This window comes from Sphaerochaeta sp., from assembly GCF_050256055.1.
Classification (GTDB): domain Bacteria; phylum Spirochaetota; class Spirochaetia; order Sphaerochaetales; family Sphaerochaetaceae; genus Sphaerochaeta.
In genome coordinates, this window is sequence record NZ_JBFWIJ010000002.1 from 1 (window position 1) to 57,671 (window position 57,671).

Genomic DNA, 57,671 nt, shown 5'->3' on the forward strand with positions numbered 1-57,671 from the left:
AACGAGGCAAGAGGAAGCGCATAATGGGAGTAGATGAAAAGATTCTGGGGATTCCCCACCGGAGTCAAGGAGCTACCTACATTGGCCGCAACGGTTTGCAGGATGATGGTAAACAGAATCGGACGCGTATCCTTGCACAGTGAAAAGACGACGATGGTAAACGGGATGAAGGTGATCAAGGCGACGTCGTTCGTCACCGCCATGGAAAAGAAAAACGTAAGCAGGGTCAGTACCAAACTTACGTGCCTTGGATTGTGAGCAATACGCAGGACATAGGATGAAAGTTTGGTAAACAGGAACATTTTCCTGAATCCTGCCACTACGAGCATCAGGCAATATAAACATGACAGTGTCTTTCCATCAATGTAGGAAAGGTATTCCTTTCCCGGCGGGAAGAACAGCATGGATAGACCAGCCAATACGACAGCAATCGACAATACCGGTTCGCGTTTTGCGAACAACCACAGATGGACACGCTTCATAGCATCCTTTGCCCCCGCCGCAGCTATGATATAGCACTTTCGAAAGCACTTCAATCGATGGTAAACATTCTGAAAACAAGAATTTGCAAAATGTTGCGGATGCAAAGGTTTTCTTGTACATAAGCTTATGGTACAGTAAGTGTACGTATTGAAAAGGAGGTAAACCCTATGAAATTGGCAGTTTTGGGCGATATTCATGGGAATCTTCGAGCCTTCGAAGCAGTATTGACCGACGCAAAAGCCTCCCAAGTTGACCAGATAATTTTCCTCGGTGATCTTGTATATATGGGACTCGATCCGCAGCTTTGCTATGACCTTTTGATGGAACAAAATCCCTTGGTTGCCATTAAGGGCAATACCGATGAGGTGTTTACTATCCTTGCCTCCTTCCATGCTGAGAATGAGCTTCAGGAGCAAGAATACAAGCTCATGAAATATACTGATATCCGGATGCATGAAAAAGCAAAACAGAAAGTCTCGCAACTTCCTTCGACCAAACGGCTGGAGATTGGATCGTTCTCATTGCTTTGTTGCCATGGCTCCCCGTATGACAGCAATGAAGCGTTGCGAAGTGATGAACCGTTCTCCCCTTCTCTTTCCAAGAAACTGGCTCAGGAACATGTGGACATCATTCTCAGTGCACATACCCATAAGAGTGCAGATTTTGTACGTGAGGGAATCCGATTCATCAATCCTGGTGCCGTCGGCTACTCCCTTGACGGTGATGTTCGGGCTAGTTATGCACTACTGACCATTGAAGGAAGCGAGATTACCTCTCGGATTCACAAAGTCGAGTACGACATCAAACGATATATTCGGGAAGTCGAACATGCACTGCAAGGATTCCCGTTGTTCAAGAATCTGCTTCAAGCACTTGAACAAGGGCGACGAATCCCCGAATAAAGGTCAGACAAGGACGCTACGGATCAAGAAAGCGGTATAGAGGCCATACACGAGAACCAACGAAGCCCCTTCAAATCGGTTTACTCTTCCCTGTCTCCCTTCCTGGAATCCATAGCCGATGACGAATAGGGAAACGGTGAGCAATGTCATCATGAGCATATCGCGATGCAGTACATTGGTATCGATGGAAAACGGAAGAATTGATCCTGCCACACCTACCACCGCTGTTGTATTGAACAGATTCGAACCGATGATGTTGCCCATGGCAAGATCATGCTCACCTTTTCGCGCCGCGATGATCGAGGAAGCAAGCTCAGGAAGTGAAGTTCCTATTGCCACTATAGTCAAGCCGATGATCAAGTCGCTTACCCCGAAATACTTTGCAAGGGCAACGGCTCCCCATACAAGAACGCGTGAACTGAGGATCAAAACCAACAAACCGATTACAAGCTTGAGCAAGGCAATCTTGAGATTCGTTGGTTTCTTTGCATCGTGCTCAATATCGGTCGCCAAGGTATCCTTTCCCGTATGCAAACCTTGATAGATAGACCAGATCATCAATGCAAGAAACAGGAGTAACAAGACCAGGGCATCGGTGCGGGAAAATTGCAAATCGATCAACAGGACAAACGATAATGCGGTGAAGAACGTAAGAATAGGAAGTTCCTTTTTCAGGATCCTTGAACTTACCTGTACGGGTTTGATCAACGCAGTAACACCAAGAATGAGTGCAATATTGGCAATATTCGAACCATAGGCGTTGCCTACTGCGATTCCTGGATTTCCTTGTACGGCTGAGATGGTGGAGACCACCAATTCAGGAGCGCTGGTTCCAAATCCAATGATGACCATGCCGATCAACAGGGAGGGCATCCCCAGAAATCGTGCCGTAGCGGCAGCACCATCTACAAACATATCAGAACTGAACACCAGAACAACCAGGCCGACCAATATTGCAAGAATGGGAAATATCATATGCATCCTTTTCTTTGTACAAAAGAAACCGGACCACCACAAATCAGGTAATCCGGTTTTCGTGTTTTGGAGGTGGGGGGATTCGAACCCCCGTCCTAACGTGCCACCCAGGGACGTCTACAAGCTTAGTCGGTGATCAATTGTTCCGAAAGATGTTGGGTTCACCAACAAGACGTTCATCTTTCGTATCCTACTGAATTTTCCCCACCCCCCATAGGCATTGAGGCGGGTAAGCCCTTGTTTTTACAGGTGACCGATGCTTAAGAGCGGCAGCGTTCGGACCTGTACGTCATCGTGCAATTAAGCAGCGAGGGCGTATTCTGCATCGAAGGAGACTTCGTCTTCTTTTTTGGCAGTTAAATGTTTTGCTAGTTTAAGGAGTTGGCGCTCCGCTTGCAGCCACTGGCCTGATCTTCCGCCAGTCGAAACCGAAACACCCCCTTTGGATTACTCCATCGAGGTATCCATACTATACTAAGAAGCGGGAAAGAAATCAAGGAGGGGCAAAACCCCTCCTTAACCATCCATAATGCAGATACTTACAGATTTGCTTTGGTCAATACCGATACCCCGGTGTCTACATATGCAGGACCGACATCCTCACCTTTGAGAGCCTTGTATGCCGTCTTGATCCCTTCATATCCCATCACATCAGGATTCTGTGCCATGGTGCACAGAATATTTCCACTCTTGATCAAGGAAAGTATCATATCGCTCTTGTCAAACCCGACACCCACGATGCTCTTTCCTGCTTCAGCAATTGCATTGCCGACGCCAACCGTAGAACCTTCATTCGCACCAAAGAGGCCTACCACGCCCTGGGTGATGAAGTTGGCACTCATGTCTTTGGAACGAGCGGCATCTCCATCGCAATACTGGGTCTCAAGAATGGTAAATTTTGTTCCTTCAAACGCTTTGCGGAAACCGGTCTCACGAGCTACCGTAGAAGCAGTGGCGCTATTGACGGAGATGACACCAATCTTTCCGGATGTTACTCCTTTGTCCTGCAAGGCCTTGAGCATCTGCTTACCTGCTGTGGTACCGGCTGCAGTGTTGTCCGTTGCCAAGGTTTGGACGGCCGGGAAATTTGCAGCAGAATCGACATAGACAATTTTTACTCCAGCATCAGCAGCTTCTTTCAATGCAGCGGTCACTGCATTCGGCCCATTTGCGGCAAGAAGAATCGCATTTGCTCCACCGGCTACTGCATTGTTGATGCTTTCTATCTGCTTTGCATCATCCTTTACGTCGGGTGCAAGCCACTTGTAGTCGATGCCGCCCAACTCTGCAACTGCTTTCTGTGCTCCCTTGTCCACATTCACCCAGTGCTGATCCATCTGGTCCATCGTAATCAGATAAATCTTATACGCTGACGATTCCTTGGTGCCTTGGGCAAATACCACACTTGCCAAGACCAATACCAACAAGACGAGACTTAGCTTTTTCATACCTATGTTCTCCTTTATTTCGATCACCCACTGGTGATTACGTTCAGACAAGGGTAGAAGAATGTTTCTTCTTTCCGACTTTTCCCGACCGTACGATGACGTCCAGCAAAACCGAGACCACAACGATGATGCCGATTACAATATTCCTGATGGCCACCGGAGCCCCTGCAAACTGAAGACCGTTCTGCAATACACCCCAGATCGAAGCACCGATAACCGTACCGAACAACAGGCCCTGCCCCCCAAGGGTGGATACTCCACCGATGACGGATGCAGCGACTGCATATAATTCATAGCTGTTGCCTGCATCCATCGTTCCCATACCACTGGTTGCCGTGGTGATGAGCCCTACGACACAAGACACGAACGCTGAAACCAAATAGGCTTTGGTCGTCGTCGAAACGATGTTTACCCCGCTGAGTCTGGCAGCTTCGACATTCGAACCAATGGCATAGATATGTCTTCCGCTTCGGGTACGAGTGAGAATGAAATTGAATATCAGCCAGAGGACGATGGCGATCCAGATGGTATTGTAGAGGCCGAACGTCTTGCCGTAGTAGAAGAAATCCCGGAATCCTTGGGCGGCTTCCCCAATGGAATCCGTGTTGTAATTATTATTTGCAATCTGTGCTATACCGCGCGCAATAGTCATCGTACCCAACGTGGCAATGAACGGCGGCAATTTTGCAAAGGAAACCAACAATCCATTGGCCAGTCCCAAACCAAGGCAGCTGAGTATGGTCACCAATACAGCAACCCAAGGCAACGCACCTTTGGTCATCATTGTTGCACTGATCATGGTGCTCATTCCAACGACCGAACCGATTGACAAATCGATGTTGCCGGTAATCAATACATAGGATTGCCCGATTCCGATCAACAAGATAGGAGCAATCTGTCGCAGAAGGTTGGCTACGTTTCGTGAAGAGAAAAATACAGGATTCATGATCCCAAAGACTATGCAAAGAAGGATCAGGCCTACGGTGACCGTCAACACCTGCCCTATTCCTCGTATTGCCAGCAACCGTTTCATTGGTTTTTCAAGTGCAGTACCCATCGATATACCCCTTATTGATGCTTTCCTTCAAGTTTATTTTCAAACCGGGTAGCCAGTTCAAGTATTTTTTCCTGGGTCGCATCGTCACGCATCAGCTCCCCGGTGATGCGGCCGTCGCACATTACCAGGATCCTATCGGAGATGCCCAGTATTTCCGGCATCTCACTTGATACGAACATGACCGCAATTCCTTGTTGCTTCAGTTGATTCATCAAATGATAGATCTCAACCTTCGCAGCTACATCGATTCCTCGGGTCGGTTCATCAAATATAACCACCCTGCTGTTCCGTGCAAGCCATTTGCCGACAACCACTTTTTGCTGATTGCCACCGCTTAGGGAAGATGCATCGACTTCCGGGCCGGATAATTTGACTTTCAGATCAGCAACCACTTTTTCGACCATTTGTTTCTCTTTTTTTCGGTGTATCAGGCCGAACCGGTTGCACAAGATATCAAGATTGGGCAGGGCGATATTTTCCCGAATGGAAAGCTTGGTACAGAGTCCATCCTTCTTGCGGTCTTCAGGAGCCAACACCAGACCCGCTTTGATGGCATCCTCCACCGTACGGATTGATAATTCCTTTCCCTCAAGAAGTACCGTGCCACTCTGTTTAGGGTCGGCACCGAACAAGGCACGGGTCGTTTCCGTTCTTCCCGCCCCCATCAATCCGGCAACGCCGAGGATTTCTCCTTCGTAGAGGTCAAAGGAAACATCGCGTACCATGGTACCGGCAAGCAGATGATGAACCGATAGAATTACCTTCCCTTTCGGTGTCGTTACCCGAGGAAATTTTTCCTTGATCTGCCGGCCTACCATGTTGCTGATGATTTGGTTCATGGAAAGATTTGCATATGCATCTTCCAGAATGAATTTGCCGTCACGCATGATTGTGATTCTATCGACGATATGCTGCAATTCCTCCAATCGGTGACTGATATAGATGATGCCTACACCCTTTTGCTTCAATTCACGAATCAAGGTGAAAAGTTGATTGATTTCAACACTGGTTAGTGCACTGGTAGGCTCATCCATGATAAGCACCTTGGCATCTGATTGTAGGGCTTTGGCAATCTCCACCATCTGTTGCTTCGAAACGGCCAAGTCCCCTACGATGGTATCGGGATCTATATCAATATGCAGAGAGGAAAGCACCTCCTCTGCCTTGCTTCGCATCAAGTGGTCATCAAGCAACGCATGGTGAAGCATTTCATGTCCGAGAAAGATGTTCTGCGCAACGGTGAGGTGGGAACACATATTCAATTCCTGATGGATGATCGATACTCCGAGCGTTTGTGCCTGTTTTGGGTGCAGGTCCCCTTCAATTGGTTTACCGAACAGCGTTATCGCCCCTGCATCCCGCGTATATACTCCACTGAGGATTTTCATCAAGGTGGATTTGCCTGCTCCGTTTTCACCCAACAAAGCCATGACTTCACCTTTCTTCAGGCGAAAGGTTACATCATCCAAAGCCCGAACACCGGGGAAGGTTTTGGTAATATGCTCCATCTCTACGATGTAGGGATTGTCCATCTCATGTCTCCTCGCATACTAGTCTTGCACGCAACCACGGAGACCGATAGGGATGGTTTTTTTGGAAACAGGTGGTTATTTTTTGGATTGCGTTGGGATGGAACCGACAATACCGCTGTAAAGGGAAAATTCGCTGCGTAATAATTCACGCTGCATCTTCCCATCCTTGAGAATGACCAGTCGGTCGGCTATCTGCAAAGTATCCGACAACGATACTGCCAGGATGAGAATTGAAGTTCCTCGCCGTTTGAATGCATCAAAGTAGGAAATCAATTCCATCCGTTGGTACATATCGATGGATGCAAAGGGTTGTATGACACATAAAAATTCCGGTTTTTGCAACATGATCCTCTGATACACCATACGCAATCGGTATCTGCTGTCGTATTCAGTGGGATCATGCAGACTGAGCTGACTGCCGAAGCGTGGTTGCACATCGCGTGCCAAAGCACGACGATGGGATTGGCTAAGCCAGAGATTCGGCACTTTGTGGTCGGACGTAAACAGAATGTTGTCCAAAAGGGAAAGCTGATCAAATACCAAACCTACATCCGGTTTTGCAGGAACCATTGCAATGCCTCGGTCGTGCAACGAAGGTGGGCTGCCTTTGATGGTAATGCTCCCGGAATATGGCTGCTTTTCTCCGGTGCACAAATCGAATAATTGCTTGAGAACCATATTCTCACTATCCAACAGAACTACGGTTTCCGAAGATCCGACCGAAAGATTCAACGATTGAATATCGCCATAGACAAGGTCCCGGCATTCGAACATCACTTGCTGCGCTCTGTACCCGCCGTATTGGTTTTGCCGGTCGCCCAATTCAACCGATTCATTGAATTCATACGCATATTGGTTGATAATCTGATCAGTCATTTGATCTTGGAATAGATGTTTGATGACTCTTCCTTCTTGCATTAGATAACAGCGGCTTGCGAAGCGAAACGCTTCCTGATGGTGGTTGCATACATACAGGAACGTCATTCCTTTCTTGGTGAAGTAGTCGAGGATCGGTTTCAATCGAGACAAATCCAAATCACTGACAAACGTGGAAATATCCTTGAGGATCACCAAAGGACTTCGTGAGAGCGAAGCTTTCAAAAATTGTATGATGAGTTTCTCATAGGGACTCAAGTCCTTGACCAATGTTCTCGGAGGTATGGCAAGCGAAACTTCCTTGAGCAGGATATTCATCTGTTTGGATAGCAATGCGTAGTTGATGATGTGATGCCTTCCGCTTTTTCGGAGGATGAAGAGATTTTCTTCCACGGTCATGGTATCCAGAAGCATTGAAGTACGGTCAATGACAGTGACGTTGTTTTGTGTTTTTGAACTTGATAGATAATCGTTCACCAAAACATCCATGCAATAGACATGTCCGTAATGCAAGGGTATGTTCCTCTGGAAAATGGTCAGCAGCTCATCGATACCCAAGGCATTCACGCCGATCAAGGCAACCACTTCTCCGGTATACAGATGCATATGGATATCATGCAATACCGGAGGAAGTGATACTTGTTCAAGTCTGAACACCTCGGTTCTCATGTCTGATTTTCCTCTTCCTTGCTTCTGGGAAGGCGTATCATCACATCGGTGCCAACCCCTGGTTGGCTGGTAACCGACAGTCCATATTGTTCGCCGAACAGGAGTTTGATCCTGTTGTTTACATTGACCAATGCAATACCGCCTTTATATTCGTCGCGTTTGACATAGTCAAAGCTTCTGGTACTCAGGTTTTTCTGCATCCGCTCCAGAATTTCACTGGTCATGCCTACCCCATCATCCCGAATGGTTATGAACAGCCTCGAGGGGGATGTCTCTATGCGGATCAGCAGGTTCCCTTCCCCTACTTTGCATTCAAGTCCATGGACGATGCAATTCTCCACGATTGGTTGGAGCGTCAATTTGGGAATTCGGTATTGCAGTACATCCTGATTCTCGTTTTCATCAAAGACGATATGCAGCTTGATTCTCGTTCCAAATCTGAATTGCTGGATGAAGAAATAATTCTTTGTGTTGTCCAATTCCTGGCGCAAGGTAACAAGATTCTCCACATTGCTGATGGTGTATCGGAAAAAAGTGGAAAGCGCCTCGGTCATGGTTGCAACTGAATCTAGGCCTGCGAGAAGCGCTTCACTACGAATTCCTTCAAGCGTGTTGTAGAGAAAATGAGGATTGATCTGATTTTGCAGCGCCAGAAATTGTGCTTGCCGTTTGCTTGCATTCATCAGCTGGTCAGTATTCAACAAGGACTGCAACGTCGTATTTACCGCCTCCAATTCCTTGTTCAACGGAACATTGTCATCAATGATTGAACTGAACGTGTACCCCGAGGCAAAAAGTTGGAGAATGTGTTTCGTCCGTCGATAGGGAAGAAACACTGCTCGGTAACCGTAGGTTAGTTCTGCTGCCAGAACAAGCATTGCAGACAGCAGCCAGAGTAAGGATTGAATTCGTTCCTGACGGTACAACAGACTGAGCACACCCAAGTAACCAAGGGAAACCACCAAGCTGAGAACCAGCAACAATACTCGGGTTTCCAAGTACAGCACCCGTTTAGCCATAGAGTTTCCTATATTCATTCGGTTTGATCTGGCATACTTTGCGAAACAATTTAGCAAAATGTTTGGGATCGTGATACCCGACCATGACAGCAATCTTGGCAACAGTCAGGTTGGTTTCGACCAACAACCGTTTGGCCTCCTGGATCCTTAGATCCAATACATATTCGGCAAATCCCATTCCCACTCGTTTTTTGAACAAAGCACTGAAATAGGAGCTGTTCAATTGCACGTGTTCACTTACCGCTTCCAAGCTGATCATCTCGTCTTGGTAATGGTGCTCCAGATATTCCAAAGCCAATCGTATGGGCTTTGACACAGATGTGTCTCTGATCCTCTGGTAGCCGGTCAACAAATCCTGCATCGCAATGCAATAGTGATGTTTCAGTTCTTCCAACGTATTGCATTGGTGATGGTCGAATACTACCTCATGATCGTCCAATTCGGCTTGCAGTTGTGTTCGTAGGAAATCCAAGGCCTGTGCATGGGAACGAATCAGCGTCTCTTGTATGATATGCACAGTAGCACCATCCATTTCAAACCGGGAAAAGAGCGGTTTACAAAAGGTTGTTGCATCCGTCTCTGCTTGCGCACAACACTGCTCGAAGGAGGAAGCTATATCGTTCAGATAGGATGTACACGTATCATCTTCCAATTGATCTGCCTGATACCATACTTCATGACCGAGGACCAACCGTTTGGACAGGGCTTGTTTGGCGCTGAGATACGAATTTCCCAGGGATGCCAACTCTGACACCGGAATACCCAGCGCCAATGTGCAAAGGATATCCTGAAAAATCTGGGATTGGGTTTTCAATACATTCACCAACCCGACACGCAAGGCTTCCAGCACAGCCTTGTGATCGTTTGTATATTGCAATAGGAAATAAATATCGCCATCCTGCGGGTACAAGGTCACTTCAATCGTCTTTTCCGGTATTTCCTGAATGATGAATTCCTCAAGTTTTTTTTGAAGCAGTTTAGCCACCGGTTCTCGAGAGGAACCTTGGATGCCGACGACTCCGATCTGCATCAAGGAGGATGGCACATACCAAGGAGCAAGCAATTGATCTTGTCCATGTTCCAGGAATCCGGCAAATCCGGCTCGTTTCACATACGCTTTGTCTTCTTTGACCTGCTGCTGCAAGGTACGTTCTTGCATGTGCTTGTCGAACGACTCACGCATCCGCTGTAAGGTTTGGTTCAGCTCAGCTTTTTTGATGGGTTTGAGTAGATATTCTCCAACCCCGAATTTGATGGCACTCTGGGCGTAATCAAATTGCTTGTGCCCGCTGATAATGATGAATTGCAGTTGCGGTTGCAGTTCTTTTGCTTGGCTGATCAATTGCAGTCCGTCCAAACCCGGCATCCGGATATCGGTGATGACAAGATCCGGTTGTGTTTCCTTGATCAGCTGCAGTGCTTGAATTCCGTCGTACGCGGTGCCGACCAAATGCAAGTCGAGGGCATCCCAATCAATGAGGGCACAAATCAGAGCACATACTCGTTCTTCATCGTCGGCAACTAACACATTCATGATTTGCATTGTACGGCCAAACGATGGAGAGGGAAAGTCAAAGTCGAGAATTTCTTGGTTTCAAGGTTTCCAACCAGACAAGCATGGCCTCGGAAAGCTGTTTGAGGTCGGAGAAATGCACGGTTGCTGAGCCGTCATAACTGGTTTTCTGGGCATTGGCCACTACAATCGGTGCGCCGTTGTGCAATGCGTAGGCCGGCAATGATGCGGCTGGTTGCACTACCAATGACGAGCCGAGCACCAGACAAAGATCCGTATGGCGGAACATTTCGTACGAGCGTGAAAGAATGAGAGGATCCAGATTTTCCCCATACAGCACAATATCCGGCTTGATCACATGGTTGCATTGGGTACAAAGCGGAACTTCGCCTGCCATGACAATCGGTTGTATCTGGGCATAGGTGTAATAAGAGTTGCAAAAGGTGCAGTGATGATGCAATGCGCTGCCGTGCAGTTCATAACACTTTTTGCTTCCAGCTTTGGTATGCAACATATCGATATTTTGGGTAAACAAGCCCTGTATATACCCCTTCTCTTCCAGTATGGCCAGCATATGATGCACGCTGTTGGGTTGGTAGGAGTCCAATTGGTACCAAACCTCGCGTGCCCATGCATAGAAGAGCGAAGGATCTTTGCGAAACAGGGAAATACTGAGAATATCCTCGACGCGATATCCATTCCATCGTGTTGCAGACACGCCTTGGCTGCTGCGGAAGTCAGGAATGCCGGAAAGCGTCGAGACTCCCGCTCCTGTCAACACGACCAAGGAACGGGAGTGCTGGATCAATGCCTTGAAGATCTCGAATTTCTTGGAAAATTCGGTTTGTTTCTCAACCATGTGTGATGGCTCCTGAGGAAAGCAGCCGACCGGTGTAGGTGTTCCCTTGCAAGCCTGTCAACTGTACGAACACAAGCGTTCCTGACGGTACACTTCCGGGAAAGACAACCATCTCATTATGTTCTGTCTTTCCCAACATGCTGTGCGCATCATGCTTGGAAGTCTGATTTACCAATACTTCAACAATATCAGTGGAACGTTTTTGTTTTTCCTTTGCAAAAATGGCATGCTGGAACTCAATGAGAGAGGATAAGCGCCTGCTTTTTTCCTCATCGGCAACTTGTGCTTCCATGCCAACGGCTTTCGTCCCTTCCCGCGGATTAAAATAATACATGAATGCTTCCAAGCAACGCATATGGTCAAGCATGGAGAGGGTGTCCTGATAATCGGTTTCCGTTTCGGAAGGGAAGCCTACCATTACATCGGTTGAAAAGGTGATGTCCCCGATTGCATTGCGCAGTGCATCAATGAGTGCACCAAATTGCTCCCTGGTGTATTTCCGGTTCATCAGTCCAAGAATTCTTGTGGACCCGCTTTGCATGGGGATATGGAGATGCCGGGCTATTTTCGGCTCCTCTTTGATTACTTGAATCAATTCCTGGGTGAAATCCTTGGGATGGGGACTCTCGAAACGGATCCATTTGATGTTGTTTTGCACACTGCACAGCCTTTGGAGCAATTTCGGGAAAGTAATGATTTCCCCCTGTTCTTCAAATGAATAGCTGTTCACATTCTGACCGAGGAGAGTGACCTCTCTCACTCCTTTGGAATCGAGAAACGCCATTTCTTCAAGGATGTCGGATACAGGTCTCGATACTTCCCTTCCCCGCACATAGGGCACGATGCAATAGGAACAAAAGTTGTTGCATCCGTTCATGATGGGAATGTATGAACTGAACTCCCCTTCCTGATAATAGGAGGTCCCGAATGTATAGGCTTGGGAATGTTGGTCGAATGTACCATCTGCAGAAGTCAGGATATCTACAATCCTTTGCTTGTCATTCGTCCCGATCACATAGTCGATCTGTGGGGCGTCTTCCTTCAGATCATCCCCCATCCGTTCAGCCATGCAACCCGTCAAAATGAGTGTAAGCTTTCTTTGTCCTTTGATATGGGCGAAGTACCCGAGTCTACCCCAGGTACGGTTGTCTGCACTTTTCCGTACAGTGCAGGTGTTGATGATGGCGCAGTCTGCTTGTTCTGCCGTCGCTGCAGGCACAAGCCCCGCACCTTTGAGTTGCAGTTCAAGCGCGTTGCTTTCTGCAATGTTCATCTGGCATCCATAGGTCTCCAGCCAGTAGGTGTGAATCATACCGTTTCCTCTGATGCAAGCTGCACGGCAGCCTGCATGGTGTTTTTCATAAGCATGGCTATGGTCATAACCCCAACCCCACCGGGAACCGGAGTTATGGCTTTGCAGAGCGGGGCGACATGTTCGTAATCGACATCCCCAACCAGCCGGTAGCCACGTTTCCGACTGGCGTCCTGTACACGATTGATCCCGACATCAATGATGATGCAGCCTTCCTTGATCATATCTTTGGTTACAAAAAGAGGTTTTCCTATCGCTGCTATAAGGATGTCGGCTTGACGGGTAAGTTCGGTAAGGTTTTGTGTCTTCGAATGACAGATAGTAATCGTTGCATCCCGTCCTTTCTGTATCAAGAGGCTTGCCATCGGCTTGCCTACGATGTTGCTTCTTCCCAAAATCACGACATGTTTGCCTGCAGTCTCAATTTGGTAGTAATCAATCATTTCCATAACACCTTGTGGTGTGCAACTGACGAAACCAGGGTGCCCGATCAAGAGATTGCCGACGCTCTGCGGATGGAATCCATCAACGTCCTTCTCTACGGCAATCGCTTGGATTACACGTTCCTCGCTCATATGTGAGGGCAACGGCAGCTGCACCAAAATGCCATGGACGAGAGGATCGATGTTGAGGGAATGAACCAGTGCCAGCAATGCCTCTTCACTGGTATGCTCAGGAAGTTGGTAATCACGATGACCATACCCCAAGGAAAGGCAAGCTTGCTTCTTCCCTGCTACATAACTTTGGCTGGCAGGATCACTTCCAACCAAGACAACCGCCAAGGTAGGTGCATATCCATGTTCGTGGACGAATTCCCTGCAATCGGCTTCGAGTCTTGCGTACACATGTTCAGCCACTTCTTTTCCTGTCAGTACTTGCATGCACTTCTCCTTGATACACTTGGTACAGTATCCTAAAATAGGCATGGATGGCAACAAAGAGGTTGGCTTTCCGTCCTGCTGTGACTATACTTAGCAAGCGGTATGCAATTTCCATTCTATTGGGTATAGTCGTACCTGTAACGGACAAATTATGAAATTTGTTCTCACTTCATATACTGAGGTACCGAATGAAAAAATTCTTGTTATTGAGCTGTCTGGTTTTCACCCTTACCTCCGCCTTGTTTGCATCTGCATACTACGACAAGGGGAGTCAGTTGTTTTCTTTCAAAGTTGGAACCACTGTGCCGGCTTTTACGTATTTCATGAATACGAATGAGTTCGTGTCCGGCCCGGGAGAAGGAAATACGGGAGCCAAGGTAGGGGGATATGGAGCGATCAGTTTCCAGGTATTCAATACCCAGCAAACAGCCCTCGGTGGAGAAATCGGCTATAATTTCAACTTCTCAGCTGCCAATGTTCTCTTCACTGCGGTTCCGTTTTATGCGAAATACTCAATCTTTCCGGTCCAAGGCCAATGGGATATTCCCATTTCGTTTGGGTTGGGGGGAGCATACATCAAATACAATGATGCATCATTGATGACGTTGTTTGCAAATATGGAGTTTGGATTCACCTGGTACCCCGCCGATCATTGGGGCTTTGGGCTGAATACGGGATTTTGGGTAATTCCTGAGTTCAACTATGATGAACAGTTGCAAAGTGATAATGCTCTGGCAGGATTCGTTCCCATCACCCTTTCGATTACATACAGACAATAAGAGGTAGGCACATGCAGTCAAAAACCATCAAATACACAATTCTTCTTATTCTCGCTTCCCTGCTTTTGGCAACGGGTTGCAACGCCGATGCCTCTGCCGGTTTATTTAGACAGATCAGTGAGTCAAGTGCGCCGATTGGGATCGTGTACAGGCAGTTATTAGGATTCAATACCGCAAAGGATACCCTTTTCTATCGTACCGTTGATGGCATTTATTCAACGGATTTGAGTACCAAATCCACCCTGGTTCAAAGTTCTGAAGGCAATCTCATTCAAGCGGCCTATTACAATGCAACAAAACAAAAAGTGTTGTATCTCAGTAATGCAGATGCAGATAAAATCAAATGGAAAGATACTGCTACCCAAGGTGAATTCAGCCCAACTTCCACTTCGATCAGTAGCAATTCCTCCTTGCGGAATCTGTATGCAAATGGTCTAGTCATGATGAAAGGTTTGGATGCATCCAGCAATAAAGTCTTTTCTTTGCTGCAATATGATGAATTATCCGATTCAATCCCCGCTGCACCAAAAGTAGATTTTACCGGGATTAACGACTATAGTCTGGGCTCGGTGCTTCAGATGACAGGAAGAGAAACTGAAGCGGTTTCTCCTGCAACTCCTATCATCGTTTCTTTTGTCAATACAGATTCCTCATATATACATTATTATTTCGATGGTACTACAAAGACCGAACTCAGTTCAGCTACCTTCGGCTCCATCCGTTTTGCTGGTTTTTCCTTGATTGACGGTACGTTGTATATCTTGTCTACGAATGGTGAATTGTTCGGGGGAACGGTTGGGGGTACCTTTACGAAGATGTATGATGCTTCGAAAACCTATGATGAATATGCGTTCATGTATGCGGTAACAGATGGAAGCAATACGCATATCATCACCAAGCCATCCAGTGCAAGTGCATCTTTGTATATATTCAGCTTCGCAAAAAATGATACAAGCAGCACGAATGTCTCTACTGCATCGATCCGCTATGGATACGGAGAATATCTTGATTCTGCAGACATTGTCAGTGCCTACGTGATCAGCCCCAATATTGCAACTGCGAATTCTGCGATATCCAGTATCACCCATACGTTATTGGTTGCCACCAACACCAATGGAATGTATAAGATTGAAATTGAATCAGGTACAGCATCCAGCAACGACACCACCAATGGGACCACTTCCGAATCAGAGGCTTATACATTCTAGAAGGAAGATCCAAAAAAAATGGCCGACATCTTTTCATGGTGTCGGCTTCTTTATGTTAGTTCATCCAACTGTCCTTGGTATCAAACACTTGGTAATGCTGTTTGTCATCCATCACCACTTTGACCAATCCATCATTAAGTGTCAAATGATATTCGGCACCATACTTCTTGTAGGTATTGTATACGTTTATGCTATCGAATTGGTCCTGCATGGCAACCACAATTTTAGCACGCATATTCTTGATCCATCTGAGGCTGTTTGATGTATCGGCGCCATGATGGTTGGCTTTGATCACATCCGATTGCAATGTTGTGCCATACTTGTTGACCAACGTACGTTCCTGTGCAATATACAAATCACCGGAGAACCACACGCTTGACAGCCCGTAGGAAAAACGCATCGCCAGGGATGCATTGTTTACGAACTGCGTGGAATTATCAGGATAATTCTTTGGATAGGTAATGGTCTGAGAAGGATTGAAAATCTTGATGGTAATGGATGACCCGAATGAGAATGAATCACCTTCTTCCAAATATGTGACAGGGATATGGTACTGATCGATCGTTTGCACAAACGCTTTATATATATCCGTCGGGTATTCCAATTTCGTACGGTATACCCGGTCAATCGGGAATTTTGCCGCTACAGACGGGAAAGAACCGATGTGGTCGATATGTGGATGGGATGCCACAAAGTAATTGATGCGTTTCACACCAAGTTTGGTAAGCGCATCGATTACCTGCGGCGCGCTTTCAGGATGTCCACAGTCGAGCAACATCACCTTTCCCTCAGGGCTGATCAGAATAGTGGCATCACCACTCTTATCCTCGGCCGTAGGGCTTACTTCCAGATCCAGAAAATACAGAGCAAGTTTTCCTGGTTCTGCAGTCAGAAGCGATGTATCGGCAAACACTCCAATTGTCATGCACAAAAAGACTAGTGTCAGCAGTATATATCGAACACTTGTTTTCATATCCTCAACCTTTGGCCAGCAAGGTGAGTACATCCTCACAGTAATTGGTGATGATCCCATCAACCTGCCAGTCCATCATGGAACGAAGCATGCCGAGATCATTGACGGTCCAGACATTCACCCCAACCCCATGCGCTTTGCATTCCTCAACGGCAGCCTTGGTAAGCGTCGATCCATCCGGATGAAAATATTCCACTCCGAACAAATTCGCATACTGGCCTGCATTACCCAAACCACGACTGCCGACCAAGAAAGCACATCGAATCGAAGGTTCCAATCGCTTCATGGTAATAACCGACCCGTGATTGAACGAACTGATGATTGTCTGTTCCACCAAGTCATGTTTTTTGAGTAAGGCAAGCACCTTCTCCTCTATTCCGGGATAATAATACAGATTCGTCTTTACCTCGATGTTTGTGGTAACGCCGTGCCTTTTCGCCCAATTACAATACTCATCCAAACTGGGAATAGGCTGGAACATATCTGCATTGCCTGCGTTCACTTTTTGCAATGCCTTACATGAATAATCCCGAACAAATCCTTTGGCATCGGTAGTACGGTCCAACGTCTCATCATGGATGACCACCAACTTCCCATCCTGAGAAAGATGGACATCCAATTCAATCGCCTTGCAGCCTGCTTTGGCGGCCATCTCAAAAGCATACATCGTATTCTCAGGATACAAACCACTGTATCCTCTATGGGCAAACACATTCATATAAATTTCTTCCTATTTCATCGCCGTCTTTTCATAGCCAGTAAGCATGTATTTCTGGAAAATGAAGAACAAGATGATGACCGGAAGCACGGCCATTACCGCTCCTGCCATAATCTCGTGGTTGTTCATGGTATCAAGGCCTGCAAATGTATTGCGTAGATGCACCAACCCGACAGTCAGTACCCTTCGTGCTTCGTTCTTTGCAATGATCTTCGGCCAGAAATACGAGTTCCACCCATTGGTGAAAGTAACCAACGTGATCGTGATCAGCGTTGATTTGCACATCGGCACCAACACCTTCGTAATGATGCCGAGTCTTCCCATACCATCCAGCTTGGCGGCTTCGATGTAAGAGTCATCCACCGTCAGGAAGGCTTGACGCATCATGAAAATATAATAGGGAGATACCATTTCAGGAAGGATCAAACCAAGGAAAGTATCCGTCAATTTCCAGTTTGCAAACATGATGTACAACGGAATGAAGGTAACTTGCAGAGGAATCATCAAGGCACCCAGAACCAAAAGGAAAATAACCTTTTGGCCACGGAATCTACCTTTGGAGAATCCGTAGGCGGCAAGCACTCCGGTAACCACTTGGCTGAACAGAATTCCAGCCGTCATCACAACGGTATTGTAATAATACTTGTTGAAATTGGCTTTCCCGAGCACATTGGTATAGTTTTCAAAATGCCATTCCCTCGGCCAAAAAGTCGGAATGGTCAAAAGTATCTCTTCCTGGCTTTTCACTGAGGAGATGAACATCCAATACAGGGGGAACAACATGAATATGGTTGCAGCAATTGCAATGGTATATTGCACGATGGTTGTGATGCGTCTTCTATTGATCGCCTGCTTGTTCAAGAGCATTGCCGTTTCGCTTTGATTGGTATTATGCATCATAATTCACCCGCTTATTCGAAACTTTCATCGTTGCAGCAGTGATCGCCAAGAGGATGATGAAGAAGAATACCGCAGTAGTAGATGCGCGATCCATGCGGAAATCTTCCATCGCATACTTATAAATCATGAATACGATGACTTCCGTCGACCGGTAGGGACCACCGGCTGTCATGACATCCACTGATTGGAATACCTTCATTGCAGATATAAACGTGGTCACAAACAAGAACAATGTAGTAGGCGAAAGCAACGGCAAGGTAATACGGGTGAATTGCACCCACTTGCTTGCCCCGTCTATGGAGGCTGCTTCATAATATGTTTTGCTGATACCACGCATGGATGCTATGTAGATCATCATCCCATAGCCAACTGTTCTCCAACCGGTGAGCATCAAGATGGAAAACAGGGCCCTGTTCCTATCCCCAAGCCAATTCACCCTATCCTTTCCCAGTTGTTCCAGAAAAAAATTGAGGATACCGTTCTGTGTATTGAGTATCCAGATGAACACTACTGCAGCACTGGACATGGCCACATATTTCGGCAGGAAGACCAAAGCTCTCATGATTGAAAAAGAGGAAGTGATCCGATTGAACACGAGTGCAAATATCATTCCACCGACTATGGTTATCGTCAATTCTCCCAACGTATAGAGGGCGGTGACTTTCAACGAATTCAAAAGATATTTTGTTCCTGAACCTTGGAACAACCAAGTCCAGTTCTTGAGTCCTACATATTGATAATTGTCGTTGATGAGATTCCAGTTGGTGAAGCTGATACGAATGACCTGCACCACCGGATAATACACGAATATGCCCAGAAAAAGCAAAGCAGGGAGAACAGTTGCAAAGTCCTTCCCTTCTCGGATTCGTATATGCATTGAGGGTTGTGGTTTCATGATGTTGAACATCCTTCATCTCTGCAAGAAACGATGCCGTCCAGATTATTCTGGACGGCAGATACTACGATTGTCACCTATTCAGAGTCAGCGAGTACTTCGTTGATCTCGTCAGCCATATACCCAAGCTGGGTATCGACATCCTGACCCTCGATCATGATCTGATCAAGATAGGATTTCCAAATTGTCGCCAATTGGTTCCAACCCGGATGCTGGATGCGAGGATTGATCTCATCCAGATTGTCGAAAATTGCCTTGAAAGCAGGCTTCCTCTGCAGGAAAGCTTTTCCTTCCTCATTGGTAAGTACAGAATTTCTGGTCGGGATGTATCCCGTTCCATCAGCCCACTTCATATTGACATCTTTTCCGATCAGGTACTGCAGGAACACCCATGCGGCATTCTTGGTCTTCTGATCATTCTTTGCAGGAATCAGGAGAACACTGCCCCCGATCTCACTCTTCTTGGTAGCGCCGGCGGGAAGCCAAGCCATTCCAACTTCAAAGTCCTTGACCAAATTGGTGTAGGTGTTATACAGCGAACTGGTGTGGATGACGGAGAACGTCTTCTGGTCGATGAAGTTCTGCCGCATGTTGGAAGAGGCACTCGTCCCGGAAGCCCAGTACGTATAGCCTTTCTTCACCCAATTCTGGAACTTTTTGGTAAGATCAGTGGAAATCGGACCGGCGAGGTCGGTGGTGACTCCATCATCGTTGATGATCTTAACGCCGCTGTTCAAGAAGAAGGTCTCAAAATACCACTGATCCCAACCGGGGATGATCGTGGCCCAACGGGTAGTGGTTCCATCTGCGGCGATCTTGGAAGCTTTCTTCATGAATGCATCCAGATCATCGATCTTTGCAGGAATCGTGATCCCTTCCTTGTCCGCCATCGTCTTGTTGTAATACATGACTTGGGTGGAAATCAGGAACGGCACGGTCACCTGTTTTCCTTCATAACTGGTTGCTTCGATCAAACCCTGTCCGAAGTCATCAATATCATACCCGGTGGCTTTGATGTAGGGGGTAAGATCTTCGGTCAACCCGCCTTTTCCATACTCGGCGACATACGGCGTGTTTGCAGCACTGAGGGCCGGAAGTCCGGTTCCTGCAGCATGTGCCGCTACAAGCGTCTCATTGAGCGTCGTATAGTTGCCGATGTACTTTGCTTCAACCGTGATCAATGGATGCGTTGCATTGAAATCCCCAACAATTTCATCCACCAACGGCCAATACTGCTGTTCAAGAGCATGCCACCATTCAATGGTGATAGGTTCAGTCACTTCATACGAAACCGCAGGTTTTGCCGGTGCAGCAGCCTTCTCAGGTGCTCCTGTCGCAAATACCATACCCATGCTAAGAAGAGCGAGTACCGTGAGCAGTACAATTTTCTTCATGCAATTCCTCCTTGTGTGGGTGTATCCCACAAAATAGTCTACGGTGCACTGGAGTGTATGTCAAAGAAAAATTGTAAATAAACACGTAATAAATTGTTAATTTACTGCTAATTACCGTATATATTTTAACTATTTTTAAGCAAGTGCGCAGTATGAATAGGTCTTAAACCTTGGTAATAAAAATAGATGCATCCCAAATTTGTTCTCTTTGATACAATGATCGGAGGAACAGAGAAGCCAACATACACAACGGGCCTGCTGAAAAGAGTATGGTTATTGGGAAAAAATACAGGAGTGTAAGAAAAAGAAAGAAACAAAGCAAAACCGTCAAGCTGGTGGCCGCATGCTTGAAGGTCATGATGAACGTTATATGCACAAGTTTGCTGAATGAGGTATGCATGATTGCAGTCAGGGCAAAGAATTGTGTGCTGAAAAGCAGTACTATCAAAAAAAGGCCCAAAGCGACGAAAAATAAAGAAGGAGCAAATTGGAGGAAGAAATATGCATCAAAGGTAAGGAATGCAGCAAGGGCCGCCATAAGGAGAAACCCTAATGTGGACTGTTTGAACGTTCGTCTGAATGCGGAAAAATAGGTTCTTAAAATATACGCTTCCCTTCCCTCCAATACAGCGAAGCAATATGAATACAAGGCACTGGTTGCGCATCCAATGGTGATGATCGGAAGGCTGCAGACAATCCAAAGCAGGCCAGCAAAGGCAAGGTAATACAATTTCAGCAAAAACGACCATACTGCATTATCCGGATCAAAAATTGCGTTGATATCCATAGTACCTCGCATCCTCTTGCGTTTCTTGTCGTATCGTTTCAAGTATGATAGGCTGTTTGCTTGTGCGAGGCAACCAGATGAAACCAATACGACGACCATCCATTCGAACCAGTATGCTCGCCCTGTTTCTTTCGGCGCTGTTGATCGTCTATGGCTGGGATCTCTGGACCCAACATACCAAGCAGATTGTGCTTCAGCTCTTCATTGCCAATGACGAGCAGAACAGAATGCCGGAAAAAACCGTGGAACAAGACTTGTCGAAGTTCTTTTCGCTTGAGCAGAACCAAAAAGTGGCCGTTGATGACTCCTTGTATATTACATTCGGAGTCCAGGACCGCTATATCGAAGCAAGCCTGTCAAAACTATACGCGTATATGGCTGCCAAGGAATTGGATGTCCTGATCGCTCCCCGAGCAGTTGCTGAACACTATGTTGCAGCATTGCCATTTCTTGATATCCCTACGCTTCTTGCCAACAGAGCCGATTTGCTGGAGATCGTACATGATTCATTGGTGAAATCAGAAGGGAAAGAAAAAGCGTATCTGCTCGATCTTTCCACCAGCAGATACGCTCATTCCGATGCTGACACCCTGGTGATTCCCGCCAGCGCACCGCACAAGGAGGCGATCATTCAATTCCTCTCGTATCTCTACAGCATGCAAGACTGAATGCTACCGGTCTCCCCTGACTTCATGCAGGATATCCCGTACCTCAGGATCGGAGAACTGTTCATCGATTTCCTCAGAACTCAATCCAAGGAATTCATGACAGTTATAATGAATCCACCGCTCATCCTCCACACTGTTCAGTATATGCTTACGGCAATAATAATCGGGTTGGATCGGAAGCGGTTCTTCCTTCTTGTACAAGGGGACCTTGTAATCATAGACGGCGATTTTCAGATCCTCACGGGGAATTCCTTTCTTCATGATGATCTTTCCCAAAGCATTTACCGTCTTACCGGTATCAAAGATATCGTCAACCAATAAAATCTTGTCTCCGGTACGAAGATGTTCCGGTGAATATGTCCAGCCATCAACCATTACATTGGTCTGACTGCGTAAATACCCATAGGAACGGGCAACCACAGCCGCGTAGAAAACCGGACGACCCTGTTCGCGTATTCTGATCATCTTATAGTATTCGCTGAATACGTTCGCCATGTAAGCACCACCTCGTAGGGAGGCGTAAATAATATCGGGAACAAAATGATCATCCTTGTACATGTGATGTGCAAGTTTCAAGGCGCTGTCCCGAATGGAATCACAACTGATAAATTCCTTAACCACCATATAATCTCCCTACCGACTAGAGTACCGTCAAAATTTCCAAACCATCCTTTGTACAGGCAACAGTATCCTCAAAATGAGCAGATGGCAACCCATCGAGGGTAACCACCGTCCAGTCGTTGGACAGGACTTTGATTTTATGTGTCCCCAAATTGATCATCGGCTCAATAGCCAATACCATTCCTTCCCTGATCCTTGGATTGGGTAGGTATGAACTTACATAGTTGGGAATCTCCGGTTCTTCATGGACATCCAGTCCCACGCCATGCCCGCAATAATCACGCACGACGCCATAGCCGTATTTATGGGCGTATTTGTAGACTGCCGAACCAATGTCCTGAATCCGTGCACCCTTCTGGGCTGCCGCATCTATGCCCAGTTTCAGACATTGCTCGGTCACCTCACAAAGCTGACGATACTCATCCTTTGTCTTGCCGATAATGAATGTCCGAGCCATATCGGAATAATGTCCATTGAGATTGATGCCGAGATCGACATCAACCAGATCTCCTTCCTTGATGATCGTCTTCCTGGAAGGAATGCCATGAATGACTTCCTCATTGACCGAAATGCAGGCGGTCGCCGGAAAGCCCTCATAGTGAAGAAATGCAGGAACACCCTTATGCTTAACAATGAATTGATAGCAAAATGCATCAATGTCCAAGGTGGACATGCCGGGTTCGATAAACGTTGACAAATCCTGCATCAATTGTGCAGTCAGATGACAAGACTCACGGATTCGTTTGATCTGTTCCTCAGTCTTCAGTCGTATCATGCCTATGTTGCTCCGTAATTGGGAAAAGTTGCTTCTGCATCGTATCAAGAATGCCGTTGATGAACTTGTAATTGACTTCCGTTGAAAAGTCCTGACTGAGTTTCACCGCCTCATCGATGACGATATGGGGATGAATATCCTCAAAGAGCAGGCAGAACACACTGATCCGCAAAATATTCCGATCGACGATATCGATGCGTTCCAATGGACGATTCAACGAATATTTACTGATGAGATCGTTGATCCGTTCCAAGTTCTCCAACGTACCTCTCAATAAATACATTCCATAGACTTTTACCTCATCCTCAAGCTGTTCGTATTCCTCTTCGGTAATACCACTGAACAGAAGCGGCAGGTTGGCCTCAGCCAGCTCATGGTTGAAATCCATGGCGTAGAGCGTCTGTAATGCCAATTCTCTAGCTTTATGTCGTGTCTTCATCTTACTTCTTATACAGGATATTGATCGTAGCGGACTTGCGAAGATCATCCACCAAGCTGTTGATTGCTGAATAATAGGCTTCCTGTCGTTTCGTATTGGTCAGCTGGCTGGTGATGTAATCACGGATAGTGGTGGTAGTATTGGGACTGATCGCATCATTCAACGCAAGGATTTTCGTTTCATTATACGCTAGGACTTTCAGGATATGATAGCCGGTCTTGGAGGTGACCACATCACTGGTAGATCCCACCTCAGTGGTAAAGGCCACATCAAAGAAGGTCTCGCCCAATCCGTTCATGGCATCCTTATTATCCATGGTAAGCCAACCGATATCCCCTGCCTTGTTTTTGCTCTGTAGGTCCTGTGAATAATCGACCACTGCCTTTTCAAAGGTGAGTTGACCGGATTTGATCTTTGCTGCCACATCCTCGAGCATTGCCTTGTTTTTTGCATTGGTCGCATCATCCTGCGCAAAGGGAATATAGATATGACTCAGCTTTACGGTCTCTGGACTGACAAACTGAGTCTTATTTTTTCGGTAGAAGGAATTGATCTCAGCATCACTAACCGATATCGGAGCATTGAGAATGTCCGCCTTTTTCATGCGCACATACGAATCAACCAACAACTGTTCTCCCAACATCTTCCGGTAGGCGTCAACCGATCCGAAATTATTGGAAATTACCTGGGCGAATTCCTCATCACTGAGCTTCTGGTTGTACGTAGCCTCAAGACTCGACTTCTGTGAAGCGTAGGCACTGTCGATCATGCTGTCGGTAACTTTGACGCCATCCCTGGCCGCTCCCTGACGAAACAATTCATTGTTGATCAATAGACTCAATACCTGCAACGGATCTACGGTACTTGGGTCTTTTCCAGCTGCTGTGGCACTATCCTGATATTTCTTTACTTCTGCATCCAAATCCGCCATCGTGATAGGGGTGGTCTTGGTCAGACGTACGGTGGCAGCAGGGGCGCCAATCGTGGCAGCTCCCAGTGAAGAAACTGCAAACAAGATAAGCACCAACACAATTGCACTACGTTTCATATACAGTACTCCTAACGTATTCATTCTCACAAGGTACTACCTTGGAAGCAGAGAATCAATCAAATCTGAAGATGTTTGCCGACTGCACGGGCGAAATCAGCCTTGGAAAGGATTTCACTCTTCTTCAGGAACATCCCTTCCTTCTCCATCGCTTTCATCAACGTCTGCAAGGTCTTCATGGAACGAATCCCCCCCTTGGTGATGAATGCCATGCATCGTTTTCCGGAAATGGCACCGGCGGTCTTGAGAAAGCTTTCCACCATAGAAGGAATTTTGCCGCCGAAGAACGTCGTGTTCTCTGTTCCAATGACCAAATAATCATAGAAGGAAACGATTTTTGCTCCTTCAAGGGACATATCCAACACATCGACCATATGACCTTGTGCAGCAATTCCCTCACTGAGCGCTTTTGCGATTGCCTTCATCTTCTCATTGCCTTTGGCTGCCGGTGCATAGAGAACACAAACTTTCATAAAAACTCCCTTGAAACACAGCTACCGACCGCACTGCTGCGGCCGGTAGTCAATTGTAATGAAGCAGCTACCGTCCTAGTTGGCGGCAGTTGGGGCTGTACTGGCAGGAGCAGTTTCACTTGTCTTCCACCAATCAGTCGTCTGCTGTACCTGATCTGTCGTTACGGAATTAAGCAGGGTATCTTGAGACGGAGTCTTGTTGGCAAAAGCTACGACTAGTGCCAATACCAAGAAAAGCGCCGCAAGTGTCGCAGTGGCCTTATTTACCACGCTACTGGCATGAGACCCGAATGCAGTATTGCTACCACCTCCGAAAATGCCACCCAATCCTTCACTCTGCTCATCCTGAACTGCTACCAGGAAGATCAAAAGCAGGCTGACAATCACAAACAAGACCAACAAAATAATGCTCAAAACACCCATTTCTTTACTCCGCTTACTTATCGAACTGTACAATCGGAAGGAATTGCTCAACGGAAAGTGAAGCCCCTCCTACCAATGCACCATCGATATGCTCCTTGGACATCAAGGCTTTCGCATTCGAAGCCTTTACTGAACCACCATACTGTATAATGAGCTCTTCTGCAACACCCTTTGTGTAGAGTTTTGCGACAAGAGACCGAATAAAAGCATGTGCAGCATCAGCATCCTCAGGGGTTGCCGTCTTTCCCGTTCCAATCGCCCAGACCGGTTCATATGCCAAGGTGATGTGTTTCATCTGATCGGCGGAAACACCTTTCAACCCCTCGGTGACCTGTCTGGTCAGCACTTCCTCAAGCTTTCCGGCTTCACGCTCGGACAGGGTTTCCCCGATGCACAAATCTACATCCATTCCCTGTTCAAGCGCCAATACCACTTTTCGGTTGATGAACTGATCACTTTCTCCATAGAGAGCCCTTCGTTCGCTATGGCCGAGAATGACATTGGTTACTCCCAGATCCTTGAGCATCAAGGCACTCACTTCGCCGGTGTAGGCACCACTGAGGTTGTCACTCATATTCTGAGCGGCAACAATAATGGAAGAGCCTTTCACCGCTTCCAACACGGCGGGAATTGTGACAAACGGGGGTGCGATCATAACCTTGGTAGAGGTACCTTCAAGTGCCTTTGCAAGAGCTTTTGCAAAGGCGGCACCTTCACTCGGTTTCATGTTCATCTTCCAGTTACCTGCAATATAGGGTTTTCTCATCTTATTTCTCCAAAGCTTTGATGCCGGGAAGTACCTTCCCTTCGAGGAACTCGAGGGATGCACCGCCACCGGTACTGACATGACTGATCTTATCCGCCAAATGGAATTTGTTGATTGCCGCCACACTGTCTCCACCGCCGACGACGGTCGTAGCATTGCTGTCTGCAAGAGCCTTTGCAACCGTCAGCGTACCTTGTGCAAACGCATCGAACTCAAACACGCCCATCGGACCGTTCCAAACGACACTCTTGGCCTTGGCGACCGCTTTTACGATCAGATCAATCGTTTTCGGACCAATATCCATACCGATCAGATTCTCAGGAATATTCACATCATCAACAGCAACAACTGCTGTATCTTCCTTGAATTCGGCACCACACAGATGATCAACGGGAAGAATGACTTGTACGTTCTTTTCCTTTGCCTTTGCCAGGAAGGAAGCAGCCACATCCTTGTATTCTTCCTCCACCAGGCTCTTGCCGATTGCATGACCTTGCACGGCAAGGAAAGTATAGGCCATACCACCACCGATGACGATGGTATCACAGGTGCGGACCAGACTTTCCAGAACACTGATCTTGCTGGAAACTTTGGAGCCCCCGATGATGGCGACGAACGGCTTGTCCGGATTTTCCAACAAGGGCGCCATGAATTTCACTTCCTTCTCAATGAGGAACCCTGCATAGGACGGAAGATAGTGTGCCACACCTTCCGTGGATGCATGAGCACGGTGCGCAGTTCCGAATGCATCGTTGACATACACATCGCCGAAAGAAGCAAGTTTCTTTGCAAATTCAGGATCATTGGCTTCTTCTTCCGCATAGAAACGGACATTTTCCAACAACAGCACTTCACCCTTCTTCAGAGCCTTGACCTGTGCCTCCACCTCGGGACCAATAACATCATTGGCGAGGATCACTTGTTTGCCCAGCAACTCAGAAAACCGTTTGGCGATGGGAGCCATGGAAAATTCCGGGTTTTTCTTTCCCTTGGGACGACCGAAATGGCTCATGACCACCACGGCAGCTCCCTTGTCCAGCAGATACTGTATGGTGGGAAGTGCGGCTTCGATACGGGTGTCATCCGTTACCACCCCATCTTTCAAGGGTACGTTGAAATCAACGCGAACCAAGGCTTTCTTGTTGGAGAAATCACATTCCCGAATAGTATTAAGAATCATAACTTACCTCTTTTGATCGGTATAATCATCGTTTCTCTTCACCAGCAAGGAAATCAGGCCTGTTTTTGACAGGCCTGATCATCCATTGCACTAAATTTATTTCACCAGCTTTCTGGCAAGATCGACAACACGGGTGGAATACCCCATCTCGTTGTCATACCAGCTGACGACCTTGAACATTCTCTCGCCCATCTTCATGGTCAAAGAGGCATCAAAGATCGAAGAGTGGTTGTTGCCTACGATGTCGTGGGAAACAATCGGATCCTCGGTGTACTCAAGCACATAGCTCATCGGACCCTCGGAAGCCTTCTTCATTGCTGCATTCACGTCCTCAACCGTAGCATCCTTTGCAAGGGTAACCACCAAGTCCACAACCGATCCGGTCGGAGTGGGAACGCGCATGGCCATACCGTTGAGCTTGCCCTTCAGAGCGGGAATAACCTCACTGACGGCCTTGGCGGCACCAGTGGTGGTCGGGATGATGGATACTGCGCCGGCTCTGGCCCTTCTGAGGTCCTTGTGCGGCTGATCCTGCATGACCTGGTCATTGGTATAGGAGTGGACGGTGGTCATCAAACCCTCGACAATGCCAAAATTGTCATTCAAGACTTTGGCAAGCGGAGCCAAGCAGTTGGTGGTGCAGGAAGCATTGGAATATGCCTCGAGGCTGTAATCAATCTGATCATCATTTACGCCGCAAACAATCGTCTGTTCGATCTTATCCTTGGCAGGAACGGTGAGGATGACTTTCTTGGCACCAGCCTTGATATGATCCTTGTAACCGCCCTTCGGGCTTTCGGCCTGCGTGAACACACCGGTGGACTCGATGGCTACATCAACCCCAAGCTCTTTCCAGGGAAGCTCTGCCGGATTGCGGAGAGCAAAAACAGGAATGGACTTACCATCAACGACGATGGCATTCTCTACAGCCTTGACACTCTTGGGATATACTCCATAGTTGGAATCGTATTTCAGAAGGTGAGCCAGAGTCTTGGGATCAGTGAGGTCATTGATACCTACAATCTCAATGTTCTTGTCTTCAAAAGCAATTTTGAAAACATTGCGTCCGATTCTTCCGAAACCATTGATTGCAATTTTCATTGTTTGTTTCCTCCGGGAATTCTTATTGTGTATCGATATTAATATACTGTTTTCCTTTATACAGGGTCAACGTATATCCTTACGTTTTGACAACCAATTTCAATTGGTTGATCTTATGCCCGTCAATATCCTCGACGGTAAAAATGGCTTCATTATCCTCGACCGATTCATCCTTGAGCGGGATTCTTCCGAATAATTCGAAGACATACCCTCCCAGTGTCTCAAAATCTTCCTCAGCCAAATGAAGTCCAATCGCTTCGTTCACTTCCTCAATGGAAGTACGAGCTTCCACGACGAAGGTGTTGTCATCCACTTTGTGGATTCCATCATCCTCATCCTCATCAAATTCATCCTGAATGTCCCCTACGATGACTTCCAGGATATCTTCCATGCTGATGATTCCACTCACCCCACCGTATTCATCGATGGCAATGGCAATATGCACCTTACGCAATTTGAATTCGCGAAGCAAATCATCAAGATGCTTACTTTCCGGGATGAAATAGGGCTTGCGCATCAGAGCCTTGACATTGAACTCTTTTTCCACCCCATGGCGGAGGATGTCTTTTGCATACAGAACACCGATGATGTTGTCAATCGTCTGTTCGTATACCGGATACCGGGAATAGCCCTGCTCCTGAATGACGTCATACAGTGCATCAAGGGTGATATCGCTGCTGATGAACTGGACATCAACCCGAGGAATCATGATCTCTTTGACCGTCTTATCCCTCAGTTCCTTGATCCCTTCGATCATGGTCTGCCGTTCTTCCAGTTCCGCCTTCGTCCGTTCCTCTCGATCACGATCCTCACGACCCATCCTGAACAGACCCTTCCATGGCAAGCTCAACGTTTGCTCCCCCTCACTTGCGCCAACAACTGCTCCTGCTTCACCAACATAGGTTCATCAGCATCATTGGTGGCATGGTCCTCACCCAAAAGGTGCAACAGACCATGAATCAACAGACGGTGCAGTTCCTCCGCAGGTTCTACACTAAAGGATAGTGCATTTCTTTTCAAGGTATCAAGGGAAATAACCATATCGCCCAATACCCGAATTTCCTGTGGAACCGGTTCCTCCTCATCGAAATGCAACTCCGGCCAACTGAAATCCTCAACTTCATCCTCCTGGACGAAGGAAAGGATATCCGTAGGTTCATCCTTATCCCGATACGTTTGATTCAATGCTTGGATCGAAGCATCACTGACAAAACTCACGGAGAATTCACAGTCATGCAAATCCAGTACCCCTGCTACCTGCTCAAGATAGGCAAGCACCATCGCCTCCGGAGCTTCATCAGTATATGCATCCAATTCATACGAGACATCAATATAATTCATATTCACCCCTACCCCTTGCTCTTCGGGTTCTCAATTTTTTCATCAGGATATTCGATGCGATGATGATCCCTTCCGATCAAAGTCTGGACGAATGCATCCTCGATATGATCCAAATCAGTCAAGGAAAGCTGGGAATCGTTGAGTTGCCCTCGTTCAATCTTTCCCATAATGATCGAATGTGCAAGTTTCTGATATTTCGAATGGTTCGGCCGCTTGATTGTTCTGCTTGCAGCTTCCACACAATCGGCGAGCATGACAATGGCGGATTCGGGAAAGGTGGGAGGATTGCCATTGTAGGAAAAATCGTCCTCCTTGACATCCACACCCGCTGACTGGGCCTGCTCTTTCGCCTCATTATAGAAGAATTGGATGACATCGTTGCCATGGTGTTGGGCGATGATGTCCAGCACTTCCTGGGGAAGGCCTGCTTCCCTTCCCTTTTCCAGCCCCAGTTTCACATGGCTCTTGATGATGGCTGCCGAAAGGCTTGGCTTGATATCGTCATGCTTGTTTTCCGAACCTTGGTTCTCAATGAAGTATTCTGGATGGTCGGCTTTGCCGATATCATGAAAAATTCCCCCGACCCGGGCAAGCATCGCATTCGCTCCGATGGCCTTCGCCCCTTGGTAGGCCAATTCCGAAACATACCGACTGTGGTTGAATGTTCCCTGTGCAACCGCAGCAAGTCTTTCCAGAACCGGACTGTCGGAGAACGCCAATTCACTGAGGCGGAATGCAGTGGGAATGTTGAAGATGTGTTCACACAGCGGAACAGCCGCCTCAACGATGACCAAGGAAATCGTCAAATTGATCAGCATTCCCCCGATCAAGGGAAGCAAAGACTGCAACGGAAGACCGACGATCAGATTCAAGGCCAATGCAGCAAAACTGGTGCTCAATCCTGCATAGAACCAATTGAACAGGTCTTCCAAGCGTTTGATGGTGTACTGGAAGAAATACAGGCTCAATCCACTTACCGTCAAGGAGAAGAAGAATGTCATCGAAGTCGCCTGCGGCATCAGGGTTGCATAACAGGCAAGCAGGAAGGCTGCGACCAGGCCGAGCCGTTTCTTGCTGGTGATATGAGCAGTGAACAACGGAGCAAACAGGACCGGTAGGAAGGAATCGAGGAAGGGAATCGAATAGGATTGCAGGATCGACGTCAGAGCGAAAAGTGCCAACAGTGAGAACAGTACAGAGAAAAGCATCAAGTTCAAATAGAGGTACAACCGACGTTCTGTATGATGAAATTGAATGAATACAAAGATTGAGACACTGGTGGCAAGCAAAATGAATATGGACCGTCCGATCAATTCCAACAAGGTATAATGAAAAACATGGCTTCCAATTTTTTGCAAAAGCAACAATTGGGCTTTCGTTACCACGGTATCCTTCGTTACGATCCGTTGCCCGCGTTCCACGCTCACGGTCTGCGGAATAATCTGCTGTGCCGCCTGTGTTCTGAGCGCCAAGGTCTCAACTTCTTCATAGTGTACGTTTTCTTCAAGCAGCAAAGCCAGGGTATCCGTCAAAAGATACGGCTGGAACGAAGCATCCAGGGACAGATAAGCTTTGAATACATCTTCCAGGACTGCATACATGCGATCTTTGGTAACCGCCTGTGAAACCGATTGCTCTCTAAGCGGGTCAAGCCCCTTCATGGAAACCGTATTGTCGATGAGAAATGTAGTATAGCCATCCTGTTGTATACGACTCAGGTCCTCTCTTGTGTACAGCCCATCACTCAGAATCCGATTGCTTGCCTGCCGCAAAGCATCGAAGAACATCAGTTTCTGTTGGTCATTGAGCGATGATATCCTTCCCAGAACGTTCCCTGAGTCAGCACGGTTTTGTTCCTCAAGCTTTGATTTCAATACCTGAAACTCCTGCTCTGCATTTTCGGCGGTGATCGCCGTCAGCTCCTTGATACGTGCATAGGATTCATTGGTAGGACGCAAAGCATAGGAAAAATGCGGGAGAACCGATTTCAGGGCATCCTGAATCAGCGCATTGGTTTTCGTTTCATCGACGAATTGGAATGATGACGGAGAAAACACGTCCTCATCGGCCAACTCACCGACCTTGTAGCGGGTTCCCAGATTCTGCATGCCGATGTCCGATCGTTGGCTGCTCAACAACGGCACCAACATTGCGGTGATGACCGTCAACAGTACCAAGACGATACTCAGCCTTCGGCCCAGCTTTTTGGAGGCGACAAAATCACCCTTGGGTAGCTGACGTTTCATCGTTTCCCTCTTTGGATGGTCTGATTGAGATCGGTGGCATATGCATCGATGATATGCTGGACTATCCGGGAACGAACCACATCACGGGAATCGAACATAATGAAATCCAGGCCCTCTATCCCCGATAGTATATGCATCGCATGCACCAATCCGCTGTCCTTGTTGCGGGGAAGATCCACTTGGCTGATATCACCGGTGATGATGGCATTGGAATTCTCTCCCAATCGGGTGAGAAACATCTGCATTTGTTCCTTGGTCGTATTTTGAGCCTCATCCAGAATGACGATCGCATTCTGCAAGGAACGTCCCCGCATATAAGCAAGTGGTGCGATCTCTATACTACCGTTCTCTTCCAGCCTTCTGATATTTTGTACACTGATCATCGCCTCCATTGCATCGTACAGCGGTCTGAGATACGGATTGATCTTTTGGGCAAGATCGCCGGGCAGAAACCCGAGATTCTCCCCGGCCTCGACAATCGGTCGGGTGAGAATCAGCTTATGCCGTTTCCCACTGAGCAATAAGCTGAGTGCATAGGCAACCGCCAAAAAGGTTTTTCCTGTTCCTGCAGGACCAATGCCAAATACAATCTGGTTTTGTTCCATGCTCTTGATGTAATCCTCCTGTCGAGGACTCTTTGGATAGGCGAACCGATTATGCACCAAGATGAAAGGCCGCTCATTTTGACCTTGGATCAACAGTTCATCAATGGAATCAATATGCTTGAGACTTTGAAATTCCATAAAGATCTCAGTTTCACTGAAATAATGCTGATCCTCAGCAAGCTGTTTCAACCGTTCAAGCAATACGGAACAACGTTCGACGATACGTTCTTCCTTGCTCAAACAGGTGAGCGTAATTCCTTTTACAAACAAATCACATCCGAGCAAAGCTTCCAGATACGGCAGGTTCCGGTCATTGATGCCCAAGACCCGCTCCATCTGTTCTTCACTGGAAAACTCCACACTTCTTTCCATGCACAATCCTATGAAAGCTGAGAGCGTACCCACTGTGAGTCGGTTTGTGTCCAGCTCTCTTCAACATTCAGCTCAGGCAAGGCATTCCATTGCAGGAATACGGATACGGTCGGTACCCAGCTGTATTGGTTGTTCGATAATACAACACTTCCTTGGTATTTACAATTCAAGGACCAATCCGACAAATAATGTACAAACTCCAAGGATAGCGAGGTAAGGTTGAATTGGGTGTTGTACCTGCCGGTACCGCTGAAATCGAAGCTTCTCAGCAAATCCTCCCAGAGATAGTCGAATCTGAAACGGTCAGTCCCATCATAATATTTGAAAAAGCCTGTATTGGTGCTGGTAACTGAGAAAAATACATCCATGAATTCTGCTATCTGCAGACCCACATTCGCTTTGAAGGAAAAATTTGATGCATATCGGTCTTGGAAGTGAAAGGTGAAGGTGGTATCCAGACCAAGGCTCAGTGCCACCCGACGCTTGGAGAAACGCCAGTTCAATTCCTTTGCGGAAATTTGGATTTTCATGCTTAAAGGATCAAGATTACCGATGCTTCCGTTGCTGGAATAACTCACTTGGAAATAGGGAACTTGCAGGGTGAACGTCAAATCATCAACGGCATGTTCCAAACCATCGGAATTCAACCCTGCATAGGAAAAGGTTTGGCCTATGGTGATCGTTTTCTGCAAGAAAGAGAGTTTGGCGCTCTCCGAGAGGGAAAGTGCATGGAACCACGTTCCGGAATTTTCCCTAAGATCATAGGTTTGCGTTGCCGAAGCGTTGAATAAAGACGTGGAAATTTGCTGTTTACCTTGCACCATATCCCCTACCAACCGTCCATTCTCATCAACCCATCGCAAAGAACCGGACAGGGTGTATGGTTGGTATACATACTGCAAAGCAGAGATTACACTCTGCTTCACCGGATAGAGATTTGCGGTAAGCGAAGGCTTCAGGTTCCCCAGAGCCAAGGGGATGCCATATTCCCAAGCGAGCTGGTGGACAGTGACCGAATCACGGTTGAATGCATAGGTGGTTTCTTCTTCTGATGGAAGTGGTTCGGCAGTGGAGAATGTACGTTGAAAACGATACAGACGCTGGCTGAGGGTATACGTAACCCCCAAAATCGGCACGGAAGCCTTGGTCAGGCTGAACAATTGCATTTGCTGCGAAAGATAGGCGGTTTTACTCTGATCTTCCACAATGCTGTATTGTGGGAGCAGTTCTTCAGAGAGTGCGAGCAATTTGGTATTGGGTGAGGCGTCCAAACGAAGGGAAGCCTTGGTAAGACTATAAAAATACCGGTCCTTGTTCCAATCGATCTGTCCCTGTGGTGCTTCAAATGTCTGGGTAAGCGTCTGGTCGATTGAATATCCCAAGGAGAGCTTGCGTTCTGGTGGCCTAGCACCGTCCTTGCTGGACGTACTGTCCATGGAATAGGGAGGCGGCAGCAATGCATCACCATCAAAAGACACTTCTTTTGCTGGTGCATCTTGTTTTTTTTGTTTTTCCAGTTCAGTAGACAGGGAAAAGATACTGCCCTTCAGATGCGCCGAGAGCTCAGGTAAGGTAAGGCTATCCAATTGATAGGCATACGTCGAGTCAATATCTTTCCAATTCCAGGTGGCGACCGCTTTGAGATTGGAGATGGTGAGGGTTGAGACCCAAGGTTCCAAACGGGACAAAGGCATGGAAAAGGACCCATCGATGTTCCAGGTATAGGAGGCGACGTCACTCAGGAAGGTAGTGGGGAATTCCTGTTTTTTCCCGAACAGCGCATCGAACGAAAAGGATGTCAATCTGTTGGCGTACAAGCGTTTTACTTTGGGATCTGAATAGAGAGGGATGGATATTTTCAGGTTTACTGATTTTGTATCAACCACAAATTGGTTTTCTGAATAATACCTGAGCTTCGGAACATCACCATAGAGGGAGAGGGCCTCCTTTCCCTCAGGATACAAGGCGACCGAGCCCAAAGACTTGAGTGTCAATTTCTTATCCCAGAGATTGCCATACCCATCCAAGCCCAACATGACGCCGTCGTTCTCATAGGCATCAGCAAGCAATGCAAGATAGGATTCACTTTTTTGCGCCCATTCATCGAAGTCGGAGGGCTTACCCTTCGTCGCATAGATCGGACCATCCGGATAGACCGCCGCAGAATCTGAGAAGGAGAGCAAACTGGTGAAACTGCTTTGCTTGGATTGTTTGAGGTATGGATATGATCCGAATAATTCATAGGTTGTGGAAACAAACATACCACGGTCACTGACAAAGCCCATTGCAGGGTTTCCCACCATGCGATTCCCGGGAATCAGGAAAAAAGGAGTCCAGAAAACAGGCACCCTTCCCAGCGAAAGCGAAGCGTTGTGCAAGAGCAAGTCACCTCCTGGCAGAACATAGAGTTTCGAAGCCCGCAAAGAGGAAAGCGGATCCTCCTTTCTGGTCCCGATCCAACCTTGTTCGTACGAGAGACCTCCATCCTGCCCTCTTGAGGTAATCAAGGACCCGAAGGTATATAAACTGATTTTCTGATTCTCGCTGTTCTTCTGTTCCTGCAAGGTTGCCGTCTCACTGAACAAGACTGAGGAATCAGACCAATCCAAGGTTACGATACTGCCTTCCATGGTTTGCAGGTTCGCTTGGTTTCTGCTGTCCACATACGTAACTTCGCCCTGCGCACTGAGCAGGGTGCGGTCAACATCCACCAGCATGCGCTGGGCACGCAATTTGGTTCCTTCCTTGCTTCCTTCCTGCAGGAAGGTCACCTCCACATTGCCTTCCAACCGCACCAATGATGAGGCTGCATTAGTCTGCATGGAATCTGCATGCACTATTTCAAGATGATACCGATTGCTCCCATTCTTGACTGCTTCCACCTTTGCCTGGGTGATCTGATGATAGGCCCTGAGACTTGCACGCATTTCCTCGGTTTCGCCGACTGCAAGATTGCGCAGTTGAACCATCTGCACCAGTTGCTGCTGGTCAGCTTGCTCAATCTGCAAGGCGAGAAGCAAGGCATCATCCTGTGCATACAAAACCGAGCCCAGTGAGAGCAACAGGGCGCATACGAACACGATGGAACTCAGTCTTTTCTCAACCTTTTTCATGAAACATCTGAGCAAGATAATACCCTGTGTGGGAGTCCTTGCATAGGGCAAGTTGCTCAGGAGTTCCGGTTGCCACAATCATTCCGCCGCCATCACCACCTTCAGGTCCAAGATCAATAAGGTGATCCGCCTGCATGATGACATCCAGATTATGTTCAATCAACAATACGGTGTTGCCGGCATCGACCAGCCGATCCAATACTTCCATCAGTTTCTTAACATCTGCAAAATGCAGGCCGGTGGTCGGCTCATCCAATACGTACAACGTTTTGCCCGTGCCGTATTTGGAAAGCTCCAAGCTGAGTTTCACCCGTTGGGCTTCCCCGCCGCTGAGGGTCAAGGCGCTTTGTCCCAATTTGATGTATTCAAGCCCTACGGAGATGATGGTATCGATCTTTCGTTTAATCCTGGGGATGGCACTGAAGAATTCGCTGGCTTCCTCCATGGTCATTTCCAAAACCTCATGGATGTTCTTGCCTTTATAGCGTACGGCCAGGGTCTCTTTATTGAATCGCTTGCCATGGCAGACGTCACAAGTTACATAGACATCAGGAAGGAAATTCATCTCGATCTTCAGATTCCCATCGCCTTGGCAGTTCTCACATCGCCCTCCGGGTACATTGAAGGAAAATCTCCCGCTCTTATAACCACGGGCCTTGCTTTCCGGAAGTGAGGCGAAGAGCTCTCGAATGGCAGTGAATACCCCCACATACGTTGCAGGGTTGCTCCGAGGAGTCCTGCCAATGGGACTTTGGTCGATGTTGATCACTTTGTCTATATGCTGTACGCCGGTTATTGCAGTAAATCCATCGTAATTCGGCGCTTTTCTGGAGAGTTGGCGTTGAACCGCAGGCAGCAGGACCTCATTGAGCAAAGAACTTTTTCCGCTTCCGGAAACACCGGTGAACACCACCAGCTTACCCAAGGGAATATCAACATCCAGTTGCTTGAGATTGTTCTTGCTCGCTCCCTCGATGCGAATCACTTCTCCATTACCCTTTCTTCTTGCAGAGGGGATTTCCATGGCGATTGTTCCCGCCAAGTATTGCCCGGTCAGACTGTGTGGATTTTTGGCGACTTCCTCAGGAGTACCTTGGGCGGTAATGTATCCACCATGTACGCCGGCACCTGGTCCGAGGTCGACCAAATAATCGGCTTCCCGTATGGTGGCCTCATCATGTTCAACCACCAACACCGTATTTCCAAGATCACGAAGTCTCTTCAAGGTATCGATCAACTTTTGATTGTCCCGTTGGTGCAGACCGATGGATGGTTCATCCAAAACGTACAGTACTCCACTGAGTGCAGAACCGATTTGGGTGGCCAACCTGATGCGTTGCGCCTCTCCACCACTGAGCGTAGCGCTTCCACGGTCGAGGGTGAGGTAGTTCAATCCGACATCACGCAAGAAGGACAATCTGCTCCTGATTTCCTTGAGTACCTGATAACTGATCAGAGCTTGATTCTCCGTCAAGACAAGCCCCTGGAAAAAGATGTTTGCCTGTTTGACGGATAGCCTGGTTGCATCCATGATGTTCAGGCCTTGTATCGTGACTGCCAGGGCTTCAGGACGAAGCCGATCACCGTGACAGAGCGGGCACACCTTCGACGTCTGAAATCCATTCATCCAAATCTTGATCTGCATGCTGTTGGTTTCATAATAGCGGCGTTGCAAATCAGGAATGACGCCGGGAAACGGTTTTTCCACCCGGTACGTCTGATTGGCTTTTTCCCGGGTATATTCCACAAAAACATGCTCTTCCGTACCATAAAGAATTGCCTTCAAGGTTGCAGGAGGCAGTTCTGAAAACGGGGTATCGAGGGTGAATCCAAGATGCTTCGCCAATGCCTCAAATTGGGAACGCGCCCATTGGGCGTCGGGATTCATGGTAGCGATCGCCCCTTCGTTGAAGCTTTTCGCATAGTCGGGAATGATGAGATCGGGATCGAATTCCGTCTTCACCCCCAACCCATTGCATTCAGGACACGCTCCGTAGGGGTTGTTGAAACTGAACAAACGCGGCTCCAAATCCGGCAAAGTTATACCGCAATGGGGGCAGCTGTTCCGTTCACTGTACATTTCCTCGTGTTCTTGGTCTTGCTCGCTTAAAAAGGTAACCTTTACCAGACCTTGAGTCATTTCAATACAAGTTTCGATGCTTGAAGCCAATCGAGTCCGGATTTCTCCCTTCAATATCAGACGATCCACGACGATATCAATGGAATGCTTGATCTGTTTGTCCAACTTGATGGGTTCTTCCAAACTCATCATCTGGCCATCTACCTTTACCCGTTGAAACCCTGAGGCGATTGCATCCTCGAAGATTTTCTTGAATTCACCCTTTTTCCCGATCGCAACCGGAGCACTGACTATGATGCGCGTCCCTTCCTGTGCCTTGAAGATGGCATCAATGATCTGATCGATGCTCATCTCGCTGATGGGTCTTCCGCATACGTGACAGTGAGGTTCTCCCACACGTGCCCATAACAGTCGGAAATAATCATAGATCTCAGTGACTGTCCCTACGGTGGAACGCGGGTTGCGATGCGTCGACTTCTGTTCGATGGCAATCGCAGGGCTGAGCCCTTCCATGTAGTCGACATCAGGCTTGTCCATCTTGTCCAGAAACATACGGGCATAGGAACTCAGACTTTCCACATACCGTCTTTGCCCTTCGGCAAAAATGGTATCGAAGGCAAGGGAACTTTTACCGCTTCCCGACAACCCGCTGATCACAATCAGCTGGTCCTTGTTCAATTCCAGGTCGATGTTCTTGAGGTTATGCTCTCTGGCCCCTTTGATAATGAGTTTATTCAGCATGTTCTATCGCTTCCAACAAAGCATCCTTGGCTTCTTCCTTGGATACCTTTCTTACCAATATTCCTTTCTCGTAAAGAAAAATACTATTGCCGATCCCGGTGATCGCCAAATCCGCAGCCTTGGCCTCACCAGGACCGTTTACCTGACAGCCCATGATGGCAACCGTCAAATCCTTGTCAATGGTCAGCAATTCCGATTCAACTGATTTGAGAAACCCCTGCGAGTCGAAACTATGTCGACCGCAACGTGGGCAGCTTACGATCCTGATTCCCTTCCTGCGAAGACCCAATGTCCTGAGCAATTCCACACCAGCTTGGACTTCGGTCTCGATGTCTCCGGTAATGCTGATGCGCAGGGTGTTTCCGATTCCTTCACTGAGCAACTGACCCAGCGCCCAGGTTGAACGAGTCACCGCAGATACCACCGAACCGGCTTCCGTCACCCCCAGATGCAGTGGATAATCGCTTTGTGATGCAAACAGGCGATTGGCCGCGAGGGTCATATCTACATCGCTCGCTTTTAGTGATACCACCGAATTTGTGAAGCCCAATTGTTCGAACCAATCAAGATATTCCAAAGCGGTGTCACTCATCAACTTCGGGATCGGATCGTTACCCCTGGGAAGTGAGCCGCTGTTCAAGCCGATCCGGATGGCGACCCCATGATCGAGTGCACTCCGGACCACTTCATCTACCTTCTTTCGACTGCCGATGTTCCCTGGGTTGATCCTGATCTTCTGCACTCCACAAGCGATGGCATCGAGGGCAAGCTGATAATCGAAATGGATATCGGCTACCACCGGGATGGGGCTGTGTTTGCTCACATAGGCCAATGCATCATGATCAGAAGAATCCGGATACGAGAAGCGGATGATATCACAACCCATGGCATTGAGTTTGCCGATTCTACGGACCAAAGCCTCCAAATCAGCCTCGTCGTGGGGCATCGCCTCATCGTACATGGTTTGTACCAGAATCGGAAACCCACGCCCCAACAATGTATTGCCGATCATTACCTGATGATCACCTGTCATAGAAACTCCTCTCTTGGATACTGTACTCTCTTCTGCCCGGTTTGTTAAGCATATACTTCACATTTGTAAAGGAATTTATCAAGAAGGCAGATAGATCGTAATGCTTCTGACCGGTTCTGTATGTACATCAGCCCGGATTCCCAAAGCATACGGCTCAAGGGGAAGCAACAACGTGAAGAAACCTGGATCAAGACTGATTACCGAGGGAATGGGAGCATCGCAGATGGTGATGTCCCCGATATCCGAACGCATCGCACCTTTAGTCGATTCACGATAGGTAATACCCACCAACTCCGTCCCTTCAACCAGAATATGGATCACTGCCTGTTTTGTGTGGGCTATGAAGGTACCGTCAAATTTCGAGGGAACGTAGCGTTTCACCACTACCGTTAAGGCTCCTTCCTGGTGGACACCATCCTCATACTGCCGACCAAGTATTTCCTTGACCTGTCCAAGATGGTCTACCACTGATTGGTATTGCAACAAATTCTCTATCCGGTCGTATATCATGCCTACCTCACTCATTCGCTAGGATATCCATATCCTTGTTCTCAGACAAGCAGGATACTGCTTCTTGCCTTCCTGAGGAAAGTTCTCTACGATGGCTGTATGGATACAATCTACTATGAAAGTCCTGTCGGAGTCTTGACGCTCAAAGCTTCAGAACAGGAACTGTTCGCACTCAACTTTGGAGGGGGGACGGAAGCGTCCAACCCCACGAACACACTATTGCAGGAAGCGGTGAGCCAACTGGAGCAGTACTTTCAGGGAAAAAGAAACTATTTTGACCTGCCGCTGCATCTTTCAGGAACGCCGTTCCAGACGGCTGTCTGGCAATCTTTGCTCTCCATCCCCTACGGAAGTACGGCAAGTTACCAAGACATAGCACTCGCAGTCAATAATCCTCTTGCCATGCGGGCGGTAGGTATGGCCAACAATAAGAATAAGATCGCCATCATCATTCCCTGCCACCGGGTCATTGGAAAACATGGTTCGTTGGTTGGATACGCCGGAGGATTGGATACGAAGCGATGGCTGCTAGACTTTGAACGGGAGCATGCCGGAACATGATTATTTTGCCCAATAGAACAAAAAGAGCACTCCGAAGAGTGCCCTCCATAACCAGGAACCGTTGCTTGGCAACACGTATTATTGCAATGAGAGCAGACTGAATACCAAGGTGAAGAGTGCAACCGTTTCTACGATACCGATGACGATGAAGTAGTTTGCGGTTCCCTTTCCGGTTTCAGCCAAGGCATCACAAGCCGCGGCACTGGTCTTGCCCTGCATCCAAGCGGACAACCCGATGGCCAGTCCACCGAACACACCCACGCCCAAAGCCAGGGATGCGGAAGCACCGGCAGTGATGGCTGCGCGGATGAAATTCATCAGCAAGAAACCATAAATGGTCTGGGTAAGCGGTGCACCGGCGAATGCAACCATGATGAACGGAGCAGGTTTCCCGTTTGCATAGCACTTTTTCCAGCCACCGACAGCAGCCTGCGCTGCAGCTCCTGCACCAAGACCAGAGCCCAGGGCGGAAAGAGCCAAGGCACATGCCATTCCAATAAATTCCAAGTTTCCCATGTGTTTCTCCTTAGTTGTTACCAAACAACGATTAGTTTTCTTCTACCGTTTGTGCAAACGGTTCATATGCGATCCCGGTCCACTCCATTCCGAGCTGGCCGGAGAACTCCAAGAGATTCAATCGTACTCCATGAACCACGACGCTCAACAATCCCATGACCAGATTCAATGAATGGCCGATAACCAACACCAGAATCCCTCCGATCATGGCAAATCCACTGAGCATTCCACCTGCCATGCTGTTGAAGCTTTGGGCGATAGCCACCGAAGCCATACCGACTGCGAACAACCGGATATAACTCATGATGTTGGAGAATGCGCTGATCGTATTCAGGAACGTAGTGAAGAATCCACCCAATCCGCTGGTCAAACCCTTGAGGAACGGAACGCCCGGTGCTTGAGAACCGAATACCACAACCAAAACAAATCCGACACCGACCAACGTAAACACCACGCCGATATTTGCGCTTTGGCCGATAACCAATTGCAGTACGACAAAGTAAAGGGAGAGAATATCGATGAGCCACCCGATATCAGCGAGGAAACTCAGGTTCTTCTCTGGGAGTTTGTGGATGACATTGAGAATACAGGCAAGCGAGAGTTGCACCGTCCCGATGATGAAACAAAATTTCATCACGTGGTTCTGTGCATCAACCGCCTTCAGACCGAACAATTCAGGATAGTTAGAAATCGAGGGAATGACGAGCTTTTGCAAGAACGGCAGGGTTGTCAGGATTTCCTTGGAACCGAACCACGTCCCCGTCAGACTGCCCCACACCAGCGTCGCCAAGCTCAGTACGTAGACCAACATGACCAAGGTGTTGGCTTTCTTTGCCTTTGCATGCAGGGCTACTGCAACCGAAAGGAAAATCAAACCATATCCTGCATCACCGATGATCATGGCAAAGAACAACGTAAAGAACAGGAGGAACCATGTGCTGATGTCATTTTCCCGGTATCCGGGAACCGTTCCCAGAATATCAAAGACCGGTTTGATGATCCCTACTCCCTTGGGATATTTCACCAAGGTGGGGGGCGCATCGTCTTCGGTGACATCCTCTATCAGGTATGCCCAGCTGTTTTGGCTTGCCAATGATTCAAAGGCCTTCACCTCAGGTTCGGGAAGGTATCCATTGATCCATACCAGCTGTTCATCTCCCTGTAAATGGGAATCTACCTGTTCAAACCGCATGGACATCTCCAGTTTCTGCAACTGTTTCGCCAAAGCATCCAGATACACTCCGCCCTTTTTCAGTTGCTCAACCGTATGGGCAAGTGCTTGCGATCCATTCGCTTCCCTTGCTTGAAGCTCATGCAACCCATGTTCAGGGATTGTAAACAACGTTGCAGAAATTCCTTCTGGCAACTTCTGATTTACCGTTGCAATTGCTTGCTGACCTTGGACAGGATCGAGTTGGATATAGGAAATCGCGGGATCAAGATTCTGCAGATCCTTCTTGGATACGGTATAGAAAGAAAGAGAAATTCCTTGATTCTGCAAAGAACGAATCTGTTCTGGATCAAAATCGCCCCAACCACGCAAGAGCTCAATCTGGGCACGATCCTGGGTCAGCTCCTCATCGAGGTGTTTTTTTCGATCCAGCAACCCGACATACCGTTCCAGAATCTCTGCCATCGCCTCATCCGAGACAACTTCCTGTTTCATGCTCTGTTTCTTGTCTTGGAGATCAAGAATCGCCGAACGCACCTGGTATGTCGCATCAAAAGTTCGCTGCAGATTCTGAATCGGTTCATTCTGCACCGTTTGCGTCATAATATGCAGCAGACCGGCCTTTCTCAGACTTCTGAGCATGGAACGCCCTTGGTGAGCCTGTACGATGATATAGGCTTTTTTCATTGGTACAATCATCTCAAGCCCCCTGCATCAACTTCTTCTTGGCTATCTTACCTCGGACAACAGCAGCGGTCTGCTGGTCACCAAGGTAAATTCCTATCCTGCGGATGTTCTCTTTGGCCTCAGGAATCTTCACTTTCTCAAAAAGATTCACCCGTTGGCTGGTTGTTCTCAATTCTTTTCCCAACAATTTGATTTGTTGTTCCAATGTAGCAATGAGCGCATCATAGCGGGCACAATCACGCAGGCTTTCAAGCCCCTTGTCCACCCAAAGCGGGTATGCATTCAGATCATAGGAAATCATTTGGAACGTCAGTTCCTTGAACACAGGAATCGCCACACCGGCAATGTTGCCCTTGGTGCGGATTACCCGGTCAACCTTGACCAAGTCCTCCACCTTCATTCCTTCATTGAATGCCACATTTTCATGATACACGGCAATCCAGTGTTGCATATCCAAAACGAGCTTCTCCTGCTTGGATCGAAGACTGACCACTTCAGCCTCAATCTGCCTGATGACCATCTGCAACTGCTGTTTCTTCAGTTGCAGGGTCGGCAGGTATCGCTGATATTGCTTGAGTCGATCCTTCTGCAGTTTCTGTTCGTTCTTCGTCAATTTGACGGCCATGACGTCTCCTTAGTCGTTCGACTTCTTCGGCCAGCGGCTGAGGATGAGGTCGCTCTTGAGGCCGGTTTCGTTCGGCTCAAAACATTCTGCAAGAATTTCCCAGCCTAGATCCAAGGCCTGCTCCAACGGAATATTTACGCTCAAATCCATTAATTTGGTTTCAAACAAACGACCATACTTGAGCAACTTGTCATCCCATTCAGTCATCATGAAGCCCATGGACTTCTTTTCAACCGATTCCTTGTAGGAAGCATACAACTTGATCATACCATCCATCAACGCACGATGGTCGTCTCGGGTATCCTTGTTGACCTGCTGCTTCAGACGACTGAGCGATCCGAACGGTTCAATTCTTCCACCTTTCAGGTAGTACTGACCTTCAGTGATATACCCGGTATTGTCTGGAACGGGATGGGTTACGTCATCGCCGGGCATCGTGGTCACCGCCAGGATGGTCACTGATCCTGCACCTTCGAAATCAACCGCTTTCTCGTAGCGTGAAGCAAGGGAACTGTACAAATCGCCCGGATAACCTCGGTTCGAAGGAACCTGATCCATGGTAATGGCCATTTCCTTCATGGCGTCGGCGAAGTTGGTCATATCGGTAAGCAGTACCAGCACCTTCTTGCCGTCAAGGGCAAAACGCTCGGCTACCGCAAGCGCCATATCGGGAACCAACATACATTCTACCGTAGGATCACTTGCGGTATGAATGAACATAATGGTTCTGCTCATTGCACCGCTTGCTTCCAAGGTATCCTTGAAGAAAAGATAGTCATCATATTTCAGGCCCATGCCGCCGAGTACAATCAAATCGACCTCAGCTTGCATGGCAATGCGTGCCAGCAATTGGTTGTAGGGTTCACCACTGACACTGAAAATAGGAAGCTTCTGGCTTTCGACCAACGTATTGAATACATCGATCATCGGTAGTCCGGTACGGATCATGTTTCTCGGAATAATGCGTTTGCTCGGGTTGACTGCGGGTCCGCCGATATCGATCATGTTATCAGTAAGCGACGGTCCGTTGTCACGCGGAGTTCCACTGCCGTCGAACACACGTCCAAGCAGATTTTCCGTATAGGATACACGCATGGGAACACCGAGGAACCGAACCTGATCACCAGTTGAAATGCCCTGTGCACCGGAAAATACCTGCAGGGAAACCAAATCATCATCCAATTTGATGACATTGGCATAACTCTGGCCGGCCGATGAAGTGACGACCGCCAGTTCTCCGTTGCGCACATTCTGTGCCCGGACCGTAATGACGTTTCCTACGATGGATTCAATTTTTGAATATACTTTCTGCATCTTCAACCCCTTAGATCAACTTCTCGGCATCAGGGTCAACACTTGCCTGCTTACCCTTGTAGAGCGAGTCTATCTGAGCCTCAATCTGTTTGAAGCGTTCAGAATCGAACTCCACATTGTTCCAGTCAAGGAACAGCTGACGCAGGTTGTTGAAGAAGGAACGTACCTGCCTCTTGTCTTCCAAAGCAAATTCACTGGCCAATACTTTGAACAGCAAATCAAACGTATAGCGTTGGCGTTCAATGGGAACAGAAGCATCAACCGGATCAAAGGAGTTCTGTTGCAGATAGAAGGCATCAATCAATTCACTCTTCTGGAACGTGACATAATCGGCGACGCTGGTTCCTTCCTCACCGACGACCTTCATCATCTGGTTGATCTCACTTCCCCTGAACAGAATCTGCCGGGCATATTCAACTTTCTCAACGCGAATGATCCCTTGGTACTTCGACCAGGAACTCAATGGATCGATGGCTGGATATTTTCGTGCATCACTGCGTTCACGACTCAGGCCGTGGAAAGCTCCTACCACTTTCAACGTTGCCTGGGTCACCGGTTCCTCGAAGTTTCCACCGGCGGGACTTACCGTTCCTCCGATAGTTACCGATCCAATGCGACCATCCCGCAAACGAACCTTTCCTGCACGTTCGTAGAACTCCGCAATACGGCTTTCCAAATAGGCAGGGAATGCTTCTTCTCCGGGGATTTCCTCAAGACGACCGCTCATCTCACGCATAGCCTGAGCCCAACGACTGGTGGAGTCGGCCAACAGAAGCACGTTCAAGCCCATCTGCCGATAATACTCAGCAAGCGTAACCGCCGTATAAACTGAAGCCTCACGGCTGGCTACGGGCATGGAGGAAGTATTGCAGATGATGATCGTCCGTTCCATCAAGGATCGACCGGTTTTCGGGTCGGTAAGTTCGGGGAATTCCTTCAGGACTTCCACCACTTCACCGGCGCGTTCGCCGCAAGCGGCAATGATTACAATATCAACATCTGCATTTCGGCTGGTCATATGCTGAAGGACCGTCTTACCTGCCCCGAAAGGACCGGGAGTACAATAGGTACCACCCTTGGCAACCGGCAGGAACGTATCGATGATCCTGATTTTCGTCACCAAGGTTTCATCAGGACGAAGCCGTTCGGCATACAATTTAATCGCTTTCTTCACCGGCCAGGTGAACACCATGGAAAGATCCTCTTTCCTGCCCTTGGGGTCAACCACTGTACAAATGGTTTCCCGTACGTTGTACTGCCCCTTCTCCTTGATGGAAACAACTTTCCAAGGAACGTCGGCAAGGTTGAAAGGAACCATGATTTGGTGGGTGAACAGTCCCTCCGGCACCGTACCGAACGTATCTCCCGGGCGAAGGGAATCGCCAAGCTTTGCTACCGGGGTGAAATCCCATGCACGGGAAGGAATGGCATCAAGGTAGACACCGCGTTGCAAAAAGAAGCCGCACTGCTCAGCCAGCTGCGGGAGAGGATTCTGCAACCCATCATAGATCTGCTGCAACAAACCAGGTCCCAACGCTACACTGAGCATTTCATCGGTGAACTCAACCCGGTCACCTACGCTCATGCCGCTGGTCATTTCAAACACCTGCAAGGCTGCAGTATTGCCGTTGATCCGAATGACCTCTCCTTTGAGGCGATCATTTCCAACGTGAATGAATCCAACCTCATTCTTTGAGATGGCGCTGTCGAATTCGACCGTTACCATGTTTCCATTGACGCCTAGAACGCGTCCACTTGTATTTGCCATATCCAACTCCACTAACTGTTCTCGATTTGCGATTGAATATTGGAGAAGAGACGCTTGAACTCGGCATTTCCCTCCTCTTGGGTGAAAAGACTCTTCCGTTCCAAAATGGCAAGCTTCAATGCATAAGCCAGAAGGCCTTCGATGTCAAAGACATGCAAGGCGGACAAGTCATCCAAAAACTTCCAATGCAAAGCAATGAGCATCATCTCGGCTTGCAGGACATCATCCGATGCCAAGGCCTGTCGGACGCTCTCACTGATGCGTGCTTCCTTATCTGCATCATTCCGATAGGAAGGATCGTTGAGGCCAAGCTTTCGGCTTCGTTGCTCGGTAAGCTCCTTTTTCACCATCTGTGCAAAATTCTGATAGGAATTCAAAAAATGCTGAGTTGATGGGGTGCCCGCCAAAGCTGTTTCCAACAACTGATAATGATGGGGACTCACTTGCGTCTTGCATTGGACGAGAAAGGCTTCCGTAGAGAACGGAAGTACACCGTCATAGCGCAAGGCTGGTAAACTCGCCACCAAATAATAGTAGGAAGCCACTCACCTCTCCTTACTTGTTCGTTGCAAAGACGATTTCTTCAATTGCAGGAGTCAAAAACGGTTTCAACAAGTTCGCCGTTTCTTCAGCACTGAAGTCGTAGAATGATGAGCCATCCTTCTCGGAAATCCTGAATCCTGTGGAAACCGACTCAACGGGTTTGATCTCCAGACCTTCCTTGATTTTTGTGCGCAGATCATCGGAAAGCGTGGAGGCAAGTTGCTTGAACATGGTTGCATCAAGTTGGATTTCCTTGGTGTTCGTTTCTGCAAGCGAACCTACCACAGCAAGGATTACCTGTACCAAATCCTTTCCCGTATAGACTTTCTCCACCCGTTCAACCAACAATGCGTCCAACTGGGCAAGCAAGGCTTTTTTCAAGGAAAGCTGGACATCCCGACTCGCCTGTTGAAGACTGGAACGAGCACTCTGGTCACGAGTATCCAATTCCCTCTGTGCTTTTTCAAGCAGGGAAGCTGCATCCTTACGAGCTTGGCTGACCAGAGCATCAGCCTGGGCTTTCGCGTCAGTTATAATCTGAGCCGCTTCCTTCTGTGCAGCCTCAATTCCATCCTTACGAATGGATGCCACCAAATCTTGAATCTGTTGAGCCATCTGTATTCCTACCTTATACGTTGTGCATAATGATACGGGAAACTGCCATCTTATGCAAGAAAAGCCGGCAACCCACCCTTAGGACAAACTGACAGAATTATCCTGCAAGCGCTTTGAAAATTCAATCCATTTCCAAAGTTTTATTTTTTTCTTTTCCCCGAAGTAAAAAGAACACAACGAAAATACCGTAAAACGCAGAGAAACAGCGACCGTTTGCGCTTTCTACCACAACGCAATACAGTTTTATATTCACATTCCCCGCATATTTTTGGTAGGATGTTGCATATGGAAACTTTTTCTCGACATGCACGATTGTACACACACAAGATGCAACGCGGTTTGATCATCGTACAAAACCTACAATCCAATCGATCCCTCTTGGTGTGCAGCGAAGACATTGCTCACGACATCACCACCATACGGTTCCAACTGGATTTGGGTATATACGCACATCCCTCCCTGCAACAGGAATATGAACAATTGGGACTTGAACTGTACAGAATCGAGCCATACCGGTTGCTTGATGATTCCCAGGATCTGGAAAGCATACAACGTGCTGAATTGCAGGCACTCAAAGAGCAGGAAAGACCACTCTATTGAAGCAAGACGGTTTGAAAGGGACCTACACCCCAAGAGGAGGTCCTTATGTATTACCACCTTGTATACCGATCAGAATCACCTTGGTTCCTCACCGAAGAGGAAGCTCATCGTATACTTACCTGCGTCCAGAATGTCTTGGATCGAAATGACGGCTGTTTGCTTGACTACCTGCTGTTTCCCTGCCACTGCGAATTTCTGTATCGCTGCACGGCTTCCCTGCAACTAGCCATACCCATGCCTTCAGGCCGAAGTACTGAGCAAATCGTAGCACCCCAACACCTGAAGACACTTATCAGAAGACTGGGAAGAGCGGGAAAAAATTACCCTTTGAGTGGAACATTCGAACTTTTTCATAGAAGTAGATGCCATTGTACACTGGGAAAGGCAGGTACCAATGACCTGCCTTTCACGGTTCGGACAATCATTTCCTTGAAATAGTACAGGCAACTAACGTTGCTTCTCCTTGTCCAAGCGGATAAGGTTGCGGATCGCCTGCACGGTAACTTTGATGGCATCCTCGGTATCATGGAGTTTCGGATTCTCCATTCCCAGAAGTTCCCGTTCCTGGTTGCCCACCACAAAGAATGCACTGCCGCAACGGATATGAAGATGAGCCGCTACTACAAACAATGCGGCGCTCTCCATTTCACTTGCCAATACGCCCAGGCGTTTCCATGCTTCCCACTTGTTGATCAATTCGTAACTGACTGGCATCAGCGAAGGGTCATGCTGCCCATAGAACGAGTCCTTGCATTGCACGATGCCGGTATGATGCGTCTTGTCCAATTGCTTGGCAGCTTGCACCAATGCCTGGACAACCTCGTAATTCGCTGCTGCAGGAAATTCAATGGGTGCATACTCCCGACTGGTCCCTTCCATACGAACCGCTGCTGTGGCGATGACTACATCGCCACCCATTACCTCAAGAGCTATCCCTCCGCAGGTTCCCATACGAATAAATGTATCACTTCCGCATTTGTGCAACTCTTCCATGGCAATCGACGCTGACGGACCGCCGATTCCGGTGGATGTGACTGATACCTTCTCTCCATCAAGAAAGCCGGTATAGGTGACGAACTCCCTGCTGTCGGCAATGAGTTTTGCATCATCCAGATATCTGGCGATCAGGGGAACACGCTTTGGGTCCCCTGGAAGAATGACATACCGGCCTACATCCCCGGCCTTGATATGCAGATGATATTGAATTCCGGTTCCATTCATGTAATCAGACATAATGACTCCTCGACTAATCTCATCCTACCACCAGATGCAACACAACGCAACCAACCTCAATATCCGGCCTTCTCAAGCAGGTCCGCCAACACTCTGAAGCGTTCGCCCAGCCGTTCCCCTTCACGGGATAATGCATCACTGAGCAGACGGATGTCGGTATCGATCATCGCATTGTCCGTGCAGACTTCCACCGTCATGGCCGAGCCTTGCATGCCCACCCGGTCGATCCTCGGGTTATCAGGGTCATAATAGGCGGGGTATTTGTGCGCATCCTGAAAATACAGATTGGTCCTGCAGATGAGAATCGCAAGGTCGAGGACCCGATGCAAGGGCAGTTCCTCGCTTTGTCGCGACCACTTCTCTCCGGTATAACGCCAAACCTTGGCAGAAGCCTCGACACTGCCACGATCATTCCATTGGGCAAGCCCGATGGACAAACCTTTGGCGTCACTGGCATTGGCTACCTTTCCATCGACTTCCTCGTAGTTCTGTACCACGATGACCGGTTTGTGCTTCAACGTTGTTGGTATGTTCATACATGTATCTCCTTGCTACCAGGATTTTCTTCCCTATGCAATTTGGCAAGAACGTATAGGTCGTCCGTATAGTCCTCCATTTCCTGGCTGTATGGTAATTGTTCAAGAATCGTAAAGATGAATATCGAGGGCCCGAACTCATTGTATTGGTTTTGCAGAGACGGATAACTGGCCAGAGCACCACAGGAAAGACGAAAGAAAAGCGTAGTCTTGGTGTGTTCCAAATCCTTGCTGCATCCGATATACCGTTCCCCACTTCGATTACATGCAAACAGATAGACACCCATCGGAGGTTTGCGATCTTCGTATTGTTTGCGTAGTTGTTTTTTGTTCAACATAAAAATCCTTCTTTAGTAATTTACTAATTTAGTATAGCTAAAAAGAAACTCCCCTGTCTAGAGAGGAGCTTGGTTTTTCAGAGCATGACGTAGGTTTTTCCCATGCCTCCATCCTCGGGAAGCGCAAAACGATAGTCCTGCACCCGCTGATGATGTTTCAGATATTCGCCGATTCCCTTGCTGAGAATACCATCCCCATACCCGTGGATGATGGAAAATGTCGACATCCCGTGCACCAAGGCGCTCTCAATCTGTTCATCCAAGGCTTTCAATGCCTCCTCAAGCGTTCGCCCGCGGACATCAAGACAGATTTTAGGTTCCGGAGCGCTACTGTGATACATGACCACTACCGTAGGTTCATCCTGTTTCTTGGCAAGCGTCATCTGGTCGGCTTTCAAGGTCATGCGCATCGAACCCACTTGTACGAGAAACCGTTGCCTCCCTTCTTGTTTCAGTATCGTTCCCAACCGTCTGGCGCTCCCGCACAAAACCTCCGTTCCGACTGCTAGCTGTTTAGGATCCACCCGTTCAAACTGTTCCAAGGCTTCCTGCTGCGCTTCCAGCTGTGTTTGTTCTTCTTCTACTTTTGTTTCCAAGCTTTTAATGTAGGTTTTCACCTGCTTTGTTTTGGTAGCATCAAGTTCACCCTGTTTCAAATCGCTGACCAAGTTTTCCAATTCTTTTCGCTTTTCCCGCATGAAACGGAAAAGAGCCGTATTCTGTTCATCTCGCAATGCATGTTCACGCTGTTTGAGCTGGAGTTCCTTCAGTTGCTGGCGTTTGACTTCCTGCTGCAACGAAAGATATCGATCATGCATCGCCTTCTCTTCTTGTTCCAGCGCCCTTCGTTTCGATTCCAGGTCCTTGATGATCGAGCCTATCTGCACCGCTTCACTACCTAGATACTGTTTGGCCCGGTCGACCACTTCCTTCGGTACTTTCATCAAGCGAGCCGTATCAAGTGCATGGCTTTCACCGGGCAGCCCTTGGATTACCCGGAAGGTGGGCAGGTGGGATTGTTCATTGAATTCCATCGATGCATTGATCACTTCCTGCTTGGCATAGGCAAATTGCTTGAGCACCCCATGATGACTGGTGATCAGGGTAAGCTCTGCATGCTTCAGACAATATTCCAAGATGGCACGGGCAATCGCAGAACCCTCCACCGGGTCCGTCCCGCTGCCCAGTTCGTCGAGAATCACCAATGATCGGTTGGTCATGGTTCTCACGATGTAACCGACCTGCTTCATGTGTCCGCTGAATGTGGAAAGCTGCTCCTCGATCGACTGTTCATCCCCGATATCCGTGAAAATGGCGTCGAACAGGGGAAGGGAACTCCCTTCTTGTGCAGGCAGATACCCACAGAACTGGTTGAGCAATGCGAACAGGCCTACGGTTTTCATGGTAACGGTCTTCCCGCCTGCATTCGGTCCGGATATGACGACCGCCTTAATCTGCTCGTCCAAGCTGATGGATATCGGAATTGCCTTCTTTCCCAGCAGAGGATGAGTTGCCTTGACCAAATTACATCGCTGTACCTGTAGGTCGGAAGCAGAGCAATCGTATTGCTGAGCCCAACGGGCCAATGCATAATATGCATCGGATTGTCCTATCTGCTCAGACAAACGAATCAGCAACTTCAACACGGATCGGGCTTCGTCATTGAGCTGTTTCAGTATCTTGGCGATTTCAATGAGGATCTGGTTTTGGGCAATTACCACTGAGTTGTTCAATTCAACCAAGGCATAGGGCTCCATGAAAACAGTATTGCCACTGGAGGATGTGCTGCTGATGAACCCTTGTACGAATGATCGTCGGTCGCTGCGGACCGGAAGCACCAATCGGCCATCCCTGAGCGCTTCCTGGTCTGCTTGCATAGCATCGCGATGCTTGGTAATGAATTGGCCGCAGAAGCGAGCACGTTCTCCTTTCAAGGACTCCACTTGCTTTCGCAAGGAACTCAGTGCAGGATGGCTCTCCCGTACCTGACCGGATTCATCCAACACCGCATGGATATGTCCACCAAGGTCGATCAATGCAGCGTGTATGTGCTCTTCCATCAATTGGTGCAGCACCAAAAACGTCTTGCCATCCTCGGTACACAGGTAGAGCAGCCGGCGCATATCCTCTGCTGCGTCAATATAAGCGGCGAGCTCGATGAGCATACCACCCTCGAGTTGTTGCGTCGGTATGGATAGTATCTCCACGCTCGCCTGGACAGATGGAAAACTGGACAGCTGGGGAGCACCTGGAGCATCGAGGACCTGAAGCAACGCGCCTATGCGTTGCTGACGTTCAAACAAGTCCGCATGTTCTGAGGTGAATTCCATCGCCTGCAGGAAGGAAACCCCCTCCTCACTGAGGCAAAACTTCTGGATCTGTTGTACTACCTGGGGAAACCCCAATTCTTCAATACTCTTGTGATTCATCTCTTTCATAACGGGCATGCCACGAGTTGGATCGTTCATTCTTTCCCATCCACTGCGGCTTTTTCTCATCAAGGGAAGCCAGCATCCTCAAATAACTTTCATATCGGTCATAATGGATGGCCTCTTCCTCCACTGCTTGCTTTACGCGACATCCGGGTTCATCCTGGTGCAGGCAGCCTTCGTAGGCACATTGGGATGCATAGGGTGTAAATTCCGGAAATGCATGCAGCAACTCCGATTTCTCAGTATGCGGCACCAAAAATTCGCGAACACCCGGGGTGTCTACGATGGTGAAGTTCGGACCCTTGAGCATCAAGGCATGATTGGTCGTATGCCTTCCGCGGTTGTATTTCTCACTTACTTCTCCGGTTCTCTGCTCGACGTGCAACAACTTGTTGATCAACGTCGACTTCCCTACCCCACTCTGTCCGACAAAGGCAACCAGCTTGCCTGCAAGCAAGGCAGATAAGCGATCAAGATTCTCACCGGTTTTGGCGCTTACGCCGAGAATGGAATACCCGAGTTTCTTATACAGGACAAATCGCTCATACTCGTCCTCAGTAAGCAGAATATCACATTTATTCATTACGATCAGTACCTCTACATTGCGGGAACAGGCAATCACCCGATCAATGAAACGGGGACGAAACGGCGGCGTATCTGAACTCGTAACACAAACAATCAAATCCATGTTGGCAACCACCGTCTGATTGGTGCCTCCTTTGGCATTCCAACGCTGAAAACTGTTTTTCCGCTCCAGACGAGAAAGCACCAATCCTTCTTCCCCATTGGTAGGAACGAAGTACACCCTATCGCCTACGGCCAATGGGTTGTATTCCTCTTCTATCTGGGACAACTGCTTGCCCTTGATCCGGCATAAATAGGAAGTGTCCCCTTCTTGCACGGTATAGATGTTGTTGATGCCTCGGGTGATCAGCCCAATATGTTGCTCCATCGCGTCTCCCAGAATGTACTGTACCGGTAAAATCTGCTCTTGACAACCTGAGATGATTTGATACTGTTAAGCTATGTTCAATTTCCAGACGTGCAGTCACCCCCAATGCCATGCCTATGTATGCGAAAACGGTCGGTTTTGTTATCGCCATGCTCCGGACAAGGAACGGCTGAGGGCCTTGTGCAATGCTAATCTTCTCAGTGGGGAAGACATGCAGGATTTCTCATTCACCGGCGGCGAATTTGAAAATCTCACGCTTCCCAAGAAATCGATTGTCTCCTCGAATATGGCATGGTGCACGTTCCGCAATGTCGATTTCTCCCATATTAATCTGCTCAATTCCTTCTTCGACTATTGTCTCTTCGAAAATTGCCGTTTCAACGGCATACAATCACGATACAGTGTGTTCAGTGGGAGTAAAATGATTGATTGTGATTTTTCCGGTTCAGTCATCATTCACACCAACTTCTGCGGCATTGATACGTATCGGTGCAACTTCAGCGACTGCGATCTCTATTTCTCTTCCTTCAATTCCAGTTATCTTCGGGATACCGATTTCGAGGACTGCAATCTCAAGAAAGCGGATTTCGTGTATACCGATCAACGAAGGGTCTCGTTTCGTTGGTCCAATTACGAGGAGGCCCGCCATTGACCATCTTCCAGCACTTCTCAGTGGTCGGCTTTTGCAATACCTATCTGGTTGCCTCCAAACAAGGCAGAGAGGCTCTTTTGATCGACCCCGGTCACGTCGACCTCGAGTTGATCAACTTGATCGAATCAAATCATTTCAAACTCACCCATGTCCTGTTGACCCATCGGCATACCGCGCATATCGAAGGATTGGGGACCCTGCAGAAAATCTATGACGTGACGGTGCATGCGTCGGCGTTCAGTGCCTATGAATTCCCCTATGATATCGTGCAGGACAAACAGTTACTCAATATTTGCGATCTGAGCATTGAGATCATCCACGTACCGGGGCACAGTCTTGACAGCATGGTGTATAAGGTAGACCATGCGCTCTTCACCGGGGACACGTTGTTATGCGGCAGAATCGGGAGTACCCCGGGATACAGGGAACAGGCACTGCTCATTCATTCCATCAATCAGCGTCTGATGACCCTCGATGAGAATATTCTCCTCTTTCCCGGTCATGGAACGGCAAGCAAACTCAGGATTGAGCGGATGTTCAATCATGATCTTCTCCAACTCGGGACGATCGAGACGGAGCGTGAACATTGGCGGGATGAGGAATAGTGTGCAGGTAGGTGCGAAACCGCACCGGCATCGGTGCAACTGCGCGAATTCTCCGCTTAGAGCTCGGGCTGTCGATTTCCAGCAGCAAGGCATGTAACATCAAGGTTTGTCCATCAGGTTTCGCATAGATCGGATCACCGACCAAAGGATGCCCGATTGATTTCATATGCACCCGGATCTGATGGGTTCTCCCGGTGAACAGGGTTATTCTCAAAAGCGCACATCCACTATATTGGCGAAGCACCGTATAGGCTGTCTTGGCCGTCCTTCCCTCGGATGCATCACAGGTGGTAAATCGTTTGCGATCTCGGATATCCCGCTTCAGATTGGCGGTTATCACTCCTTCTTGTTCGACAAACCGGCCCGATGCTATGGCGATATATACCTTTTTGGTCGTTCGGTCCTTGAACTGCGAGGAAAGATCACGTTGACTGATCCGGTTGCGAGCAATCACCATCACGCCGCTGGTATCCTTGTCCAAGCGATGCACAATCCCAGGCCTGACGTCACTCGCACCCTCGCGTTCCTCGTCATCTTCCTCGTCTTCTTCTGTATGCGCTTCTGCAAATTGCATCCCGTACCGATACAGCAATGCATTGACCAAGGTATGTTCATAATTGCCGTTCGCTGGATGGACGACCATACCTTGTTCCTTATCGATGATCAACAGGTCTGCATCTTCGTAGAGGATCTTCAGTGGTATGTTCTCCGCTTGAAGCCCCTCAAAGAATGATTGGCTATAGATGATCTTGATCACGTCGCCTTCTGCTACCGGTTTGCTTTTTTTCACCGGTTTTCCGTTCAAGAAAATCCTGGTACTCTCCTCTGAAAGCGTAGAACGGGAAATTTCCTCACAAACCTTGCTGATATACACATCCAGCCGGATTCTTTCCTGCAAAGGGCCTACAACTTCCTCAATGATTGATTCTTTGTTCGGCATTACTGTTTCTCCGCCTTCCCCAAAATGTAATCGGTGACGGCGATGCCCAAGGACAGGCTTGCAGCGATGGAGCCTTGTACCAAATACGCCTGCAGATCGTTTGTCGGGGCGCTCACTATGTTGGCAGTCTGGGCCAATCGGTACAGGAGCAACGCCACCGGCATGGTGATGACCAATGAGCCGAAAAACAAGGTTTCCGCTCGTCGAATGGAATAGGACCAAATCGGAAATTCATCCGGTTGATAGGGCACATAATCCTTCAATGGTTCACTGAATGCACCAACCGGTACCAAAAGCAGGATGATCAGCATGCAAGCAAATGCTTTTTTCATCACGTCCCCCTTTTCCCGAAAATGGCACTCCCTACTCTGATCATCGTCGAACCCTCCTCAATGGCCCAACCAAAATCATTACTCATACCCATGCTCAATGTAGAGAAACATAAGGAGGGAAATCGCAGTTTCGCTTCTTCTGCGACCTCTCTCAGATGGGCGAATGCAGTCCGGGTCTCCGTTTCTGTACCCTCAAGCGGTCCTATGGTCATCAACCCCTGCACCGAGAGATGGGACAGATCGGCAATCTGATCCAACGCTCTGAACAAATCGTCTTGCTGTGCAAATCCACTTTTCGTCTCTTCCGGGGCGGTTTTCAATTCAAGGAGGATGGGAAGCGTCCGATCCAGGGCTTTGTCGAGTTTTACGGCAAGGTCCAGAGAGTCAACACTATCAATCGCATCAAACAATTGAACAGCTTTCCGTACTTTGTTGGACTGCAAATGGCCGATCAGGTGGATATTGAGATCCTTCGGCCGCTGTATCGGGAATTTTTGCTGTACTTCCTGAATACGGTTCTCTCCAAAGAGCGACTG

Annotated in this window: 57 protein-coding genes and 1 other RNA gene (1 of these 58 running past the window's edge); 8 read left to right on the forward strand and 50 right to left on the reverse strand. The window is 48.1% G+C overall.

Annotated elements, in window-relative coordinates:
• On the reverse strand, positions 1–482 hold a 482-nt coding region (locus AB7C91_RS00755), incomplete at its 3' end, for an SLC13 family permease (protein ID WP_428588483.1).
• 168 nt (positions 483–650) lie between these two features.
• Here AB7C91_RS00755 and AB7C91_RS00760 point away from each other — a divergent pair.
• Positions 651–1,385: a YfcE family phosphodiesterase gene (locus tag AB7C91_RS00760; RefSeq protein ID WP_332448075.1), complete on the forward strand. Its 735-nt coding sequence runs from the start codon at positions 651–653 to the stop codon at positions 1,383–1,385.
• A 3-nt stretch (positions 1,386–1,388) separates the two neighbouring features.
• Here the strand turns inward: AB7C91_RS00760 and AB7C91_RS00765 are convergent, their stop codons facing one another.
• The 11 genes from AB7C91_RS00765 to AB7C91_RS00815 form a co-directional block, all read right to left on the reverse strand.
• Positions 1,389–2,360 (reverse strand): calcium/sodium antiporter, encoded by a 972-nt coding sequence (locus AB7C91_RS00765; RefSeq protein ID WP_428588486.1) that lies wholly within the window; start codon positions 2,358–2,360, stop codon positions 1,389–1,391.
• A gap of 64 nt (positions 2,361–2,424) precedes the next feature.
• Positions 2,425–2,801, reverse strand: a transfer-messenger RNA (tmRNA) gene (gene ssrA / locus AB7C91_RS00770).
• A gap of 98 nt (positions 2,802–2,899) precedes the next feature.
• Entirely contained in the window at positions 2,900–3,808 is a 909-nt protein-coding gene (locus AB7C91_RS00775) for an ABC transporter substrate-binding protein (RefSeq protein ID WP_332448073.1), read from the reverse strand.
• A gap of 43 nt (positions 3,809–3,851) precedes the next feature.
• Complete coding sequence (locus AB7C91_RS00780; protein ID WP_428588489.1) at positions 3,852–4,865, reverse strand: ABC transporter permease; 1,014 nt, start codon at positions 4,863–4,865, stop codon at positions 3,852–3,854.
• Between the two features lie 11 nt (positions 4,866–4,876).
• Positions 4,877–6,397 (reverse strand): sugar ABC transporter ATP-binding protein, encoded by a 1,521-nt coding sequence (locus AB7C91_RS00785; RefSeq protein ID WP_428588492.1) that lies wholly within the window; start codon positions 6,395–6,397, stop codon positions 4,877–4,879.
• Between the two features lie 75 nt (positions 6,398–6,472).
• On the reverse strand, positions 6,473–7,942 hold the full coding sequence (locus tag AB7C91_RS00790; protein ID WP_428588495.1) for an ATP-binding cassette domain-containing protein: 1,470 nt from the start codon (positions 7,940–7,942) through the stop codon (positions 6,473–6,475).
• Positions 7,939–8,961, reverse strand: a complete 1,023-nt coding sequence (locus tag AB7C91_RS00795) for a sensor histidine kinase (RefSeq protein ID WP_332448069.1) — start codon at positions 8,959–8,961, stop codon at positions 7,939–7,941. The genes AB7C91_RS00790 and AB7C91_RS00795 overlap by 4 nt, the downstream gene beginning before the upstream one ends.
• Positions 8,954–10,495, reverse strand: a complete 1,542-nt coding sequence (locus tag AB7C91_RS00800) for a response regulator transcription factor (RefSeq protein WP_428588500.1) — start codon at positions 10,493–10,495, stop codon at positions 8,954–8,956. Before AB7C91_RS00800 ends, AB7C91_RS00795 begins: the two co-directional genes overlap by 8 nt.
• Before the next feature lie 37 nt (positions 10,496–10,532).
• Complete coding sequence (locus tag AB7C91_RS00805; protein WP_332448067.1) at positions 10,533–11,333, reverse strand: Sir2 family NAD-dependent protein deacetylase; 801 nt, start codon at positions 11,331–11,333, stop codon at positions 10,533–10,535.
• Entirely contained in the window at positions 11,326–12,645 is a 1,320-nt protein-coding gene (miaB, locus tag AB7C91_RS00810; protein ID WP_428588504.1) for a tRNA (N6-isopentenyl adenosine(37)-C2)-methylthiotransferase MiaB, read from the reverse strand. Before miaB ends, AB7C91_RS00805 begins: the two co-directional genes overlap by 8 nt.
• Positions 12,642–13,526 carry a bifunctional 5,10-methylenetetrahydrofolate dehydrogenase/5,10-methenyltetrahydrofolate cyclohydrolase gene (locus tag AB7C91_RS00815; protein WP_428588508.1) on the reverse strand — a complete coding sequence of 295 codons (885 nt, stop codon included), beginning with the start codon at positions 13,524–13,526 and terminating at the stop codon, positions 12,642–12,644. Before AB7C91_RS00815 ends, miaB begins: the two co-directional genes overlap by 4 nt.
• A 188-nt stretch (positions 13,527–13,714) precedes the next feature.
• Here AB7C91_RS00815 and AB7C91_RS00820 point away from each other — a divergent pair, with 188 nt between their 5' ends.
• On the forward strand, positions 13,715–14,305 hold the full coding sequence (locus AB7C91_RS00820; RefSeq protein WP_332448064.1) for a TP0733 family outer membrane beta-barrel protein: 591 nt from the start codon (positions 13,715–13,717) through the stop codon (positions 14,303–14,305).
• A 65-nt stretch (positions 14,306–14,370) separates the two neighbouring features.
• Entirely contained in the window at positions 14,371–15,513 is a 1,143-nt protein-coding gene (locus AB7C91_RS00825; protein ID WP_428588511.1) for a hypothetical protein, read from the forward strand.
• A gap of 55 nt (positions 15,514–15,568) precedes the next feature.
• Here the strand turns inward: AB7C91_RS00825 and AB7C91_RS00830 are convergent, their stop codons facing one another.
• The 6 genes from AB7C91_RS00830 to AB7C91_RS00855 all read right to left on the reverse strand — a co-directional run bounded on the left by AB7C91_RS00830 (position 15,569) and on the right by AB7C91_RS00855 (position 21,180).
• Positions 15,569–16,438: a ComEC/Rec2 family competence protein gene (locus AB7C91_RS00830; RefSeq protein ID WP_428588514.1), complete on the reverse strand. Its 870-nt coding sequence runs from the start codon at positions 16,436–16,438 to the stop codon at positions 15,569–15,571.
• Positions 16,439–16,490: 52 nt separating this feature from the next.
• Positions 16,491–17,204 (reverse strand): glycerophosphodiester phosphodiesterase, encoded by a 714-nt coding sequence (locus tag AB7C91_RS00835; protein WP_332448061.1) that lies wholly within the window; start codon positions 17,202–17,204, stop codon positions 16,491–16,493.
• Between the two features lie 12 nt (positions 17,205–17,216).
• Positions 17,217–18,101: a carbohydrate ABC transporter permease gene (locus tag AB7C91_RS00840; protein WP_428588517.1), complete on the reverse strand. Its 885-nt coding sequence runs from the start codon at positions 18,099–18,101 to the stop codon at positions 17,217–17,219.
• Entirely contained in the window at positions 18,094–18,999 is a 906-nt protein-coding gene (locus AB7C91_RS00845) for a sugar ABC transporter permease (protein ID WP_332448059.1), read from the reverse strand. The genes AB7C91_RS00840 and AB7C91_RS00845 overlap by 8 nt, the downstream gene beginning before the upstream one ends.
• 77 nt (positions 19,000–19,076) lie before the next feature.
• The gene (locus AB7C91_RS00850) at positions 19,077–20,393 is read right to left on the reverse strand and encodes an ABC transporter substrate-binding protein (protein ID WP_332448058.1); all 1,317 of its coding nucleotides are present in this window, start codon (positions 20,391–20,393) and stop codon (positions 19,077–19,079) included.
• A 163-nt stretch (positions 20,394–20,556) separates the two neighbouring features.
• Positions 20,557–21,180 (reverse strand): YesL family protein, encoded by a 624-nt coding sequence (locus tag AB7C91_RS00855; RefSeq protein WP_332448057.1) that lies wholly within the window; start codon positions 21,178–21,180, stop codon positions 20,557–20,559.
• A 77-nt stretch (positions 21,181–21,257) separates the two neighbouring features.
• Between AB7C91_RS00855 and AB7C91_RS00860 the strand changes: the two genes are divergently transcribed.
• Entirely contained in the window at positions 21,258–21,848 is a 591-nt protein-coding gene (locus tag AB7C91_RS00860; protein WP_428588522.1) for a hypothetical protein, read from the forward strand.
• A gap of 3 nt (positions 21,849–21,851) precedes the next feature.
• Here AB7C91_RS00860 and AB7C91_RS00865 read toward each other — a convergent pair whose 3' ends face one another.
• From AB7C91_RS00865 to AB7C91_RS00945, 17 genes are all read right to left on the reverse strand, one after another.
• On the reverse strand, positions 21,852–22,472 hold the full coding sequence (locus tag AB7C91_RS00865) for a phosphoribosyltransferase (protein ID WP_332448055.1): 621 nt from the start codon (positions 22,470–22,472) through the stop codon (positions 21,852–21,854).
• A gap of 16 nt (positions 22,473–22,488) precedes the next feature.
• The gene (map, locus tag AB7C91_RS00870) at positions 22,489–23,244 is read right to left on the reverse strand and encodes a type I methionyl aminopeptidase (protein WP_332448054.1); all 756 of its coding nucleotides are present in this window, start codon (positions 23,242–23,244) and stop codon (positions 22,489–22,491) included.
• On the reverse strand, positions 23,225–23,683 hold the full coding sequence (gene nusB / locus AB7C91_RS00875; RefSeq protein WP_332448053.1) for a transcription antitermination factor NusB: 459 nt from the start codon (positions 23,681–23,683) through the stop codon (positions 23,225–23,227). The genes map and nusB overlap by 20 nt, the downstream gene beginning before the upstream one ends.
• Position 23,684: 1 nt before the next feature.
• A complete protein-coding gene (locus AB7C91_RS00880) occupies positions 23,685–24,731 on the reverse strand; it encodes a peptidylprolyl isomerase (protein ID WP_428588526.1) in 1,047 nt (348 codons plus the stop codon).
• Between the two features lie 59 nt (positions 24,732–24,790).
• Positions 24,791–25,204 (reverse strand): hypothetical protein, encoded by a 414-nt coding sequence (locus AB7C91_RS00885; protein ID WP_332448051.1) that lies wholly within the window; start codon positions 25,202–25,204, stop codon positions 24,791–24,793.
• Positions 25,205–25,279: 75 nt separating this feature from the next.
• Positions 25,280–25,627 carry a preprotein translocase subunit SecG gene (secG, locus tag AB7C91_RS00890; protein WP_332448050.1) on the reverse strand — a complete coding sequence of 116 codons (348 nt, stop codon included), beginning with the start codon at positions 25,625–25,627 and terminating at the stop codon, positions 25,280–25,282.
• 13 nt (positions 25,628–25,640) lie between these two features.
• Positions 25,641–26,393 carry a triose-phosphate isomerase gene (gene tpiA, locus AB7C91_RS00895; protein WP_332448049.1) on the reverse strand — a complete coding sequence of 251 codons (753 nt, stop codon included), beginning with the start codon at positions 26,391–26,393 and terminating at the stop codon, positions 25,641–25,643.
• A 1-nt stretch (position 26,394) separates the two neighbouring features.
• Positions 26,395–27,573: a phosphoglycerate kinase gene (locus AB7C91_RS00900; protein WP_332448048.1), complete on the reverse strand. Its 1,179-nt coding sequence runs from the start codon at positions 27,571–27,573 to the stop codon at positions 26,395–26,397.
• A gap of 96 nt (positions 27,574–27,669) precedes the next feature.
• Positions 27,670–28,674: a type I glyceraldehyde-3-phosphate dehydrogenase gene (gene gap, locus AB7C91_RS00905; RefSeq protein WP_332448047.1), complete on the reverse strand. Its 1,005-nt coding sequence runs from the start codon at positions 28,672–28,674 to the stop codon at positions 27,670–27,672.
• 79 nt (positions 28,675–28,753) lie between these two features.
• A complete protein-coding gene (locus AB7C91_RS00910) occupies positions 28,754–29,524 on the reverse strand; it encodes a hemolysin family protein (RefSeq protein ID WP_332448046.1) in 771 nt (256 codons plus the stop codon).
• The gene (gene ybeY, locus AB7C91_RS00915) at positions 29,521–30,015 is read right to left on the reverse strand and encodes an rRNA maturation RNase YbeY (protein ID WP_332448045.1); all 495 of its coding nucleotides are present in this window, start codon (positions 30,013–30,015) and stop codon (positions 29,521–29,523) included. Before ybeY ends, AB7C91_RS00910 begins: the two co-directional genes overlap by 4 nt.
• An 8-nt stretch (positions 30,016–30,023) precedes the next feature.
• Complete coding sequence (locus AB7C91_RS00920; protein WP_428588534.1) at positions 30,024–32,261, reverse strand: HD family phosphohydrolase; 2,238 nt, start codon at positions 32,259–32,261, stop codon at positions 30,024–30,026.
• The gene (locus tag AB7C91_RS00925; RefSeq protein WP_332448043.1) at positions 32,258–33,238 is read right to left on the reverse strand and encodes a PhoH family protein; all 981 of its coding nucleotides are present in this window, start codon (positions 33,236–33,238) and stop codon (positions 32,258–32,260) included. The genes AB7C91_RS00920 and AB7C91_RS00925 overlap by 4 nt, the downstream gene beginning before the upstream one ends.
• Before the next feature lie 8 nt (positions 33,239–33,246).
• Complete coding sequence (locus AB7C91_RS00930; RefSeq protein WP_428588537.1) at positions 33,247–36,351, reverse strand: hypothetical protein; 3,105 nt, start codon at positions 36,349–36,351, stop codon at positions 33,247–33,249.
• A complete protein-coding gene (gene uvrA / locus AB7C91_RS00935; RefSeq protein ID WP_428588540.1) occupies positions 36,338–39,172 on the reverse strand; it encodes an excinuclease ABC subunit UvrA in 2,835 nt (944 codons plus the stop codon). Before uvrA ends, AB7C91_RS00930 begins: the two co-directional genes overlap by 14 nt.
• Positions 39,162–40,205 carry a flavodoxin-dependent (E)-4-hydroxy-3-methylbut-2-enyl-diphosphate synthase gene (gene ispG, locus AB7C91_RS00940; RefSeq protein WP_332448040.1) on the reverse strand — a complete coding sequence of 348 codons (1,044 nt, stop codon included), beginning with the start codon at positions 40,203–40,205 and terminating at the stop codon, positions 39,162–39,164. Before ispG ends, uvrA begins: the two co-directional genes overlap by 11 nt.
• Positions 40,206–40,283: 78 nt before the next feature.
• Complete coding sequence (locus tag AB7C91_RS00945) at positions 40,284–40,730, reverse strand: YhcH/YjgK/YiaL family protein (RefSeq protein WP_332448039.1); 447 nt, start codon at positions 40,728–40,730, stop codon at positions 40,284–40,286.
• Between the two features lie 84 nt (positions 40,731–40,814).
• On the opposite strand from AB7C91_RS00945, the gene AB7C91_RS00950 reads away from it, so the two are divergent.
• Positions 40,815–41,276 carry a methylated-DNA--[protein]-cysteine S-methyltransferase gene (locus AB7C91_RS00950; RefSeq protein WP_332448038.1) on the forward strand — a complete coding sequence of 154 codons (462 nt, stop codon included), beginning with the start codon at positions 40,815–40,817 and terminating at the stop codon, positions 41,274–41,276.
• Between the two features lie 78 nt (positions 41,277–41,354).
• Here the strand turns inward: AB7C91_RS00950 and AB7C91_RS00955 are convergent, their stop codons facing one another.
• The 7 genes from AB7C91_RS00955 to AB7C91_RS00985 are packed head-to-tail and all read right to left on the reverse strand — an operon-like array spanning position 41,355 to position 48,515.
• Positions 41,355–41,792: a V-type ATP synthase subunit K gene (locus AB7C91_RS00955; RefSeq protein WP_332448037.1), complete on the reverse strand. Its 438-nt coding sequence runs from the start codon at positions 41,790–41,792 to the stop codon at positions 41,355–41,357.
• A gap of 31 nt (positions 41,793–41,823) precedes the next feature.
• Positions 41,824–43,662 carry a V-type ATP synthase subunit I gene (locus tag AB7C91_RS00960; RefSeq protein ID WP_428588545.1) on the reverse strand — a complete coding sequence of 613 codons (1,839 nt, stop codon included), beginning with the start codon at positions 43,660–43,662 and terminating at the stop codon, positions 41,824–41,826.
• A gap of 1 nt (position 43,663) precedes the next feature.
• A complete protein-coding gene (locus AB7C91_RS00965; protein ID WP_332448035.1) occupies positions 43,664–44,275 on the reverse strand; it encodes a V-type ATP synthase subunit D in 612 nt (203 codons plus the stop codon).
• Between the two features lie 9 nt (positions 44,276–44,284).
• Positions 44,285–45,589, reverse strand: coding sequence for a V-type ATP synthase subunit B (locus AB7C91_RS00970; protein ID WP_332448034.1), 1,305 nt, complete (start codon positions 45,587–45,589; stop codon positions 44,285–44,287).
• A gap of 10 nt (positions 45,590–45,599) precedes the next feature.
• A complete protein-coding gene (locus tag AB7C91_RS00975; RefSeq protein WP_428588548.1) occupies positions 45,600–47,357 on the reverse strand; it encodes a V-type ATP synthase subunit A in 1,758 nt (585 codons plus the stop codon).
• Positions 47,358–47,368: 11 nt separating this feature from the next.
• The gene (locus AB7C91_RS00980; RefSeq protein ID WP_428588551.1) at positions 47,369–47,902 is read right to left on the reverse strand and encodes a DUF2764 family protein; all 534 of its coding nucleotides are present in this window, start codon (positions 47,900–47,902) and stop codon (positions 47,369–47,371) included.
• Between the two features lie 10 nt (positions 47,903–47,912).
• The gene (locus AB7C91_RS00985; protein ID WP_332448031.1) at positions 47,913–48,515 is read right to left on the reverse strand and encodes a V-type ATP synthase subunit E; all 603 of its coding nucleotides are present in this window, start codon (positions 48,513–48,515) and stop codon (positions 47,913–47,915) included.
• A gap of 285 nt (positions 48,516–48,800) precedes the next feature.
• Between AB7C91_RS00985 and AB7C91_RS00990 the strand changes: the two genes are divergently transcribed.
• Complete coding sequence (locus tag AB7C91_RS00990; protein ID WP_332448030.1) at positions 48,801–49,115, forward strand: hypothetical protein; 315 nt, start codon at positions 48,801–48,803, stop codon at positions 49,113–49,115.
• A gap of 447 nt (positions 49,116–49,562) precedes the next feature.
• Here AB7C91_RS00990 and udp read toward each other — a convergent pair whose 3' ends face one another.
• The 5 genes from udp to rsgA form a co-directional block, all read right to left on the reverse strand.
• Positions 49,563–50,348, reverse strand: coding sequence for a uridine phosphorylase (udp, locus tag AB7C91_RS00995; RefSeq protein ID WP_428588554.1), 786 nt, complete (start codon positions 50,346–50,348; stop codon positions 49,563–49,565).
• A 56-nt stretch (positions 50,349–50,404) separates the two neighbouring features.
• Positions 50,405–50,884 (reverse strand): DUF6530 family protein, encoded by a 480-nt coding sequence (locus AB7C91_RS01000; protein WP_332448028.1) that lies wholly within the window; start codon positions 50,882–50,884, stop codon positions 50,405–50,407.
• Complete coding sequence (locus AB7C91_RS01005) at positions 50,881–51,219, reverse strand: GIY-YIG nuclease family protein (protein WP_332448027.1); 339 nt, start codon at positions 51,217–51,219, stop codon at positions 50,881–50,883. The genes AB7C91_RS01000 and AB7C91_RS01005 overlap by 4 nt, the downstream gene beginning before the upstream one ends.
• An 80-nt stretch (positions 51,220–51,299) precedes the next feature.
• Positions 51,300–53,690, reverse strand: a complete 2,391-nt coding sequence (locus AB7C91_RS01010; protein ID WP_428588558.1) for an endonuclease MutS2 — start codon at positions 53,688–53,690, stop codon at positions 51,300–51,302.
• On the reverse strand, positions 53,632–54,606 hold the full coding sequence (gene rsgA / locus AB7C91_RS01015) for a ribosome small subunit-dependent GTPase A (protein ID WP_332448025.1): 975 nt from the start codon (positions 54,604–54,606) through the stop codon (positions 53,632–53,634). Before rsgA ends, AB7C91_RS01010 begins: the two co-directional genes overlap by 59 nt.
• A 73-nt stretch (positions 54,607–54,679) precedes the next feature.
• Here rsgA and AB7C91_RS01020 point away from each other — a divergent pair, with 73 nt between their 5' ends.
• Positions 54,680–55,258, forward strand: a complete 579-nt coding sequence (locus tag AB7C91_RS01020) for a pentapeptide repeat-containing protein (RefSeq protein ID WP_332448024.1) — start codon at positions 54,680–54,682, stop codon at positions 55,256–55,258.
• Entirely contained in the window at positions 55,255–55,863 is a 609-nt protein-coding gene (locus tag AB7C91_RS01025) for an MBL fold metallo-hydrolase (protein ID WP_332448023.1), read from the forward strand. The genes AB7C91_RS01020 and AB7C91_RS01025 overlap by 4 nt, the downstream gene beginning before the upstream one ends.
• Here the strand turns inward: AB7C91_RS01025 and AB7C91_RS01030 are convergent.
• The 3 genes in view from AB7C91_RS01030 to AB7C91_RS01040 are tightly spaced (each overlapping or abutting the next) and all read right to left on the reverse strand, a layout consistent with a single transcriptional unit that may run on beyond the window.
• On the reverse strand, positions 55,796–56,803 hold the full coding sequence (locus AB7C91_RS01030; RefSeq protein WP_332448022.1) for an RluA family pseudouridine synthase: 1,008 nt from the start codon (positions 56,801–56,803) through the stop codon (positions 55,796–55,798). The two genes, AB7C91_RS01025 and AB7C91_RS01030, sit on opposite strands and share 68 nt — an antisense overlap.
• Positions 56,803–57,135 carry a hypothetical protein gene (locus AB7C91_RS01035; protein ID WP_332448021.1) on the reverse strand — a complete coding sequence of 111 codons (333 nt, stop codon included), beginning with the start codon at positions 57,133–57,135 and terminating at the stop codon, positions 56,803–56,805. The genes AB7C91_RS01030 and AB7C91_RS01035 overlap by 1 nt, the downstream gene beginning before the upstream one ends.
• Positions 57,135–57,671, reverse strand: partial view of a YggS family pyridoxal phosphate-dependent enzyme gene (locus AB7C91_RS01040; protein WP_428588564.1) — the 3' portion only. 150 nt of this gene lie beyond the right edge of the window; only the last 537 of its 687 coding nucleotides appear in the window; its start codon lies beyond the right edge, outside the window; it ends in the stop codon at positions 57,135–57,137. Before AB7C91_RS01040 ends, AB7C91_RS01035 begins: the two co-directional genes overlap by 1 nt.

Excerpts from the sequence above, each read along its gene's own strand:
- AB7C91_RS00965 (WP_332448035.1), bottom strand. The coding sequence starts at position 44,275 with ATGGCCGTCAAATTGACGAAGAACGAACAGAAACTGCAGAAGGATCGA.
- tpiA (WP_332448049.1), bottom strand. The coding sequence starts at position 26,393 with ATGAGAAAACCCTATATTGCAGGTAACTGGAAGATGAACATGAAACCG.
- AB7C91_RS00830 (WP_428588514.1), bottom strand. The coding sequence starts at position 16,438 with ATGACAATTGGAGTGTTTGCCGATACATCGCTTCTGACTGCAGAACCA.
- map (WP_332448054.1), bottom strand. The coding sequence starts at position 23,244 with ATGATACGACTGAAGACTGAGGAACAGATCAAACGAATCCGTGAGTCT.
- AB7C91_RS00790 (WP_428588495.1), bottom strand. The coding sequence starts at position 7,942 with ATGAGAACCGAGGTGTTCAGACTTGAACAAGTATCACTTCCTCCGGTA.
- secG (WP_332448050.1), bottom strand. The coding sequence starts at position 25,627 with ATGGGTGTTTTGAGCATTATTTTGTTGGTCTTGTTTGTGATTGTCAGC.
- AB7C91_RS00805 (WP_332448067.1), bottom strand. The coding sequence starts at position 11,333 with ATGGTTGAGAAACAAACCGAATTTTCCAAGAAATTCGAGATCTTCAAG.
- AB7C91_RS00850 (WP_332448058.1), bottom strand. The coding sequence starts at position 20,393 with ATGAAGAAAATTGTACTGCTCACGGTACTCGCTCTTCTTAGCATGGGT.
- AB7C91_RS00780 (WP_428588489.1), bottom strand. The coding sequence starts at position 4,865 with ATGGGTACTGCACTTGAAAAACCAATGAAACGGTTGCTGGCAATACGA.
- AB7C91_RS01000 (WP_332448028.1), bottom strand. The coding sequence starts at position 50,884 with ATGAACATACCAACAACGTTGAAGCACAAACCGGTCATCGTGGTACAG.
- ispG (WP_332448040.1), bottom strand. The coding sequence starts at position 40,205 with ATGACAGGTGATCATCAGGTAATGATCGGCAATACATTGTTGGGGCGT.
- uvrA (WP_428588540.1), bottom strand. The coding sequence starts at position 39,172 with ATGCTGAATAAACTCATTATCAAAGGGGCCAGAGAGCATAACCTCAAG.
- AB7C91_RS00775 (WP_332448073.1), bottom strand. The coding sequence starts at position 3,808 with ATGAAAAAGCTAAGTCTCGTCTTGTTGGTATTGGTCTTGGCAAGTGTG.
- AB7C91_RS00985 (WP_332448031.1), bottom strand. The coding sequence starts at position 48,515 with ATGGCTCAACAGATTCAAGATTTGGTGGCATCCATTCGTAAGGATGGA.
- udp (WP_428588554.1), bottom strand. The coding sequence starts at position 50,348 with ATGTCTGATTACATGAATGGAACCGGAATTCAATATCATCTGCATATC.
- AB7C91_RS00840 (WP_428588517.1), bottom strand. The coding sequence starts at position 18,101 with ATGCATAATACCAATCAAAGCGAAACGGCAATGCTCTTGAACAAGCAG.
- AB7C91_RS00865 (WP_332448055.1), bottom strand. The coding sequence starts at position 22,472 with ATGGTGGTTAAGGAATTTATCAGTTGTGATTCCATTCGGGACAGCGCC.
- AB7C91_RS00945 (WP_332448039.1), bottom strand. The coding sequence starts at position 40,730 with ATGAGTGAGGTAGGCATGATATACGACCGGATAGAGAATTTGTTGCAA.
- AB7C91_RS00855 (WP_332448057.1), bottom strand. The coding sequence starts at position 21,180 with ATGGATATCAACGCAATTTTTGATCCGGATAATGCAGTATGGTCGTTT.
- AB7C91_RS01010 (WP_428588558.1), bottom strand. The coding sequence starts at position 53,690 with ATGAACGATCCAACTCGTGGCATGCCCGTTATGAAAGAGATGAATCAC.
- AB7C91_RS00955 (WP_332448037.1), bottom strand. The coding sequence starts at position 41,792 with ATGGGAAACTTGGAATTTATTGGAATGGCATGTGCCTTGGCTCTTTCC.
- miaB (WP_428588504.1), bottom strand. The coding sequence starts at position 12,645 with ATGATTCACACCTACTGGCTGGAGACCTATGGATGCCAGATGAACATT.
- AB7C91_RS00925 (WP_332448043.1), bottom strand. The coding sequence starts at position 33,238 with ATGGAAAGAAGTGTGGAGTTTTCCAGTGAAGAACAGATGGAGCGGGTC.
- AB7C91_RS00835 (WP_332448061.1), bottom strand. The coding sequence starts at position 17,204 with ATGAATGTGTTTGCCCATAGAGGATACAGTGGTTTGTATCCTGAGAAT.
- AB7C91_RS01030 (WP_332448022.1), bottom strand. The coding sequence starts at position 56,803 with ATGCCGAACAAAGAATCAATCATTGAGGAAGTTGTAGGCCCTTTGCAG.
- nusB (WP_332448053.1), bottom strand. The coding sequence starts at position 23,683 with ATGAAGACACGACATAAAGCTAGAGAATTGGCATTACAGACGCTCTAC.
- AB7C91_RS00820 (WP_332448064.1), top strand. The coding sequence starts at position 13,715 with ATGAAAAAATTCTTGTTATTGAGCTGTCTGGTTTTCACCCTTACCTCC.
- AB7C91_RS00990 (WP_332448030.1), top strand. The coding sequence starts at position 48,801 with ATGGAAACTTTTTCTCGACATGCACGATTGTACACACACAAGATGCAA.
- AB7C91_RS00920 (WP_428588534.1), bottom strand. The coding sequence starts at position 32,261 with ATGAAACGTCAGCTACCCAAGGGTGATTTTGTCGCCTCCAAAAAGCTG.
- AB7C91_RS00800 (WP_428588500.1), bottom strand. The coding sequence starts at position 10,495 with ATGAATGTGTTAGTTGCCGACGATGAAGAACGAGTATGTGCTCTGATT.
- AB7C91_RS00960 (WP_428588545.1), bottom strand. The coding sequence starts at position 43,662 with ATGATTGTACCAATGAAAAAAGCCTATATCATCGTACAGGCTCACCAA.
- AB7C91_RS00845 (WP_332448059.1), bottom strand. The coding sequence starts at position 18,999 with ATGAAACCACAACCCTCAATGCATATACGAATCCGAGAAGGGAAGGAC.
- ybeY (WP_332448045.1), bottom strand. The coding sequence starts at position 30,015 with ATGAATTATATTGATGTCTCGTATGAATTGGATGCATATACTGATGAA.
- AB7C91_RS00795 (WP_332448069.1), bottom strand. The coding sequence starts at position 8,961 with ATGGCTAAACGGGTGCTGTACTTGGAAACCCGAGTATTGTTGCTGGTT.
- AB7C91_RS00970 (WP_332448034.1), bottom strand. The coding sequence starts at position 45,589 with ATGCAGAAAGTATATTCAAAAATTGAATCCATCGTAGGAAACGTCATT.
- AB7C91_RS00815 (WP_428588508.1), bottom strand. The coding sequence starts at position 13,526 with ATGCAAGTACTGACAGGAAAAGAAGTGGCTGAACATGTGTACGCAAGA.
- AB7C91_RS00765 (WP_428588486.1), bottom strand. The coding sequence starts at position 2,360 with ATGATATTTCCCATTCTTGCAATATTGGTCGGCCTGGTTGTTCTGGTG.
- AB7C91_RS00950 (WP_332448038.1), top strand. The coding sequence starts at position 40,815 with ATGGATACAATCTACTATGAAAGTCCTGTCGGAGTCTTGACGCTCAAA.
- rsgA (WP_332448025.1), bottom strand. The coding sequence starts at position 54,606 with ATGGAGCAACATATTGGGCTGATCACCCGAGGCATCAACAACATCTAT.
- AB7C91_RS00760 (WP_332448075.1), top strand. The coding sequence starts at position 651 with ATGAAATTGGCAGTTTTGGGCGATATTCATGGGAATCTTCGAGCCTTC.
- AB7C91_RS00885 (WP_332448051.1), bottom strand. The coding sequence starts at position 25,204 with ATGAAAGTTTGTGTTCTCTATGCACCGGCAGCCAAAGGCAATGAGAAG.
- AB7C91_RS00785 (WP_428588492.1), bottom strand. The coding sequence starts at position 6,397 with ATGGACAATCCCTACATCGTAGAGATGGAGCATATTACCAAAACCTTC.
- gap (WP_332448047.1), bottom strand. The coding sequence starts at position 28,674 with ATGAAAATTGCAATCAATGGTTTCGGAAGAATCGGACGCAATGTTTTC.
- AB7C91_RS00900 (WP_332448048.1), bottom strand. The coding sequence starts at position 27,573 with ATGATTCTTAATACTATTCGGGAATGTGATTTCTCCAACAAGAAAGCC.
- AB7C91_RS01035 (WP_332448021.1), bottom strand. The coding sequence starts at position 57,135 with ATGAAAAAAGCATTTGCTTGCATGCTGATCATCCTGCTTTTGGTACCG.
- AB7C91_RS00975 (WP_428588548.1), bottom strand. The coding sequence starts at position 47,357 with ATGGCAAATACAAGTGGACGCGTTCTAGGCGTCAATGGAAACATGGTA.
- AB7C91_RS00860 (WP_428588522.1), top strand. The coding sequence starts at position 21,258 with ATGAAACCAATACGACGACCATCCATTCGAACCAGTATGCTCGCCCTG.
- AB7C91_RS01020 (WP_332448024.1), top strand. The coding sequence starts at position 54,680 with ATGTTCAATTTCCAGACGTGCAGTCACCCCCAATGCCATGCCTATGTA.
- AB7C91_RS00880 (WP_428588526.1), bottom strand. The coding sequence starts at position 24,731 with ATGAAACGTAGTGCAATTGTGTTGGTGCTTATCTTGTTTGCAGTTTCT.
- AB7C91_RS00930 (WP_428588537.1), bottom strand. The coding sequence starts at position 36,351 with ATGAAAAAGGTTGAGAAAAGACTGAGTTCCATCGTGTTCGTATGCGCC.